Raw genomic sequence first — 53,777 nt, forward strand, 5'->3', positions numbered from 1 at the left:
AATCCAAGACCTAAGCATGACCCCTAGGCTGATTTTCTTATCCAAAAGTGGAATTGTCATCAGGGTATTGCCTGTGAAAAGCTCGCCTCCAGCCAAGATTACAAAAATTAGTCCAGGTGTGAAAACTAGGCCTTGGACGAGTTTACCTATAGGAAATGTGCTCCTATCTCCAAGTAATGATGAGGCCGCAAGGGTTGAAGCCTCGCAAGCTAAGGCAACAAATACTCCCGCAAAAAACGCTAGGATCATTAGTTTTCCCATCTTAATTTTCGTCTTATTCGTATATACATCAATCGCCCTTGGTAAAATTTTATCAGGGCTCAGATCAGTTTGCATACTTCCTCCTTATATTTTTTATAATTATATGTCAATCCTTTTAAAATTCCTTATTTTTTAACTATAGCTCCCCTTCATGCTGGTCTCCCCGAGCCGACGGGCTAGTCTCCCCGAGCCGACGGGCTAGTCTCCCCATATCTTTTTTATTTTTCCCAGATTACAAAACTATTTTCCCCGAGTTTTTGGTTCTTAAAATTACCAGCTGCGAGGATTTCTTTGCATCCTAAGTCAAAGTTTTTTTCTTTGCCTAGGTTAATGGCAAGACTTAGGGTCTTTTCATTTACAAATCTTTCTAAAATTAACAAATCTTCCTCGCTATAAATTTTTATCCCACCATCTTTTACAGTTTCGTGTTTTTTAACTGCGAGGATTTCTTTAATTTTTCCTAATACATCTTGCTTTTCTTCTATCTTCTCCCAAGGAAAGGTCCTCCTGCAATCAGGATCCCCTTTTCCTTCAAGTCCTACTTCTGTCCCATAATAAAGAGAATTTGCTCCCATGTAGACCACGCTTAAGGCGAGGGCAGCAAGGGTTTTATCCAAAGATCCACCGATTTCTGTAATAAATCTTGGTGTATCGTGGGTATCTAGGAAGTTTAACATCATTCTATTTGCCGAATCTCTATTTCTCATAAGAATCATATTTAACTTATCACTTGCTTTTTGGGCAGAAATTTTTCCCTTAAAATAATCTAGGCAGGTATTGGTAAAGGCATAATTCATTATAGAATCAAGCTCATCTCCCCTGAGGAAGGCTTCTGCATTGTGCCAATTTTCGCCAATTATAACTGCATCGGCCTTGGCGGATTTGATTTCCTTCCTAAATCTCTTCCACAAATCGTGGCTGACCTCATCTGATACATCTAGCCTCCAACCGTCAACGTCAAATTCTTCTATCCAATACTTGCCGATTTTTATTAAATAATCCTGTACTTCTTTATTAGAAGTTTTAAGTTTTGGCATATTATAAACGTGGGCAAAGGTCTCGTAATTTATTTTTTCTATATCAGCCTTATCCCCATCTATATAAAACCAATCGTAATAAATAGATTCCTTACCCTTTTCTCTTACGTCTTTAAAAACTGGATTTTCGTGGCACATATGATTAAAAACTGCATCTAGGACTATTCTTATGCCAAAGCTGTGGGCCTTTTCTACAAGTTTTTTAAAATCCTCCTTGCTTCCAAATTGTGGGTCAATTTCAAAATAATCTATGGTATCGTATTTGTGGTTGGTTGGCGATATGAAAATCGGAGTCAAATATAGGCAAGTCACGCCAAGGTCCTTGATGTGGTCAAGTTTTTCTATAATTCCCTTAAGGTCACCACCAGCAAAAGAACTTGGAGTTGGTAAGTCTTCCCAGGCTTGGTTAATGTAGGAGTCATCCTTAGAAAAGTCTCCCCTCCTAAATCTTTCTGGAAATATCTGATAAAACACAGCGTTTTTCATCCATTCCACAGGCTCAAAAAAGTCTGCTTCGTGGATATAAGGCATGTGGAAGGATGTAAAATAAAAATTTTCAAAATCATAGACTTCTTCAAGGCCATTTTCGCTCAAATAATAGGCTTCATTTTCATCACTTAGCTTAAAAACATAGGCCAGTCTCTTATCTAAAAGTTTTAGGTTGACCTCATAATAAGAAAATCTTTCATCTTCAAAGGTCTTTTCCAGCTTAGCTTCTTTCCAGACGTGTGGATAGTCACATTTATAGGTATAAATAAGCCTTACATCAAGCTTATCTTTTTTATCGGCTCTTAACCTAATATTTAATTCATCAAGACTTATGGCATAGGCCATAAAACTTTCACTAATATGCAAAATCGCGGCTTTATTCATATTTTCTCCTTCTAGGCTTTTACAGATATTATAACCTAAGTAAAATATAATTCATTTTTTAGGCAAAAAAATACCAGAAGACTCGCTTCTGATATTTTAAATTTTGAAATTTTATCCCCTAAGGCCTTCTGGTTTCTTTTTGATTGTACCAAAAATTATGCCGCCTACTATAGCTCCTATTGCAACTGCTCCTACGAATAGAAGGGCTTGGTTTAAAGAACCCATAGCTGGAAGGATGAAAATTCCTCCATGTGGAGCTGGGGCGCTTACTCCAAAGTAGCCTACGATTGCGCCTGCTAAGCTAGAGCCTATTACACAGGATGGGAGAACTGTTTGTGGCTCAGCTGCCGCAAATGGAATAGCTCCTTCTGTGATAAAAGATGCACCTAGGATGTAGTTTGTAACTGTTGTTTTCTTTTGTTCTTCGTTGAATTTATCTTTGAAAAATGTTGTTGCAATGGCAATTGCGATTGGAGGTACCATACCACCTACCATTACAGCTGCCATAAAGGTGCCAATTCCTGTATCTGTGAAAGCACCGATTGCAAAAGCATAAGCTGCCTTATTTACTGGACCACCCATATCTATTGCCATCATGGCTGCAAGAAGGGCGCCAAGTAAAACCATATTTGTGCCAGAAAGGCTAGTTAACCAATTGTTAATAAAATTATTTACACTTGTAAAGACTGGGTCTATTGCAAAAAACATTATTGCTCCTACAATAAGGAGACCTAAAACTGGGTAAATTAACATTGGCTTAAGACCTTCAACTGATTTTGGAAGGTTTCTTGTAGCTTTTTTAAGGAAGTTTACTACATAACCTGCTATAAAACCACCTATTAAGCCACCTATAAAACCTGCACCACGACTTGCCATTAGACCTGCAACCATACCTGGCATGAGGCCTGGCCTATCAGCTATGGAGTAAGAAATATAGCCTGCAAGGATTGGTATTAAGAAGCTGAAAGCATCTCCTCCGAGTCCATTTAGAAAGGTGAAGATTGTTGATTTATCACCAGTAAATCTCTCAAAGAGGAAAGAAATTGCAAGTAAGATACCACCACCGATTACAAATGGAAGCATGTGGCTAATACCGTTCATGAGATCGCCATAGATTTTTTGAGTTATTGATTGGCTTTCTTCTTTGTAAACTGCACTCGCACCTGCCTCTTCGTGGTAGATATTTGCTTCGCCCTTTATCGCCCTATCTACAAGCTCATCTGCCTTTCTGATTCCGTCTGATACCGGTCTTTGGATTACTTTTTTGCCATTAAACCTAGCAGTTTCTACTTTTTTGTCAGCTGCGATAATGATTGCGTCTGCCTTTTCGATTTCTTCTGCTGTGAGTCTATTTTTAATACCGTCAGACCCATTGGTTTCTACCTTTATATTTACTCCCCTGGCCTTGGCTGCCTTTTCTAGGGCCTCTTGGGCCATGTAGGTATGGGCAATGCCGTTAGGGCAAGCGGTCACTGCAAGAAGATTTATAGTAGCCTTAGCTACTTCTTTATTTTCTGCTTCCTTTTGGACTGGTTTTTCTTTTGCAGAATATTTTTCAATCACAGCATAAACTTCATCTTCGTTTTCTACTTTTTTAAGGTCACCTATAAATCCGTCTTTCATAATCATCTTTGAAAGCTCTGCAAGGGTTGCTACATGGAGGTTATTTTCCCCATCTGGTGCTGCAATTGCAAAGAAAATCTCTGTTGGCATCCCATCTAGGGCATCATAGTCAAGACCAGATTTTTTTCTAGCAAAGAGGACTGCTGGTTCTATTACTGTTTTATTTTTGCTGTGAGGAATGGCTACAGATTCGCCAAGAGCTGTTGAACCTTGGGCTTCTCTCTCCCTTAGACCCTCCGCAAAATCTTCCGCACTTTTTACATAACCCTTTTCGAAAAACTTATCAGCTATTTCTTTGATAGCTTCTTCTTTGGTCTCTGCCTTAAGATCTAGGACCATCAGGTCTTTTTTTAGTAAATCTTTAATTTCCAATTTTTTCCACCTCTACTTTTTTTAATATTTCATCAATCATATCTTTACTAGCTATATCTGGGCTAAAAGCTGTTGCACTTCCACATGCCACTGCTAGTTTGTAAGCGTCAATTTTTTTATAATTATTAACACAGCTATATACAAAACCGCCTACCATTGAATCGCCTGCACCGACTGAATTTACAAGTTTTCCGTCAATAGGTCTTGCCCTGTAGGCTTCATTGCCACTTACAAAAATCGAACCCTTTGCACCGAGAGAAACAATTACATTTTGAGCACCCAATTCATTTAACTTCCTAGCATAGGCTACTAAGTTATCATCGGTAATTTCAGTTTGGAAAATTTTTCCAAGCTCCTCTTCGTTTGGCTTAACCAAGAGAGGTTTGTAGGACAAATACTCTAGAAGTTTCTTGTCAGCTATATCAATAGTGAAATCTGCTTTTGTTTTTTCTATGACTTTCTTATAAAAATCAGAATCCAAGGAGTATGGTAAAGACCCTGAAATAACAATGATATCTCCCTTTTTAACATCTCTTAGACTCTCAAAAAAACTCTCAACTTCCTTACTAGAAATATGAGGCCCCTTAGCATTTATTTCGGTTTCCTTATCGTACTTAAGCTTAACATTAATTCTTGAATTTTCCTTTATTCTTACGAAATTTTCGCCTAGGCCCAGTTCTTTTATGGCGTTTGCTATATACTCGCCAATAAAACCACCGACAAAACCAAGATTTATTGACTTCTCACCAAGATTGTGGATGATTTTGCTCGCCATAATCCCCTTGCCACCTGGGTATTTTTCGTCTTCCCTAGCCCTGATTGTAGCTCCATCTTCAAATTTATCAAATCTTAAGATGTAGTCAATAGCAGGATTTGTTGTAATTGTATAAATCATTTTTCCTCCGTAATTAACTTAATTTCATCTCTCTTAGCTATAGTTGCAAAATATTTTACATTCTCCTTGGAACTATCAGCAAGAACATAGGCTCTGGTAGAATTTTCTATAGCCTTAGACTTAACCACAGCTTCATTTACATCTGCTGTATAGAATCCCCTCTTATCAAAACCATTTGCACCAATAAAAGCCAGATCGAAATTATATCTAGCGATTGCTTCTAAAGTCTTTGACCCAGTAGTAACCTTAGTTGCTGGTTTGACCTCGCCTTCCAAGAGAATAGTAGAAATATTTTTATTAATTAATTTATCAAGATGCATAAGCCCATTTGTGACTACAGTAATATCTTGATCACTAGATAAATAATCGATTAACTCATTACAGGTAGAGCCAGCATCTAGGTAAATAAACTTAGCATCCTTAATTAATCTTGCAGCCTTTTGACCGATTACAGATTTTTCTTGAAGCATAGTTTTTTGGTTATCAGTGAAATTTATCTCTCTAGCGGCGATAGAATTTAAAACCGCACCTCCATGCACCCTGGTAATCTTGCCCATATCCTGCAGATATGACAAGTCTCGCCTTAAAGTAGATTCACTGACTCCTAGCTTATCAGTAAGAAATTTATTTGATACCGCTTCCTCTTTTTTTAGAGTATCTATAATTATTTCTAAACGTTTTTCCAATATCATACAAACATTATAGCTTCAAAATCAATCAAAGTCAATCAAAATCTTTCAAGACGGATTTGTTACAACTATAGAAAATGATTGACTATTTTATAGGGAAAGACTATAATTATTTAAAGTACATAGGAAGATTTTTAAAATATATAAGGAGACATGATGAAAGAACTAGAAGAACGCATTCTTAAAGATGGGATTGTTATTGGTCCTAACATACTAAAAGTTGACTCTTTTTTAAACCAACAAATCGACTCAAAGTTAATCCATAAAATGGGTGTTGAGTTTGCAAACTACTTTAGAGACAAAAAAATCGATAAGGTCCTAACTGTAGAATCATCTGGTATAGCCCCAGCTCTTGCTACAGCCCTCGAGCTCGAAGTTGACTGCGTTTTTGCCAGAAAAAAACAATCACTTACCACAGGTGATAACTTCTATCATTCAAGCGTATATTCATTTACCAAACAAGTTACAAATGAACTTATAGTGTCAAAAGACTTCATAAAAGAAGGCGAAAATGTCCTAATGATCGATGACTTTTTAGCAAACGGTCAAGCAGCTAAAGGTATGATTGCAATAGTTAGACAAGCGGGAGCAAATCCAGCAGGACTTGGAATTGTAATCGAAAAATCCTTCAGCGAAGGCAGAGAGCTCATAGAAGATATGGACATAGATATCTACTCCCTAGCAAGAATTGCAAAATTAGAAGAAGGTAAAATCACCTTTGTAGAGGAATAAAAAAATAATCTGTCAGGAGAACAATCCTGGCAGTTTTTGATTGAAAATTTTTATATTTTTTTATCCCTACTGGCCTAATTTATATTATATAATATTAGTGCCTAACACCATATTTTATTAGGTGGAGAAAGTTGAGAACATTTTGTCTCAAATCATCTGGGAAAATTTCTCTTTCCACTTGTTTGTGGGGTTAATCTTAATTTTTGTAAAAAAGTATCTAGACCTTTACGACAAGTAAACAATAAAAAGACGCCAGCAACAAGCCCGTCGGCTCGTGGAGACCTGGCGTCTTTTTGGTAAATTTATTTTGTCTCAAATACTCAGCTTTGTAAGAGATGGCTTCTCTTGATATTGTTATATGAGTTTTCCTAGATCTTTCAATATCAATATCTTATCTGATTTTTTCTATTATCCTTGATCTTGTCTCAATATCATCAGTTGAGCCTGATATTGAATTGTTTTTCTTAGCAAGCTTTGACATTTGGTCTAGGATCTCTCCTATTTCTTTGATATCTCCGGTTTTTCCGGCTAATTTATCAATACCTTCTTCCTTGTATCTTCTAAGTCCTGAGTCAAATTCTTCATACTTTTCATTATAAGTATCTGACCCTTCTTTTAGCTTAAGTGCACCTGTCCTTAGGTCAAGTATTCCCTTATTTAAGTCAGAAAGCCCCTTAGCCATCGGATTTAAAGCCTTATCATCTATTGATCCAAGCTCACTAAGAGCTTTAGACCTTTCCTTAAATTCGCTAAGACCATCTGATAATTTTTCTGAGCCTTCTCTTAGGTCAGCAGATTTTGAATCTAATAAATTTAAACCATTAACGAGTTTATCCACTCCTTCCTTATTGGCTTGTGTACCAGCCACCATGTTTTCAGAACCTTCCTTTAACTTATCTAAGCCCTCATCAAGTTGGCTTAGGGCCTCCCCTAATTTCATTAGGTCGGAATCAGATAAGCCACTTTCAATTTTTTCTATACCCGCTCCTAGTTTGACTGATGCTTCTTCTAGATCATTTTTAGATCCATCAAGCTTTTCACTCATCTCTCCGAGGCCCAGGCTCAATTTGTTAAGGCCACTTGTAAGCTCATTTGATGCTCCGCTTAAGTTTTTTAAACTAGCGTAAATTTCTGCATTTACCTTTGCACTGGCGCCAAGTTTTTGACTTTGGCCATAAAGTTCATTTTTAATTGCCCTTAGACTTTCAATTTCGCTTGTCAAAGCCCCATCAGTATTTTTAGATTCAAGACTAGCTATTTGATTTTCAAGACTAGCCGCATTCTTATTAATATTTGATATTACCCCTTCGATATTTGGCGCATTTTCTCCTGCAGCGCTTAAGTCAGCTAGGGATTTTGATATTTTTTCTGAAGAGTCACTTGCTGATTTTAGGCCTTGGTTTAATTTTTCTAAGGATTCAGCCATAGGATTTATATTCCCGCTAAAGTCATCAATACCTGTTCTTAAGTCCTTTAAAGAGGTCGCAAATTCTAATAGATTGCCTCCTTTGGCATCTTGGGATAATTTTTCCCTAAGTTCCTTACTTCCTTGGCTGAGCCTTTCAATACCTGCATTTAACTTGGTCGCACCTTGATTCAAACGGTCTGCACCATCCATCAAATCTCCCATTTTTGAATTAATCTCAGAAAGACCACCTGTATATTGGTTAAGACCCTGATTTAAATTAGCACCTCCCTTATCTAGGGCAGAAATGGCATTTTCCATTGGTCCAATTTTTTCTGGCAAGCTTGCAAAGGCTCCACTCATTTGGTCAAAACCTGCAATCAACTTCTCAGATCCTGCGGATAATTTTTCAGATCCATCAGCAAGGTCAGAAATCCCTTTATTTAGGCTTTGACTTCCTTCTTTGAGTTTGCCTGAACCATCCACAAGTTTTCCTGCATTTGTTGTTAATTCATCAAGTCCACTTTCCAAATCATCAAAGGATCCTAAGCTTTTACCGTCTTGGAAGATTTCGTTTGTAATTACAACATAGGCTTCGCTAGGTTTGAAATTTTCTACATCTATTTCAATTTCAATCTGGTCCTTAAACTTAGCGAGCTTTTCAGCATCCAGAAGGCCAGCAAAATTTTCCCTTAGACCTGGAGTAAGGACCCCGGCTACTATTTGGTTTTTGCCGTCTTTAACGATTTTTGCTGAATCAGCCTCGATATTTTTTACCTGGTCATCTGCAAAGGTCATCTCAGTCATTACAAGGTATGGTGAGTAAATCATCTTGCCAGATTTTTGCTTTTCTTTTACCTTGTTGTGGGCTGTGATAGTAATTTTTACCTTGCCAGACTTTCCTTCTAGGTCTTTAAAATCTATGGCCTTACCCTCTAGTTCGTATTTTATTTCTACATCCACAGGCAAGTCCTTGTCGGTCTTTCCCTGGTAATAAAAGTCTTTATCCTTAGAATTTATATCAATAAAGCCGTCCTTGGTCTCGATTTTTTCATCAGTTTCAAGATTTTTAATGTCTTTAAGGTCTGACTTATCCTTTACATCTGTCCTTCCGTCCTTGTTTATCCAAACTGAAACAGTCTTATCTTTGACTTTATCCGCCTCTTTGGTGACATAAACAGTTTCATTTTTATAAGTTTTAGTCGCACTAGCATAGGCGATATTCCCACCAAGAATTGAACTTACACTTAAAACTGCTAGAGCTTTTACAAATTTTTTATTCATTTTCTTTTCCTTCCTTAAATCCTTTTGTAGTTTTTTCGATAAAGGGAATTGTAAGCCCTATTATGGCAGGTAGGAAGATAATTATTACAAGCATTGAAATTATCGCACCCCTAGCCAAAAATATACAAATAGTTGATACAATTTCCATCTTTGAGTAGATACCTACACCAATAGTTGCTGCGAAAAATGAAAGTGCAGATGTAACTATTGATTTTGATGTTTCCCTTACTGACAAATCAAGTGCCTTTTCTAGATTTCTATGTTTTTTATATTCAAAGATAAACCTATCCATCATAAGTATTGAATAATCAATGGTTGAACCTAATTGGACTACACCTATAATTATCGAAGTGATAAATGGAATGGTGTGGCCAAAGTAAAATGGAATTCCCATATTTATGAAAATCGCAAGTTCAATTGCACTAATCAAAATAATCGGAATTGCAAATGACTTGAAAACTAAGGCTATGATTAGAAATACCACTATAAGCGAAACGATATTTACCATCTTAAAATCCCTATCGGATAGGATTGTCAAGTCTTTTGTTAAAACTGCCTCACCTGTAACTTTTCCATCAGCGTCATGGGCCTTTACAATTTTATCAATATCTGCAATCTGGTTATTAACTTCATTTGACGCTGTTTGGTATTCTGAATTAACCATGATCATCTGATAGCCGTCTTGAACGAAGTTTTGCTTTAATTTTTGAGGTAATATTTCGCTTGGCACAGTAAGACCTGTCATTGAATTTACGCTTAGGACGTTATTTACCCCCTCCACATCTTTAATTTCTTCTATCATCGAATTTACACTTGTTTTTGAAAGGTCTTCCTTGACCACTATAAAGTGGCTTGAGGCCATATTGTAGTCTTTTTTCATCTTGTTTAGGGCAACAATAGAGTCAAGGTCTTGTGGAAGCGACCTGTCCAAATTGTAATAAAGATTGGTATTTCTTGCCCCGTAGACAGCTGGGATGAACAAAATCAAAAATACTATAAAAAGTTTTTTCCTATGTTTTATTGTAAAATTTGCTATCCTTGAAAAATCAGGAAGTAAAACCTTGTGGTTAAACCTGTTTACAAGTTTTTCAGCAAGGAGAATCATTGGTGGCAAGACTACAACTGTTGAAATAAGACCTAAGAGCACTCCCTTGCTCATTACAAGACCTATATCCTTACCAAGACCCAGCTGCATTAATAAAAGCACTAAAAATCCAGCAAATGTTGTAAGGGAAGAGGCAAAGATAGATGAAAGAGTCGAATCAATAGCCTTAGCCATAGCCTCATTGTTGCTTTCATTTTTCTTTTTCTTCTCTACATACCTATGGTAGAGGAAAATCGAATAATCTGTTGTAACAGCAAGTTGCAAAACTGCTGCGATTGCCTTAGTAATATAGGAAATTTCTCCCAAGAAAAAATTTGTCCCAAAGTTATACAAAATTGCATAACCTATATTTAGCATAAAGAGAAATGGGATAATAGTTGATTCATTGGCCAAAGATAAAACAACAAGAGCCAAGGCAACCGCCAAGCCAACATAAATCGGCGTTTCCCTATCAATTAAGTCCTTAGTATCCTTAACCAAAGAAGAAATACCACTTAGGTATTTTTCCTTTGACTCAAGATTCCTTATATGATCTATAGCCTCCATAGTCTTAAAAGACGAAGATGACTCAGAAAATTTAACCATCAAAAGAGTTGAATCCTCCGCATAAAAAGCCTTCCTAATCTCATCAGGCAAAAATTCATTAGGAACTGTATCGCCCACGATTGAAGACTTTGAAATTACATCTTCTACTCCTTCTATTTCTAATATTTCTTTTTTTAACTTGTCTGCATCGTGGTCAGTTCCCCTTAGGATAAGCATACCCGTAGCAGCATTCTTAAAGTCCTTATCAAGGATCTCCTGGCCTTGGGTAGACTCAAGATTTGCTGGCAAATATGATAGGATATCATAGTTTACCCCTGTGGACTTATATCCAATCCATGATGGTATTAGTAAAATAGTCATCACCAAAAGTACCAACCTAGGATGGTATGAAATAAATTTTGATATTTTTTTCATCACTAACTTCCTTTCTAAATAGGACCAAAAAATATAAACTGAGACTTTTAATAATTTCAATAAAATAGGATTTTGCTTTTGTTAAAATCTTTTAGCCTTATATTTTAATAATCAATTTGCTACGAAAATAAAGTATTAATCATATTATATTATTTTTACTTTATTATTAAATTAATAATCCGAATATTTATATTCATTATCTTTCATTATCTAAACTTTAGATTCATGATTATTAACCTTTATTTTTTTGTGTCCTCACTTTATAATACACCTATATAAAAAGAATTCAAATTTAGAAATATTATGATTTATATATAGTTTTTTATTTAATTTTTATATTTTGCCAAAATTTAGTATTCTTATCTTTCAAACTAGAATTTTTACCCTATTTTTTTACATATACTATAATATAAAGATTGAAATCTAGCTTTTCTTCATTTTTTAATAAAAAAATAAAAAAATGCTTGACAAGAACCAAACAATAGTTTATTATTAGGATAGATGTTGATAAGGATTATCAGTCTCATAAATATTGATAAGGATTATTAATATCATAAATTACGAAATCAAATTAAGGAGAAAAACATGAAAAAAGTAGCAATAGTTTATTGGTCAGGTACCGGTAACACTCTAGCCATGGCAAATGAAATAGCTGATGAGCTTAAAAATTCTGATTTAGAAGCAGAAGTAATTAATTGTTCTTCATTCAGCGAAGGCGATGTAGCAAATTATGACGGATTTGCTTTTGGTTGTCCAGCTATGGGATCTGAAGAATTAGAAGAAGGTGAATTTGAACCTATGTTTGAAAGCGTAGAAAAATCTCTTTCAGATAAACCTGTTTTAATATTTGGTTCTTATGAATGGGCTGAGGGTGAATGGATGCACACTTGGCAAGAAAGATGCGAAGGTGACGGTATAAACCTAGTTTGTGATGGACTAATTGCTTATGATTATCCAGATGACGATGCTTTAAAAGAATGTAGAAGGGCAGCTTCAGATTTAGCTAAAGCCTTACAATAAAATGAATGAATTTTTATTGGTTAATTACGCATCACAGACCTTAGCTAATAAAAAAATCGCAAATCTATTTACTTTTAAAAACATTAAAAATATCAACATCCAAAAAATGGTCTCTGAGTGGAATGAAATACTTAACAAGAAAAATATGTATGTAGAAATACTTAAGACCGACCAAAAAACCGCTCAAATTTTTGCTTATAGACCCGCAAAATTATCTTACGTAATAAACCAAACAAAGATAAAAAACCTCTTATCAACTCTGGGCTATAAGACAAATGACCTTGATCAATGCATTAGGCATTTGAAATATAGGTTTAAAAAAGAATCTTTTCCCCACGAAATAGGTATTTTTCTTGGCTACCCCTATGAGGACGTAGTTGGTTTTATAGAAAATAAGGGGGCTAAGTTTCTGGTCAACGGCTACTGGAAAGTATATGCCGACAAGGATCAAAAAATCAAATTATTTGATCACTACAATAAGATAAAAAAATCTTATAAAACTATTTATAAGAGCCATGGGGATATAAATAGGCTCTGCGTTGGATAAAATTACAACGTATAATTCCCCACAATAAGGAAAATTGTCATATCCTTAAACTAAAATAATTTACTATGCAAAAAATAAGGAAGTAGAATCCTACTCCCTTATTTTTTTATTAATTTTTATCTTCTACAAGCCCAGAATCAACCATTACCTTTCTAAGGGTGTCAGCTGATTTTTTCATTCTTTCTTTTTCGGTATCTGTAAGTGGCACATCTATTACCCACTTTACGCCTTCCTTGCCGATTACTGATGGAACACCAATGAAAATATCTTTTTCCCCATATTCTCCATCAAGGTAGGATGAGGTTGAATATACTGAATTTTCGTCATTTATGATAGATTCTACAAGCCTAGCAAGAGCCATGCCTATACCGTAAAAAGTTGCTCCCTTTTTATTTATTATTTCATAGGCAGCGTTTCTTACCTTTTCGAAAGTATCTAATAGGGCCATTTCGTCTACTTCTGAGTGGTTGGCTACCCATTCATAAATTGGAAGACCGCCAACATTGGTATGGGACCATACTGGAAATTCTGTATCCCCGTGCTCACCTAAGATAAAAGCATCAACACTTCTTGGGTCAATGCCAATTAGGGAAGCAATTTCTTTTTTAAACCTTGATGTATCAAGACTTGTACCAGAACCGATTACCTTTTCTGCAGGAGCGCCAGAATATTTCCATGTTGCATAGGTAAGGATATCTACTGGGTTTGAAGCAACTACATAAATTCCCTCAAAGCCAGAATCCTTAATCTTACCTATCATATCCTTAAAAATCTTTAGGTTTTTGCCTACTAGATCAAGTCTGGTTTCACCTGGTTTTTGTGGGGCTCCAGCTGTGATTACAACCACTTCTGCATCCTTGCAATCAGAATAATCTGCCTTGAAAATCTCCTTTGGTTTAGTAAAAGAAAGAGCATCTGAGAGGTCCATAGCGTCACCCTCAGCCTTATCTTCATTCAAATCTATAATTCCAAGCTGCCTACCTATACCTAAAATTGTTGAAGCATAGGCAAAAGATGAACCTACTGCACCATCACCAACCAAAATAATTTTGCTATCTTTAATCATATTTCCTCCTTTGTAAAACTATTTAACTTTCTAAATTCTATTTTTATTTTAACAAAGATTGGAAAAATTACTATGACTCAAATCACACTTTTTATTTTTTTAAGTCATCAATAGCTAATCTTGCTGCTTCAACAAGGCCGGAACTGGTCCACCTATAATCATCAAAAGCCTTTCCAAAATTATCATAGGAGATCTCGCTTTGGCCTGTGTAACTAGCTGATAAATGGAAATTTTCTATGCCGGTTTTTTCGTAAATTTCTTTGATATTCTCATGATTAACCCCAGATCCAGCCATAATTTCAATCCTATCTCCGTATTTAATTTGCAAGTCCCTTATCAAATCCAAGCCCTCAACAGCCCTTGGTTTTTTGCCAGAAGTTAGGATTCTTTCAAATCCCATCTTAATCAACTCTTCGATTTTTTCCTCACCGTCGATTGAATAATCAAAAGCTCTGTGAAGAACAACCTTCTTTGGAAAAGCTAAATATACAAGTTCCTTCATAGTTTCTATATCAAGACGACCCTCCTCATCAAGGACACCAAGGACAAAGCCATCGATTGGCTTATCCTTAAAGGCAATAATTGTCGCCTTCATCTGGCCAAGCTCAAAATCATCATAAGTAAAATGTCCTGGCCTTGGCCTAACCATGACAAATTTTTCTATATCTTCATACTCACAACAAATATCAACAAGACCAGCATCTGGCGTAAGCCCATCAAGACTTAAAGCCGAGCAAATCTCAACCCTATCAGCCCCACCATAAAAAGCACCAACCATCCCATCAAATGAATCAATACAAATTTCAAGTTTCATAAAAGCTCCTTTAGTTTTTCTATTTCTATTATAGCAAATAAAAATATTATATAAAAAAATCTAACAAAAAAGCCACGAGTTTTCAAACTCATAGCTTTAAAAATTTTTATTCTTGCCTAAAATCAGCAAATTTTATTATATTTACCTGACAGGATGCCATGGCGACTAGGCTTGCTTGGTGGGCGGCTTCGCTTGTAGCCTTGCACAAGTCTTCAATGACTGTCACCTCTGTATTAAGAAGGGCATTTTTGATCATGATGGCGTTTGATAGGACACAGATGTCTGTACAAATTCCAACCATGTAGATGTTTTCGATTTTTTCTTTTTTATCTAAGTCCTTAAGATAATCAACAAGTTCATAAGACCCAAAAGAAGGCTTATCTATTATCTTTTTATCCTTGGTAGGGATTTTTATTTCCCATCCTTTACTTCCCCTTATGCAGTGAGTAACAGGTAGGTGCTTGCCCTCAAGACTTTCCAAATAAGATTCCTCGTGAGTATCTCTAGTAAAAATCACTTCACCCTTAAAATCATCCACCAATTTTTCAATCGGACTGACTATCTTCTCATTGCCCTCATTACCAAGGGCACCGTCTACAAAGTCATTTTGCAAATCAACCACTAATAATACGTCCATTTTTTCCTACTCCTTAATTTTTCGCTTCCAATTCTCTTATTTCTTTTTCGAGCTTCTCACCTAGACCTACTATGGCGTATCTTAATTCTTTTAAGGCAACTAAGTTTTCTTTTATTTCTCCTTGGACTCTTATGTCGGTGAAGATATTGTCAAAAACCATGTCAAATAACTCGTCTGAGAAACTATCTGGTATGGTATCTGGCAAGCTTATATCAACATCACTTAGTTCTTTATTCAATGATTTAAGACTAGACGATATTTCTTCTAGGCTACGATTTGCCTCTCCTATCTTGTTTCTTTTAACAAGGCTTGAAATTAAGCCTCCTCCTAAAATATCTAGGATGCCCCAAGATGATGCTGACTCTAATTGCTTGATTCCTGCATCTATCCTTACAATAACTTGGTCTACGGCTTCTCTTGCTTCTTTTAATTCTTTTAACCTATCCATAGTTGCTCCTTTATTTAATTATATTTTAAGAAGAATTATTTGCAATATAGTAATTTGTTAAAGTAACTTTGTTGAAAAATAAGTGTTTATAAATCATCAGCTAGGGTATATTATTTAATGTAGACTATAATATATGGAGGAATAATATGAAACTAACAGAAACAATTCAAACTGCTGATTGGAAAGCTGAAAAACACGTTCCAGTAATCCACATCACCAAAGAAGATGGTCTTGTTCACATCAAGGCTAACGTTGGTGAAGAAGTTGCTCACCCAAACACATTTGAACACCACATCGCATGGATCAAAGTATTCTTCAAACCAGAAGGAGCAAAATTCCCAATCGAAGTTGGTTCTTATGAATTTAAGGCTCACGGCGAAGAAGAAATCTTCACCCAACCATGTGTTGAAGCAAGAATTAAAACAGACAAGGGCGGCGAAGTTTACGCACTTTCTTATTGCAACATCCACGGTCTTTGGGAAAACTCAGCAGAAATCTAAGAAATTTAAAAAGCAAGGTTTGCGCCTTGCTTTTTGCTTGACAATTTTTATTAAAAATCTTTATATTTTCAATTCCCAAATCATTTTACAGATATTTTCCTCTTTAAAAGCCCAAATTTATTCACTTTATAAATGAATTTTATCCCTAGAGCAAAAATTAAAGAGCTTTGATGATATCATCAATTATCCCAACTGCGACTTTTGACGCACGTTCAAAATTTGCATAAAACTCTGCTCCACCTTCAGTTAGTGCATCTGATACTGCCTTTATCATGAGGAAATCTGCCCCATACAAGTGACAGGCTAGGGCAATAGCAGCTCCTTCCATGTCGACAATATCGCAAGACCACTCCTTGGCTAGCTTGCTTTTTGCATCAAGACCTGCTATAAATTTATCACCTGAAGCAAGCTTAACTTTTTCCAAGTGTGGGTCAATCTTCATTGCCAAATCTACAAGCTTGCCCGTAGTTTTCATAGCAACATCATCAAAAATCTCGTATTGGCCTTTTGCTACGTCATCTACATCAGATGTGTCCCATTCGTAATGGCTCACACTTTCCACAACAGTAAGCTCTTCCACCTTGCGATCATTTAAAGCGCCCACAACCCCATAATTTATAATGGTAGTGCACTTATAAACATCAAGTAGAAGGGTCATAGCAATTGCAGCACGAATTTGCCCTGCACTTGAAGGGCAAACAAAGACATCCTTGCCATGGATATGGTATTTCAAAACTTCAAAGCTACCATGCTTGTACCTTTCGATTGGTTCTTTGTAGATGTTATAAAAAGCATCAAATTCAACTGCTACTAAAATTCCTATATTCATCTAATCACCTCAGAAATATTATATAATTTATTGACCAAATTTCCATTAGCTTACACTAGGGCCTGTGAGCCCATAAACAAGCTAGCTTTGGCCCTTAAATATATGGCTTATAATTTTTAATCCTTATTTATTCCAAGTAGGATTTCTCTCCTATTTGATCCCTAAAAGCCTATCAACCTCTTCGTGGTCCACATCTTCGAGACTTTTTGTTGGCCAGGTTGGATTTTTGTCCTTATCTATCAGAACTGACCTAATGCCTTCTTCAAGAGCACCTGTTTTTCGACCGTATTTAATAATTTCTAAATCTAAGTCAATAGTTTCTTGCTTTGTCAGCTTTTTGCCTAGGAAATATTTTTTGAATTGGACTTCTAACATAAAAGGATCTCTATTATTTAATATAGCCAGACTTTCTTTTGCAAAATCAGAATCACTTGCTTCTAGACTATTTTTGATTTCTTCTACCCCATCTTTTGAGAAGTGCTTTTCTATTTCTTCTAAATTTTTGGTATTCTTTGTTTCTTTTGGAAGCTGGTTCAAATCTAGGACTTTTTCCTTAAAATCCTCTATCAAATTTTCTGAATCTGCGTCCATATCCATAAGCCTATTAACAAGTTCGCCATAGTCTTTTGAATCAATCAGCATATGACAAAATCCATAGCTTAGAAGGTCATCTGGATAAAGCCTTGCCCCAAGTAAGCCCACATATTGACCCATAGCTTGCGGTAATTTTGATATGAAATATCCTACTCCCACGTCTGGAACAAAGCCAAGACTTGTTTCTGGCATGGCCCAATTCACAGTTTCATCTGCTATTATTAGGTCAGAATGGATGGTAAGACCTATTCCCCCACCCATGGTAACCTCAAACCAATGGCTAATGATTGGTTTTGGGTAGGTCATTATATATTTATCAAGGGCAAACTCTTCTTTGAAAAATATGTCCTTATCCTTAGCCTCATCATTTTTAAGATAATCTACATATATTTCCTTAAGGTCTCCCCCTGCACAAAATCCTCGTTCTGATTTTGAGTCAAATAAAATAGCCTTGATCTCCGAGTCCTTTTCCCAAGATTTCAAAGTTTCTTCGATTTTTCCTATCATTTGTCGGTTTAGGGCATTTAGGGCCTGAGGCCTATCTAAATAAATTATTCCTATCTTGTTTTTTATTTCAGTTTGTATCATAAATTCTCCTAGCTTTTGATTAAAGCTTTTATATTTTTTCGCTATCTTATATATACCGTAAAGCAACTAAAGTTAAACAATTATTAGCAATCTTATTAATTAAATAAAAAATAGCTCCGAAGAGCTATTTTAAATATTATATATTATTTTTTAGCGTTTGCTGCTGCGTTTTCACCAGCTATTTTTCCGAATACAGTGATGTCAGCCATAGCTACTGATCCAAGTCTGTTTGAACCATGGATGCCACCTGTAACTTCGCCTGCTGCATAAAGTCCCTCAATCCACTTGCCGTCTTTGTTTAATACCTGAGCTTCTGTATTAATTTTTAGACCACCCATGGTGTGGTGAACTGCTGGGTCTACCTTCATCATGTAGAATGGAGCATCTTTTACTTGCCAGCCTAGCATTCTTAGGTTAAATTCTGGGTCTTCTTTCTTTGCAGAGTTTTCATTGAAAGTCTTAACTGTTTCAAGAAGGGCATCCTTGTCGATTCCAAAGTGGTCAGCTAATTCTTCAAGAGTGTTAGCCTTAACCATTAGGCCCCTATCAAATAAAGATTTTGCTTCTTCTGGATTTGATTTCATAGTGCCTGTTTTTTCGTTTGATGTTTCATCCCAAAGTAGGTAGCCAACATAGTCTGTCTGCTTTTTGATTGCCATTGAGATTTCTCTTCTTGTGCCCAATTCTTCTACAAATCTCTTACCTTCTTTGTTTACAAGAAGGGCGCCACCAACAAGTCTGGTGTCTCCACAGTAAAGAAGTTTTCCTGTTTCAACGTCACATACTGGGTAAAGTTGGATTTTATCCATATCAACTGTATCAGCACCAAGTTTTTCTGCCATTAGGATACCATCCCCTGTAGCTCCTGGTGAGTTTGTTGATAGGACGTGTTCGTCGATTTCCTTATCATATTCGTAGCACATTTTAGCATTGGCACCAAAACCACCTGATGCAACTACAACTGACTTAGCGTTTACAACTAGGTCTCCTTCTTTGGTTTCTGCCTTGATACCACAAACTTTTCCATCTTTTGATAAGATTTCTTTTACATCAGCTTCTTTGATTACTTCTATTCCTAATTCTTCTGCTTTCTTTAGGTAGTTTTTGATTAGTTCGTTACCTGTGTGATCTGCAGGAATTAGAGATCTTTTTACAGAGTGACCACCAAAGAACATTAGTGAATCTAACCACTTAACTCCGATGTCATCTCTTAGCCAATAAGCATCTTCTGTGGCCTTATCAGCAAGCACTTTGATAAGTTCTGGATTTCCACCTGCTTCTTCTACATCTTTAGCAAAAAGTTCCTTGCTATCCTTGATGCCTTCTTCTTTTTGGAGGTCATTATCTGGAGCAGCACATTCTCCACCTGAAATTAGAGTATTACCACCAACTGTTGCAAGTTTTTCAACTAGGATTACATTTGCTCCTGCTTCCTTGGCACTAACAGCTGCAGCAAAACCTGCACCACCACCAATTACAACTACATCAGTTTCTTTTTCAACTGTCTCACCTTTTTTAGCTTCGCTTTTAGCTTCAAAATTCTTTACATCCCTACCACTAGCTTGGATGGCAGCCTTAACTGCTTCTATAACAGCGGTAGATGTAACTGTTGCACCTGAAACTGTCTCAACATTCACAGAATTATTTGCAATAATTTCGTCAACAAGCTTATCAGCTGCCTCATCGCCTAGACCTTTTGTTTCTTCATGAGTAAGATCGATTTTAGCAATCTTATCTCCATCAAAAGTTACAACTGCCTTAAGATCACCATTGTGACCCTTTGCTGTACCCTCACCTGTAGTTTCACCGACTGTAGAATCTTTGCCATATCCTGCCTTATTATCAGTTTTTGTTCCACCACAAGCTGATAAAAGCATAGATATTGAAAGCAATAATGCTAATGTTTTATTTTTTTCATACACTCTCCTTTATGTATTCTGTTTCACCAGTATGATATCAAAGATATGAAACCTTTGCGAGCACCTAAGCTAGCCAATTGAAGCAATATTTATAAATAATTATCTAATAAATTATTTATGCACACAGGTTAGGTCTTGGGTCGTAATAACGCATATTTATAATTATTTTTTTTATTTGATAGAAAGTTAGGACTCTCTACGAATACATAGGTGAAGGAGGGCATATGAATGAAGAAAAAATAATACAAGGCATAAAAAATAGAGATGAAAAATCCCTTAGAGCCTTTATCGACTCCTATGGCCCGGTTATGAAGGCATCTATCTATAAGGTTCTTACCTTTAATGAAAATGTCAGGATGGAGGTCCTAAACGATAGCGTGCTCGCAGTTTGGGATAATATAGACTCCTTTGATCCTGCAAGGTCTTCTTTTAAAAACTGGTGCGCTGGTGTGGCAAGGTATAAAGCTATAGATGCCCTAAGAAAGGAAATCAGGCACAAGAGTGTAGATTTGGACGAAGTTTCTCCTTACTTATCAACTGATGATGACATAAGTATTGACGAAACAGAAGAAATTTTGAAGGTCCTTGACGAAAAAGACCGAGAAATTTTTAGGAAATTATTTTTAGAAGGCTATTCCTACGATGATTTGGCTAAGGTCTACGACATATCAAAGGCAGGACTTTACAACAGGGTAGCCAGGGGCAAGAAAAAAATCAAGGAGGAAATCCAAAATGAAAAATGTTTATGATAAGATAAACGACCTAGACTTTGAAACTAACGAATTTGAATTAAATGATATAGAAAGGGAGAAATTATATATGACAGCAAAAACTTATAAGAAAAAATCAAATAAAAAATATATGGCAGTTGCAGCAGCCCTCTTGCTTGCACTAGGACTTACCGTCCCACCAGTAAGGGCTGAAGTTTCTAAATTTACAACAGATGTCAAAGTATCCTTCATGGAAACCTTCGGAGCAAGCCCGGACTCCTACAAATATGTAACTGAGCTTAATAAGCCAATCACCATTGGCGAAGACTCCTTTATCCTTAATAATCTTGCCATTGAAGATAATCATATTTTCCTAAACGTCCTCAGAGATACAAGTAACAAAGTAAATGGTATGGCATTTTCTACAAGAGAAGCAAGTATTTATAAGGTTGTAATCAACGGCGAAACCTATAAGGCCCTTGGCGAATCTGGTTCAGCAGCTGATAATGAAGACGGCGAAACTTATACAACATCAACCATGATTAACTTTGACAAGAACTTTCCTAGCCTAGAAAATGCTGATGTAGACCTCTACTTCCTACAGGGAACAAAGAGTGATATCGTATCTATCAAGGCTTCTTCAAATCTTGTTAATGAAGAAAATAAAGTCTTAGCCCAAGACTACGAACTTGAAAATGGATCAAATATTAAATTAATGAAAGTAAACCCAATCACCATGACCGCTATCATTGAAGGCCTTGATGCAGACTATGACTACCAACTTGAAGGCCTTGACAAGGACGGCAAAAAAATAGAGCTTGACATAAGAACAGTTGATCACGGCATAGCTACTTTCCTCTATAACAACGACTTCTCAGACCTAAGCCTAGATGAAATCAAAGACGGCAGAGAAATCACCTTCACCCTATCAAGATCAAAAATAAATGAAACTTCAGGCAAACTAACAGACGGAAATTACGAAAAAATCGCAGAATTCACACTTTCTGCCAAATAAATCAACATCAAAAAAGTAGGTGGATTTTCACCTACTTTTTGCTTGCAATTTTATGCATTTATTATCACTTCAACCTGCTCTTCTAGGACGTCCTTGTTGTGTTTGGTCTCTGAGGAGTAGGCGAAGATTAGGCCTTCGTCTTCTATTTCTAGTTTCTTTTTTATTTGCTTGATGTGTTTTTGGATTTGGCCCTTAGAGATTTTGTCAAACTTGGTTGCGATTACAAAACCCATATAACCAGAATCAATAATCCACTCATACATTTGCTTATCTAGGGCTGTTGGCTCGTGGCGGATATCTACTATCAAAAATACTTCCTTGAGGTTTTCCCTGTCGTGGAGGTATTCGTTGATTAGTTTATCCCACTTGGCCTTTTCTGCCTTTGATACCTTGGCAAAACCATAGCCAGGTAGGTCTACTAGCCTAAAAGTATCATTTGCCCTATAAAAATTTATAGTCCTGGTCTTACCCGGTTTGGAAGAAATCTTGGCAATGGCCTTCCTATTTGAAAATGAATTTATAAAAGAAGACTTGCCGACGTTAGACCTACCTACAAATGCAATCTCAGGCAAGGCATCTTTTGGCCACTGGGCCTTAAAACCTGCCACCTGTTCAAGTTCTATATTTTTAATTTTCATATGAGAGCTCTTTCTATAACTTCTGACACATTTGATACTGGAATAAAGTTAATCTTATCCCTAATTTCCTTGTCAATGTCTTCTGTATCACGCTCGTTATCCTTTGGAATTATCACGTTTTTAATGCCATAAGCGTAGGCTGCAAGGGCCTTTTCCTTTAGGCCACCAATAGCTAAAACATCACCTGTGATTGTGACTTCACCTGTCATGGCGAGATTATTTTTAACCTTCCTGCCTGTAAGGGCTGAAGCAATGGCTGTGGTCATAGTTATACCTGCAGACGGGCCGTCCTTAGGAGTTGCCCCTTCTGGAACATGGACATGGATATCCTTATCTTCGTAAAACTTACCCTTAATACCAAGTTTACCTGCATTTGACCTTATATAGACAAGAGCTGCCTGTCCAGATTCTTTCATGACATCGCCAAGAGAACCAGTAAATTCTACATTGCCCTTACCTTCCATGACGTTAGCTTCAACTGTAAGCATAGTTCCACCAACAGATGTCCAAGCAAGACCATTTACAACTCCCACCTTCTCTTCTTTTAGGATATGATCATCAATAAATCTCTCACGACCCAAAAACTTGGTATAGTTTTGCATAGTCACCCTGATGGTTTTCTTGCCCTCAAGGATTTCCTTGACGGAGCGACGGCAAATCTTGCCGATTAGCCTTTCAAGCTCCCTCACACCTGCTTCACGAGTGTATGCCTTTATCACTCTTTCTATAACCTTATCTGAAATTGAAAATTCATCTTCCTTCAAACCTGTATTTGCCATCTGCTTTTTAATCAAATATTTTTTGGCAATATTTAGCTTTTCACTTAGGGTATAGCCAGATAATTCAATCACTTCTAGCCTATCAAAAAGCGCATCTGGAATGGCGTTGATGTCATTGGCTGTAGTTAGGAAAAATACATCCGACAAATCAAATGGTATATCCAAATAACGGTCAATAAATTTATCATTTTGCTCTGGATCTAGGACTTCAAGCAATGCACTTGATGGATCTCCCCTAAAGTCTGATCCTAGTTTGTCAATCTCATCTAAGAGGAAAACTGGGTTTTTAACTCCAATTCTATTGATATTGGCAATGACACGACCTGCCATGGCACCAACATAGGTTCTCCTGTGACCACGAATCTCAGATTCATCAGTCACCCCACCAAGTCTCATTGAAACAAACTCACGATTTAGGGCGCGAGCAACAGACTTAGCAATAGAGGTCTTTCCCACCCCTGGAGGACCGACTAAACAAATTATAGACCCTCTTACAGACTTATTTTTTATCTTAACTGCTATTGACTCAAGGATTCTTTCCTTGACATCTTTAAGACCGTAATGGTCCTCATCAAGAATTTCAGAAGCCTTTTTGATATCAAGACTTTCCTTAGATTTTTTGCTCCAAGGAAGGCCAACTACGAAGTCTAGGTATGATGACAAAACCCCATAATCAGGACTCATTTCTGGGATTAGATCTAGCCTATCAAGGTCTTTTTCAAGCGATTTTCTCGCTTGTTTGTCAAACTTAATCTTTTTTATCTTGGACCTTAATTCATCAACTTCGTTTTCTGCTTGACCAGTAGTAGATGCAAGTTCCTTCTTCAAAACATCCATCTTTTCCCTTAGGTAGTATTCCTTCTGGGACTGGTTGATATTTTCTGTAACAGCAAGCTCTATTTCTGTTCCTAAATTTTTAAGTTCTATTTCCTTATTTATAATCCTATGAACAAGCTCCATCCTCTCCTTGGCGTTAAAGGTTGAAAGGATTTGATAATATTCCTTTGGTGCAAGATCGAGATGATAGGTGATTAGGTCCACTAGCCTGTGGTAATTTTCTATTTCAGTCATGCCATAGGCGATTTCGTCAGGGATATCATCATTAATCATGGCAAAATCCCTAAATTCACTTACCAAAAGTTTGCGAAGGGCTTCTAGGATATCAGTTTTTTCTTCATTTTCTTCTATATATTCGTATTTTTCAACCTCAGCTCTCAAGAAACCTTCTGCTACATGGAGATTTTTAATTTTTCCAAGGCCTGTTGCCTGAACAAAAACTCTCACATCTCCATTTGGCAAAGGAAAAGTTTCCTTGATTTCTGCAACTATGCCTATCTCATGAAGACCATCCATTTTTGGATTGTCATCAAAAATATCAAGCTGGTTTACCAAAAACAACTCTTCATTGTTAAGTTTTGCATTTTCCACAGCATTTTTTGATATAGATCTTGATGAGTCAAAATTGAGCATAGTAGTAGGCATGACCCAATATCCTCTCAGAGGTATTAGGGGGAGATTTACTTCACTTATTTTATAAACTTCTTTCATGTTTGCCTCTCTTAGTTATAAAAAGGGAAATGACTAGCATTCCCCCTTTGTATCTTTATTTCTTTTTATATTCTAGTTTACTATGGTCATCAATAGATTCTTTAGTTACAATTACTTCTTTGATTTCATCTCTTGATGGGATTTCATACATCACATCCAAAAGGAGATTTTCAATAATTGTCCTTAGACCCCTAGCACCTGTCTTTTGATCATAGGCTTTTTTTGCTATCTCTGAAATTGCATCGTCATTAAAACTTAGCTTTACATCATCAAGGTCAAAAAGCTTTTGATATTGTTTAATTAGGGAGTTTTTTGGCTCCTTCAAAATTCTTACAAGAGCCTCTTCGTCAAGAGCATCAAGACTAACTATAATCGGAACCCTGCCTATAAATTCTGGTATCAAACCGAATTTTAACAAGTCGTCTGTATTTACCATGGATAGGTCAGTTTTTTCTCTCTTTGTAATATCTGCCCCAAAACCAATGGTCTTATCCATTTGTCTTTGGTTTATGATATTGCCGATGCCTTCAAAGGCACCACCCAGAATAAATAAAATATTTGTAGTATCTACCCTAATATATTCTTGAGATGGGTGCTTTCTTCCACCCTGAGGTGGAACATTGGCCTCAGTTCCCTCTATTAATTTAAGAAGGGCTTGTTGGACGCCTTCCCCGCTTACATCGCGGGTTATAGATGGATTTTCACTCTTTCTAGTAATCTTATCTATCTCATCAACATAGATTATACCAAGTTCTGCTGCTTCAATGTCATAGTCAGCTGCTTGGACTAATTTTAAGATAATATTTTCTACATCCTCACCCACATAACCTGCTTCGGTAAGGCTTGTAGCATCTGCAATGGCAAATGGAACATTAAGCTTTCTGGCAAGGGTTTGAGCAAGAAGAGTCTTACCTGATCCTGTTGGTCCAAGCATTAAAATATTTGATTTTTGTAATTCAACTTCTGAATCGTCTTCGTTGCTAGTAATTCTTTTGTAGTGGTTATAGACTGCCACAGATAGGGTCTTCTTTGCATCTTCTTGACCAATTACATAAGAGTCAAGGTAGGCCTTAATATCTTTTGGTTTTGATAATTTAAAATCAAAATCAAATCCATTATCGCCACCCTTTTCTTCTTTGATAATATCAGAGCAAAGCTCAACACATTCATTGCAAATATAACCATCTGCCCCTGCTATTATCCTCTTGACCTGGCTGGCATCCTTACCACAAAAAGAACATCTTACCGTACTTTTTTCCTTATTAGCCATTTTACTTATTACTTTCTATTACTTTATCAATTAGGCCGTATTTTAGGGCCTCTTCTGCTGTCATCGCGAAATCTCTGTCTGTATCTTTTTCAATAGTCGCTAAGTCTTTGCCAGTATTTTCTGACAAAATCCTATTAAGGTTAGCCTTTATTTTTAGGATTTGCTCAGCTTGGATAACTATGTCTGATGCTTGACCTTGGGCCCCACCTGATGGTTGGTGGATCATTATATTGGAGTTTGGTAGGGAAAATCTCTTGCCTTTGGCTCCTGATGATAATAATACAGCCCCCATTGATGCTGCTTGGCCAATACAAATTGTAGATACATCTGGTTTTATATAATTCATTGTGTCATAGATGGCAAGACCACTTGTCACAACTCCACCTGGGGAATTGATATAAAAATGTATATCCTTATTTGGGTCTTCACTTTCAAGGAAAAGAAGTTGGGCGATTATTATATCGCTCACTTCATCACGCACTTCTCCAGATAGGAAAATTATCCTATCCTTTAGAAGTCTTGAATATATATCATAGGCTCTTTCGCCCCTATTTGTTTGCTCAATGACAGTTGGTACTAAATAATTTTTAGCTAACACTGTGTCTCCTTTCTGGGTTATTCCCCTGGAAACTGCTAAGAATAGCTATTAGTCTTCTTTCTTTTCTTCTTTTTTAGCTTTGGTCTCTTTTTTAGCTTCTTTCTCAACTACCTTGTGGTATTCTTCGTGAGGAAGAGCCTTTGCCTTTGAAGCAAGAAGTTCTACAGCTTTTCTTCTCTTAATATTTTCTACAAGGGTATCATCTGATACATTCTTAGCGAAGATTTCTTTGAATTTTTCAAGGTCTTCTACGCCATAATTTTTAGCAGTTTCTTGTAGTTCTTTTTCTTTTTCTTCATCAGTAACTTCGATGTTTTCTTTTAAAACTACTTCATCAATTACAAGGTTGGCCTTAACCCTAGCACTAGCTTGCTCTTTATATTGGCCACGGATTTGTGCCATATCCATCTTTGTAAGCTCGATATATTGGCTTAGGCTTAGTCCCATGCCTTGAAGTCTTTGATCAAGGTTTTGCATTTCATAGTCGATTTCTTTATCAACCATGCTAGCAGGAGCTGTCACTTCAGATTTTTCTACTAGGGCAGCTACAGCTTGGTTTTCTCTTGCATTTTGAGCATAAGCTTTTTTATCTTCAGCTAATTTTTCTTTTAGAGAGTTTTTAAGCTCATCAAGTGTGTCGTATTCTGAAATATCTTTTGCAAATTCATCGTCAAGTTCTGGAAGTTGTTTTTCTGTGATAGAATTAATTTCAACAACAAATTTAGCATCTTTGCCTTGGAACTCTTTAGCTTGATAATCTTCTGGGAAAGTTACATTAACGTCAAATTTATCACCAACATTGTGGCCTATGATTTGATCTTCAAAGCCATTGATGAAAGTGTTTGAACCAATTACAAGGTCATATTTTTCAGCCTTGCCGCCTTCGAATCTTTCTCCATCAAGGTAGCCGTCAAAGTCGATATTTACCTTATCATCTTTTTTAACAGGTCTATCTGTGATTTCAACAAGTCTTGCATTTTCTTCTAATTGTCTATCAAGTTCTGCTTTAACATCTTCATCAGTAACTTCTTCTGAAACTTCTTCGATTACAAGGTCATTGTAGTCGCCTAAAACTGGGTGTGGTTTAGTTTCTACTTCTACCTTGAAAGTAATATCCTTACCTTCTTCGATATCGTCAAGGTCAACAGATGGTTGGTCTATTACTTCAAGACCTAATTCTTCTACTGCCTTTTCATATGGCTCTGGGAATACTATTTGGATAGCATCATCGTAGAAAATTTCTGGGCCATACATTTTTTCAAGAACTCTTCTTGGAACATGACCTGGTCTAAAACCATCTATTCTATATCTCTTTTTGTTTTTCTTATATACTGTGTCAGTTGCCTTCTTAAAGTCATCATAGCTAACGTTAAATTCAAACTTTGCTATATTGTTTTCGTGTGATTTTAATTCTGTCATTTAATCCTCCGTGTACTTTTCTACTCATTGAAATAATATACTACTCATAAGCCTTACTATCAAGCTTTGAACCTATAATCCTCGCCTCATTAAGCAAGGTCTGCCTATCATTTAACAAAGTTCCATCAAAAACTTCTCTCTCAATTTCACCTAAGATAATGCCTATGTCTGGACCTTCATCAAAGCCTATCTTTGTTAAATCTCTGCCATTTATAGCCAAATCCTTCCTTGATAACACTGGCTTTTTCTCTAAAATTTCTTTTAATAAATTGCGTCCCTTATCTATATTTGAGATGTCATCATGGACTGTAGCTAGGATATCTGCCTCTTGCAAGTCAAATAATCTTTTTAAATTTTCTTCACCAATCTTTCTTAAAAGCCTTGCTACAGATTTTTCTGTATAGGGATTTGACGAGTCCATGTGGCGACCAATTAAGACTCCAACATCTTCAATTAATTTTTTTGAATATTTTAAATATCTTAACCTCTCCTCTGCAAGATCCTTAGATACCTTCTGGTGGCCAAAAAATCTACCATTCCCATTTTCATCTAGGAAAAAAGTGCTAGGCTTTCCTGTATCGTGAAAAAGAGCCGCTAGCCTAATTGTCAAATCAAGAGGAGTCCCTTCCAAGACCTTAAGAGTATGGTCAAAACAATCCAAATAATGGTGGGGCGAATGTTGGTCAAAGCCAACCATGGCCTTAACTTCGGGAAAAATTCCACCAAGCAGACCTGTTTCATCCAAGAGCCTAAGCCCCCTTGCTGGGTCAGGTCCTAGTAAAATCTTATCTATCTCAGCCGTTTGCCTTTCAACAGATATGTAGGCTAGGTTTTTAACCTTTGACCTAATAGCTTCTTTCAAATCATTTTCTATATCAAAACCTAAATTAGCCGCAAACCTCACAGCCCTCAGAGCCCTTAGGTAGTCCTCGTTTATCCTCTCATAGGGATTGCCTACTGCCCTTATAATTTTTGCCTCTAGATCAGCTTGACCCCCATAGGGGTCAATTAATTCATCTTTGCTAAGGGCCATGGCATTTATAGTAAAATCTCGCCTTTTGAGGTCTTCTTCAATTGTGTCGGCAAAGATTACCGACCCAGGCCTTCTCTTATCCTTATAAGAAAAATCTTTCCTAAAGGTCGTAATCTCATAATCCCTATCGTCTGTAACTAATTTTATGGTCCCAAAAGCCTTGCCAACATCAAGAGTCTTATAATCTTTAAAAACTTCTTTTATTTCATCAGGGAAGGCTTTGGTTGCTATGTCTACATCAGAAGGAGGTTTTCCCATAAGCTTATCTCTGACAAAACCACCAACCAAATAAGATTTATAGCCCTTATCTTCTAGCCTAAAAAGGACTTCTTCCTTATTCATCTTCTTCTGCTGCATCCTTGGTAGCTGATGGCAGTCTTTGGATTTCTATCTTGTAAGTTACAGTGTCATCTCCATCATATACTTCAACTCCTTCTGGCAAATCGAGTTTAACTTCACCAGATTTTGACGACCTAATATAACCCGTAATTAAGGTTCTAGTTGAAATCTCATCTATATCTCTAATGACTTGACCTGGTCCCTTGATAACTACAGTATCTGGAGATACTGCCCTTAGAGTTTCTACATAGCCATTGGCAATGCTACCCCTTACAGAAAGTCTGACCTTAACCTTTTTAGTCTCGTAAACAAAGAATGAAAGATTTACATCCTTATTATCGAGATCAACTCCCTCAACAAGTTCTCCTTTTTTATCAAGAGCCTTCACAGCCACATTATGGATTTTTCCGTCTAAATATTCCGCATCATCAATGTGGGCTTCAATCCTATCAACCTGGTTAACAAGTGACTCAGGACCCTTGATTTTAATTTGCTCTGGATTTTGCTCGTTTACCTCAACAATCTTGCCATCCTTCAACTTATCAGCTATGACTATATTTACAGGCAAAGTCTTTTCAATTATCCTTTGGATATTAAGGTTAATTTTTGCAGGATCAACATAGTCAAGATAAATTCCTGTTGGTGTATCAACCTTAACATCAACTGATGTAATCCCAGGCCTAGATGCCATAACATTTATAGAAGCCTGAATATCATCTGGTTTTAAACTTACAATATTATCTCTAGAGCCTGTCAACCTTACATTGACAGAGGAAATATCATCCTTACTAACAATAGTATAACCCTTTTCCTCAAGCTTATCCTGATTTTGGATAATAATAGGTATATTCCTAAAAGTCCTATTGGTGGAAGGATTAGTAGAAGTAGTTACATAGGTCCACATAAAAATCGCAACAATTATAGACAAGATGAGAAGTTGTTTATCACTTGTGGCATTATATTTTTTTAATCTATCTAAAATCTTATTCATCTTCTCCCCTCTTTTCTGACATTTCATTCCTTAGGCGAATCCTCAAAGAATCTTCATCAAAATACCTATTAATAACTCCATTTTCAGCAATAGAAATATTACCAGTCTCCTCTGAAACAATAATTACAACAGCATCGGACCTTTCAGAAATACCTATAGCAGCCCTATGCCTAGTGCCAAGTTCCTTAGAAATAGTATTTGAAGTTGAAAGTGGAAGGTAGCAAGCTGCAGCTGTAATAGTATTTTCCCTAATAATAACCGCCCCATCGTGGAGAGGAGTGTTAGGAATAAAAATATTAATCAAAAGCTCACTAGAAATGTCCGCATTAAGCATAGTTCCAGACTCGATAATATCGGACAAACCAACCTGTCTTTCAAGTACAACAAGAGCCCCGATTTTTTGCCTAGAAAGAGAACTCATAGCAAGGACAAGCTCATTAATAGAATCCTCATCTTTTTTATTCTTATCAGTAGAAAAGATAGACCTGCCCCTACCGATTCTTTCAAGACCTGTCCTAAGCTCAGGCTGGAATACGACGATAATAAAAACAAGAGACACAGTCAAAAACTGGTTCATAACCCAAGAAACTGTATTCAAGTTTAAAATATCAGCGATTGATGCAAAGATAAGAACAAAAATGAGCCCCTTCAAAACCTGCTCAGCCCTAGTGTTTTTAAGAATAGAAAAAAGCTTATAAACAACAAAGGCAATCATAGCAATATCAATAATATCCGTAACCCTAATAAGCATAAGACTTGTAATAAAATTATTCAAAAAATTCATAGCTAATCCCTTCAATAGATTTGTATTTATATATTATATAGTACTGTTTCTTCAAATTTTTTACACTAGAAATATTAAATTGAAACTTAAAGTGATGTAGTAGTATATGTAAATCTGTTTTGCTCATTATATTTTTCTAATTTCATCTATCGAACCATGAAATTTAATAGATTTTTTAGCTATCCTCGTATTTTTAACTTCCAAAACCCTTATTCTATATTTAATACCAACATTTTATTTTTTATTTTAATAAATTTGTATCATTATATAGTGAAATTCAGTTGCTAACGTTGTATTTAATATAATTTTAATAAATAGATCACATCATAAAAAGACGAGGTCGTTTAGTTTCCTCGTCTTTTTCTATATTGGGGCTATTGCACAGTCCCCAAACTTTTTTTATAAATATTATTTCAATTTAAGAGCAACTTCAAATTCCCTCTTTGCTTTTTTGAATAAGAATTCTCCATTACGTACTGATGAAAGACATTCAGCCCTATTTCTTATTGCTTCAAATTCATTTGGCGCATCAAGTACTATAAAGTTAGCTGGCTTTCCTTCATCAAATCCATATTCGTCTTGGAGATACATTGCCTTTGCTCCATTATAAGTTACAAGGTCAAAGTCTTTTTCAAAGTCTTTTTCACCCATCAATTGTGCAAGATGGATTCCGTTGTCAAGAATATTCATTAGATTTCCATTACCTGCTGGATACCAAAGGTCAACTATAGAGTCTTGTGCGAAACATACATTAACACCGTTGTCTACAAATTCACGAACCCTTGTAATACCACGACGTTTTGGATATGAATCTTGACGGCCTTGTAGGAAGGCATTTTCTGTTGGAAGGGAAACAAAATTCAATTTAGATTTTCTAAATAGTCCCATCATTCTAAAGGCATATGAATTATCTGCTGAACCAAAGGAACAAGTGTGACTTGCTGTTGTTTTTTCAGCAATACCATTCATCATTGCTTCTGCATTTAATACTTCAACAAATCTTGCCATAACATCATCAGTTTCATCACAGTGAACATCAATAAGTTTGTTATATTTAACTGCAAGTGCAACAATTTCTTTTAGTGACTTTTCTCCAAGTTCACGACTCCATTCGTTGTGTGGAATTCCACCAACAACCTCACAACCAAGTTTAAGTGCTTCTTCAACTAAATCCCTTCCAGTTTTTCCAGCTTCTTTATATGAATACATACCATTTTGTGGGAAGGCAACGACTTGGATTGTACACTTATCTTTTAATTCATCACGCACTTCAAGAGCCGCCTTAATTCCTGTTAGGTTAGGATCAGTACAATCAGTTTGAGCTCTTATATATTGAGTACCATAGGAAAGGCAATCTTCTACCGCTTGATAAATCCTCTTCTTCATTTCTTCTTTTGTTGTTCCCTTTTTGAAGTCATTCCAAAGATCTATTGCTTCAAAAAGTGTTCCTGATTCATTTTTAACTTCATCAGTTTTTCCAATCATGTAGTAGTCAAGATGAAGGTGGGCATCTACATATGGTGGAATAACAAGTTTTCCATCTAAATCGATAACTTCATCTGCATTTCCAAGATTGTTTCCAAATTTTGAAAATTTTCCATCTTCAACTAAGATTTCAGATGCATCTTTATGACCATAAACTTTTGCATTAATAAATTTTTTCTTCATAATATATTCCTCCTAAAAATTTTAAATAATTAAGCCATTGTCTTCTTTGATAAAATTGTCACCACTAAACCTGCTCCTAAGATTGTAGCCATTAGGATAAGTAGATTATTAATATTTCCATTTGCGAGTATTGCTCCACCTAGTGAACTTGCAACCATTATTGAAAAATTAAAACTTGCAGATTGTAATGACGTAGCAACTGCTGATGCGTTTGGTGGCACTTGTCTTGCAACTGCTGTTTGATATAAGGTAACTAAGGCTCCAAAGCCAATTCCCCATAGGATAAATCCTAAGTGAACCATAAGACTAATTGATGAAAAGACACTAAAAAATATAAAGGCTAGGCAAGATGATGCTAACATTAAAAGGCAAAGTATCTTTATATGCTTATCAATAATTTTTCCTGCAATAAAAACAGATAAGATTGAACCAATTCCAAAAAGAACTTGGGCAAAACCAATTCCTCCACTGTAATTCATTGAATCAACCAAATTTGTGATATATGTGTAAACTCCGTAGTTAGTAACTACTGATATAAAGGTAAGTAAGATAATAATAAGCACGCCTTTATTTTTGATAAGAGTAAGAGGTGAGTTTGCCGCAACTCTTTTTTCTCCAGAAACTTCTGGCAACATGAAATTACTGCCTAGGGCAATAAAAATAATAAGAATTGCAATTGCTAAAAATTCAACTCTCCAGCCAATATTTGTACCAATAAATGTTACAAGCGGAAGACCTAAGCTCATACCAAATGTCGTACCACTCATAATGACAGCGACGGCCAAGCCCTTATGTTCATCATCAACAAGCTTCATTCCGTAAGCCGCAATCATTGGCCACAAAACTCCAGCACATATTCCACCAATAACTCTTCCGACAATGGCAATACTATAACTAGGTGCAAAACCTACTAAGATATTACTTAGAGCAAAGCCTATTAGTAAACCAAGCAAAAGCTTCTTCCTGCTAAATTCAACAGTTGCAGATATTAATGGAATTGCAAAAATCGCACTGGCTATTGCATAAAAACCAACTAAAGTACCAGCTTGTGCTTCTGATATACCAAGACCAGTCATAAGCTCTGGCAAGATTCCAGACGGCACTAATTCAGACAAAATCGCCATAAATGTTACACTTGCCATAAGTATAAAAGTTGGCCAATGAAAATTTTTATTTTCTACCAAATACATAACCTTCTTTCTATAATATTTGTTCATAATTTAATGTATAATTATGAACAAACTAATTATACGATAATACAAAGATAAAGCAAGGCATAATATTGTATTTCTTACATATCCAATGGAATAAGCCTCTGTTTCAATCATTATATTTATACTCTAATTTGATATTTTATGAAAATTTATGAGCCCTCAATTTCCTTTCATTTTAAAAAAATTAGTCACATTTTCTAAAACTAATTAAAATTTTTATTTTAATAAAAAAATCGCCCCAGATTATTAGATGAACTTCTAATAATGGGACGATAGTTATCTTTAATTTTACAACATTCTTATTTATCCAAGCATCACATCTAAAATCATCATTACAACAAAACCTAGGGAAAAGCCTATGGTTCCTATGTTGGTGTGGCTTTGGCCTTCTCCTGTAGCTTCTGGGACTAGTTCTTCTACTACCACATACATCATAGCTCCTGCTGCGAAGGATAGGAGGTAGGGTAAGATTGGTACCATTATTGATGATAATAAAATTGTGATGATTGCTGCTATCGGTTCTACTATACCTGAAAATACTCCCATGCCGAAGGCCTTATGTTTACTTACTCCTACTGCCTTAAGGGGCATAGAGATGATGGCTCCTTCTGGGAAGTTTTGGATGGCGATTCCTATTGATAGGACCATGGCGGCTGCCATTGTGAGATCGCCCTTGCCGTATATGACTCCTGCGAAGGATACGCCTACAGCCATTCCTTCTGGGATGTTATGTATGATTACTGCAAGGACCATCATAGTTGTTTTTCTAAGGCTTTCCGCCTTTATACCTTCTGGTTTTTCAGAATCAATATGCTGGTGGGGTATGACTGAGTCTAGGAATAGTAAGAAAACTATACCTGTCATGAATCCTACTGCAGCTGGTAACCAAGCCATGCGACCTAGTCTTAGATCGACCATGTCCATGGCTGGCATTAGTAGGGACCAGATGGACGCTGCCACCATGACCCCTGCTGCAAAGCCAGACAAGCCCTTTTGGACCTTATCTTTCAGCTCGTTTTTCATTATATATACACAAGCTGCACCTAAGGTAGTTCCGATGAATGGAATCATCACTCCTAATAATATTTCTGAATTCATTCTATGCTTAGTCTATTTTCCAGATGTCATCAGCATAGTTTACAATTGTTCTGTCTGATGAGAAGAATCCTGCGTTTGCAATATTCTTTAAGCATTTTCTAGACCATTCAAGTTTATTTCTGTATTCTTTGTTTAATCTCTCATGTGTTTGTCTATAAGATTCAAAGTCTTTTAGTAGGTAGTATTGATCTCCCCTATTGCCATCTTGTGGTTTGATCAATTCGTTGTAGATGTCTAGGAAGTAGTAGGAACCATTGTCATTAAATTCTCCACTTACTAGGGAATCTACTACGTCTTTGATGTTTTCGTCCTTGCTGTAGTATTCGAATGGATTGTATGAGTTTGCAATTTCTGCTAGTTCTTCCACTGTAGCACCAAATCTGTAGTTGTTTTCTTCGCCTGCTTCTGCGAATATTTCTACGTTGGCTCCGTCGAGTGTTCCGAGTGTTAGGGCACCGTTTAGCATGAATTTCATGTTTCCTGTACCACTTGCTTCCTTACCTGCAGTTGAGATTTGTTCAGATACGTCTGCTGCTGGGAAGAGTTTTTCAGCGTAGGTTACCCTGTAGTTTTGTACAAAGATTACTTTTAGCTTTTTGTTTACGTCTGGGTCGTTATTTACAACTCTTGCTACTTCGTTTGCAAGTTTAATCATTCCCTTAGCTCTAAAGTATCCTGGAGCTGCCTTTCCACCAAAGATAAAGGTTGTTGGTGTGAAGTCCATATCTGGATTTTTCTTTAGTTGGTGATATAGGTGGATGATGTGAAGGATGTTTAAGTGTTGTCTCTTGTATTCGTGAATTCTCTTAATTTGAATATCGAATATTGATGTTGGGTCTACCTTAATTCCTTCATTTTCTAGGATATATTTAGCAAGTTGTTTTTTCTTTTTTTGCTTGATGTTCCATAGTTCTTCTAAGACTTTTTCATCATCTAGGTATTTTTCAAGTCCCTTTAATTGGTCTAGGTTATTTTTCCATGTATCTGTGCCAAGTTTTTCTGTGATGAAGTTTGTTAATTCTCTATTTGAGTAAACTAGCCATCTTCTTGGGGTGATACCATTTGTTTTGTTGTTGAATTTCTCTGGGCTTATCCTGTACCATTCTTTGAAGGTATCATCTTTTAGGATTTGTGAGTGAATTTCAGCCACACCGTTTACTGAGAAACCTACGTAAATTGCAAGGTTTGCCATATGCACTGTGCCATTTGTCACTATCCTATATGGATCAATTTGAGCATCGCTAAAACCTTGTTCACTTAGTTCTTTAACTAGTTTTTTGTCGATTTCTTCGATTATTTCAAAGCATCTTGGGCTTACTTCTTGCATTAGATCTTCTGACCATCTTTCAAGAGCTTCTTGTAAAACTGTGTGGTTGGTGAAGGCAAATACCTTAGATGCAATTTTAACTGCATCATCAGAGAAGATTCCATTTTCATCAACTAATACTCTGATCAATTCAGGAATAGCTATAATTGGGTGGGTATCGTTAAGTTGGATAACGTGGTATTTGGCAAATTGTTCAAATTTGAGGTCTGTTGGGAAGTCTCTCTTGTAAACTTCTACCATATCTTGGATAGATGCTGAACAGAAGAAGTATTGTTGTTTAAGTCTTAATAGCTTTCCTGCTCTTTGCATATCATTTGGATATAAAACTCTGGTTATGTCTTCTGCCCTGTTTTTCTCAGCTACTGCATCATCGTATTCAAAATTGTTGAATTTTGCAAAGTCAAACTCTTCGAATGGTTCTGATTGCCATAGTCTAAGAGTGTTTACTACGCCATTTTCAAATCCAACTACTGGCATATCATATGGAACAGCCTTTACTTGTTGGTCCCTAAATTTAACGATTTTTGCGTCAGAGTCTACTCTGATTGACCAACCGTCACCATCTTTAATCCAGCTATCGCCGTGTTCAACTTGAAATCCCTTTTCGATTTCTTGCTTAAAGATACCTTCACGATATCTTACACCATAACCTACTAGGCTTAAGTTTTGGCTAGCTGCTGAATCCATAAAGCAAGCTGCAAGTCTTCCTAGACCACCATTTCCTAGAGCTGCATCGTCTTCGTAATCTTCGATAGATTCGAAATCGATTCCGAGCTCTGAAAGTAAGTCTTTAACTTCTTCATAGATACCTAGATTTATCAAGTTGTTACCAAGTGATCTACCAATTAAAAATTCTGCTGAAAGGTAGTAGGCCTTTCTTTCTTTTCTTGCTTTTGCCTTTGTTTCTCTCCAGTCTTTGTTAATATGACCCATTATGGTATCGCAAAGAGCATCATACCTATCTTTGTTTGAAGTATCTTCAAATCTCTTTAGGGTAATTCTTTGCAAATTTTCCATATACTGCTCGGCAAATTTGTCTTTTTCTAACTTATCCATCTTTCCTCCTATTGCATTTAGCCATATATTTTATTTACTATTTTATGTTTTTCTCGCTTGGGTTATCTTGTAATTTAAAAAATAAATCTTTGCCAATAATTTCTAATAAATTGTTATAAATACAGGTCTTTATTTTTATAAATTACCTAGCTCGTTTTTATAACAAGTAGCCCCTCCATTACTATAGTATGTTTATTGATTTTATCAAGTTTTCTTAGCTTTGTTCATTATTTGTCAAGCTCTTAACCTTGCAATCACTAGGTTACGACATTTTTTTAACAAAGTAAAAAGAGTAGCTCTTGCTACCCTATTTTTGTTTTGTAAAATATATTAAACCCGTATAAGTTCTTAGCTCTTTATAAAAATCCTCGAGGTAAAAACTGTGTCGCCTTCCCCAACTTGATACAACCACCTCATGCCTACCATCTTTCTCATTCATTTCTGTTATGCAAAGGCCATGGTGGCTCATTATATCGACTTTTTTTGATAGCCAATTTATCAAAATAACTGGTGTATCCTTTTTAAGTCCTTCGTTAATAAAAGAAATCATTTGGTCAAGGCTAAGCCTTTTTATCAAATTTCCTTCAAGTAACCTATAGGATAAATTTAATTCCAATTTATGGTTTATAATGTCGATTCTTTTTAATAAGGATTTTGCAGTCGGCACCCCATTTGCCTTTGGTCGGATTCTCTTATAAAAAGCGTATTGGACCTCATTGTAGGTGTCAAAATCAACTATTCCTTCTTTGAATAAATAGAAAAAGCAATTGGTAAAGGCAGTTACAACGCAAGACCTATCTCTAAAAAATTTTGATAAGCCTTTATATTTTAACCATTCCTGGTGACCACCGTAATATTTTTCTCCAGATCTTATTACGGGAACAAAGTCCCTACTCCTCGTAAGCTTCATCGTTAGTCTCTATATCTTCTATCTTATAAACCTTATCGCACTTGGCAAAAAGTTTCTGTTCATCAAAGCCTTTTTCGGTCAACATCTCGTGAATTTTTTCATGACTTAGGGTGTAGAGAACAGATACAACTGGTATTGATACCAACATTCCCCAAACCCCAAAGAGCGATCCGCCTATAGTTACTGATGCCATAACCCAAACAGCAGGCAAGCCTATCTTATTACCAGCAATAGCAGGATAGATTACATTCTCCTGGATTTGCTGAATTATAAGGCTATAAGCCAAAAATATCAAGGATTTAACAGGCGACTCGATAAAAATTAATATTGTTGAAAAGGCTGTACCAAAAATCGGACCAAAAATCGGAATCAAATCTGAAAGTCCTACCACAATCGAAATCATAGCTGCATTTGGAAGTCTCATTACAAACATACCTACAAAGGTCAAAATTGAAAGGCAGATAACTGCTATGACCCTTGAAAACAAATAGTCTTTGAAAGTGTTATAGGATAAGGAAAAGACCTTATTTATATAGTCAGCCCTTTCTTCACTCATAAGGGCATACAAAATCCTAATTCCATTTATCTTTAACATACGTTTGTAGATTAAGATAAAAATCGAAAATACAAACATGGTAAAGACACCTATAACACCACTAGAAATCGAACCCATTAGACTGGCTGCAGTTGAGAAAATATCACCCTTCCTGCCTTGCAAAAAAGTATAAACTGCATTTCTCACATTGTACCAACCAACTCCATAAAATGTATTTTGAAACTTATTAGCAAAAGGCTCTGTGATTGGGTATTTTTTCAAAAGCCTATAAATCTCATCAACAAAGTCTGGCCACCTGATTGAAAAGGTGTAGACCACCTTGACTATAGATGGGACTAAGATGTTAATAAGGATTACAAGCGATGCTATCACAAGTATCCAAGATAATAATAGCGAACAGGTAGATATTATTTTTTTATGCTTGCCCGTCTTGTCGAAGTGGGCAAACTCACTTTCAAAAAAATTCATAGGGATACTTATTATAAAAGCTAGGGCCCCACCAAGGATAAAGGGTTGGATGACAAGGTAAAGCTTGCCAACTGCATCAGCCACATGTCCTATATAGTAGAGTCCAAAATATAACAAGATTCCACAAACAACAACTTTTAGCAAGTTTTTTGATTTTACGTCTAATTCTCTCATTTATTGCCTCTTATTCTAATTCTTATTCTAAGCTCTATTCTACCTTTTTTTGCAAAAATAGTTAGGAAGATGGATCATTAATGATATAATAAAATTAGGAGGAGCCATGAAAAGATGTTTTATTATAGGTGGTGGGGATTTTGATGGTTTTTATGATGAGATAAAATCAGAAGACCTCCTAATAACTGCCGACAAGGGTTTTGAATATGCAAAAAAATCTAATCTTATACCGGACTACGCCATTGGGGATTTTGATTCTACAGAAAGACCGAACTTTAAAAATATAATTGTCCTAAATCCAATAAAAGATTTTACAGACACAGTCGCTGCTATCGATTTTGCCATAGAAAAGGGCTACAAGGACATAACAATATATGCCGGACTTGGAGGCAGAGAAAGCCACACAATCTCAAATATAAAATCCATGTTTTCCTACAAAAAAAAGGGGATTGATATAAGGCTTAAGGCTAAAGGCAAGGAAATTTTCCTACTTGATAGGGATTTTTCTTATAAATATAAGGGTGAAGATTTTTATGTTTCAATTTTTTCCCTCACCGAAAAATCAAAACTAGACATAGAGGGTCTTTTTTACGAATTAGATGATTACACAATGGCAAATGACGATGCCCTTGGCGTTTCCAACCAAACCAAGGGATTAGATTTTGAAATCAGGGTTAAAGAAGGAATCCTCCTTGTGATTTTTGAAAATTTTAACATTTAAAAAAACTCTCCTTACTGGATCCTACATACAGGAAGTCAGTAAGAAGAGTTTTTTATTGATAATTTTCAATTCTTTCTTCTCTTAGTTCAATGAAGCTTTTGTTGGTCAATTTTTCTATTTCTTCATCGCTAATAGATTTTTCTTTTAGTTTTTTGGTTGTGTTATCCTCTAGAAGTGTGTAAAGGACTGTAGCTAGTGGGATAAAGGCTATCATACCGAATATTCCAAAAAGTCCCCCGCCGATTATTACCGATACAAAAATCCAAATAGGTGGAAGTCCTTGGTGTTTACCGATTACCAGCGGATAAAACAACTGCTGTTGGACATTTTGTAGGATTAAAATGAAAATCAAAAATACAAGAGCCTTGCCTGGAGAATAGGTGAAAATTAAAATTATACCTATTGATGTGGCTAAGAAGGCTCCAATATATGGAATCATATCAAAGGCACCCATGAGGATTGATATCATTCCTGCTGATGGAAGTCTTAAGACCCACATCCCAATAAAACACGCCACTCCAAGGGCTAGGCAGGATAAAATCCTAGTTTCTAAAAATCTAGCAAAGGAGTCATAGGAAAGTTTTGCCACATAAACAATTTGCCTAGCAGTTTTTTCACTAAGGTTGGCAAAAACAAGTCTTGCTGCTCCATTTTTTAATTTTGTCTTATTCATTGACACATACAAGGAAAAAACAAATCCTATTGATAAGGATAGGATTCCCTGAGATACAGAATTTATTATAGATCCTGTTTTATTAATAAAATCAGAATCAGGTCTGAAAAAGTCTTGGAGAATCTTTGTGAAGCTATCACTTATCCTTTCAATATTGATTTCTTCAAGCCTTGTTACGATAAACTTACTCACATTTGTAAGCAATTTTGACCCATTTATAAAATCTATTAAGGAATTCATAAAGGCAGGGATATTTTCTGATATAACTCCTACAGCCCTTGATAATTCTGGTATCAATACAGTAAGGACTATAGTTACCATGGCGAAAAATATTATCCATGAAAGGATTAGAGAAAAACTTCTCCTTAATTTTTCATGCTTATCGTCCTTAAATATTTTTGTAAAAATTTCATCATGAAAAAAATTCATCGGAAGATTGATTATAAAAGCAATTACCAGTCCGTAAACTATGGGCCTAAAAACCTTATAGGTAGTTTCTAAAATTTCTCCAATCCTATCCAAATAGAAAAATCCAAAAAATATGCCTATTAATAAGATTCCGATGATAAAATATTTTCTTGTTTTTTCTTCAAATATTTCTTTCATACTCACCTCTTAAAAAAGGGCCCAAACTAGGCCCTAAGCTTTAGTACTCATTTTGTTTTTTTTCATTTTCCTTAACTGATTGTTGCTTTTCTTGGTACTCTTTTCTAGTTAAGACATCAACAACGTCCACATTCACAGTTACCACATCAAGGCCAGTCATTTCCTTAACATTTTGGCTGACTGCCTTTTGAATATCATTAAAAATCTGGCGAGCATTTTTTCCATACTCAATTATAACATCCAAGTTGATTTTCGCTTCTTTTTGTCCAACTTCAACATTTACACCAGCTGTGCTCCTGTCTGTAGAGCCAAAAAATGAACCGATGGAATCAGCAATGTTCCCCTTCATATCAAGGATGCCGTCCACATTATTAATGGCAATTCTTGCGATTTTTGCCACAACCTTATCTTGGATTATCAATTTAGATTCTTCATATCCTAATTCTCTACCATCGTTAAGGTCTTTTGTCATTTCTTCTTTATTTAAATTTTCTGTCATTGCCTACTCCTTAATTTAAAATTTTCCTAATTACTTGAAGCACTCTTACATCTTTATCAAAATAAGCTCCTACTAAATAGCCAATAATCATGACCACCCATATGCCCAAGGTTTTGAAAAAACCAAAGTTAAATAGGCACACCAAAGTTAAAAAGCTAATAATAAGTGAGTTTACCTTGCCCTTATTGGTTCGATAGAATTTAAGAAGAGTTGCCTTGTTCTTTTCCCTAATATCAAGTTTTCTCATCTCCACATCTACCATGCTAGGGTCTTTGCTTTTCTTAATATCTTCCATTGCGTCTTACTTCTATTTCTTTCTTATCTAGCTTTAAATCAAGCCTTATATCGTCTAATCCTGTAAAATCTTTAAGATTTTTACTTATTTCTTCCCTCATTTTTTCTGCAAGAGCTTTTAGGTCTTCGCCACCATAATAATCCACAAGAGCCTTCGCTTCTATTCTCTCGTTTTCAATAATGACAGCCTTAGCCTTTAGCATTTTTACATCAAAAAACTTATTTACAGACTTTTCAATCACAGCCTCTAAAGATCTTCTAGTAAGGAGAATACTGCCCTTTTCATCTTCAATAAGGACATCAAAACCCATGTTAGAATTTTGCTTAAGTACGATAAGCAAAACTATTGCAAAGCCTATGAGTAAGATGCCTACAGCCATGAAAAATATTTGAACAAAGGCTTCATTAGACACTAGCCTATAGAGATATTCATTGTAGACAAAGGCTTCAAAAACAGCCTGGCCGTCAATTCCAAAGGCCAAGAACAAGGCCCCCAAGAGGACTACAACTATTAACATAAAAGAATAAAGAAATCTCATTATTTTTCCCATAATAATCTCCTTAGTAATTAATACCCGCTTTAAACTTAATCAATCATTCTTCAAGTTCCATATTAAGGTTGAGCCATTCTTCATCAAGATCATCTCTCATATCCTCGAGGTCTTTCATTTCCCTAAAAACTTCGGCTACCCTTGCCTGATCATCGTAAAAACCTTCTGCCAGGCTTTCTTTGGTCAAATCTTTAATCTTTTTATCAATCTCTTCCATATCCTTTTCGATTGACTTAATTTTATTCTTTATAGCCCTGATTTCATCTCTCTTAAGCTTTTCTTTTTTTCTTTCTTTCTTGATTTGAGTCTTTGTGACTGTGGCCTTTTCCTCCTCAGTCATATTCATTTCCCTGAGTTTTTCTTGGTAATAATTGTAGTTACCCAAGTAAAGGTCCATCCTATCGGACTTCATATCCAAAATTTTTGAGGCGACCTTATTTAGAAAATACCTGTCGTGGGATATTATCAAAAGTGTGCCTTCAAAATCAAGAACGGCATCTTCTAATATTTCCTTGCTATCAATGTCCAAGTGGTTGGTCGGTTCATCCATCAAAATAAAATTACAATCAGAAATCATTAGTTTAAGTAGTGATATTCTCGCCCTTTCTCCACCAGATAATTCAGAAATTTCCCTAAAAACATCTGTATCGTAAAACATAAATTTGGCTAGGTAGGATCTGATTTCAAAGTTGGTTAGCATTGGAAAGGCATCTCTAATTTCATCAAAAATTGTGTTTTCAAGGTTTAAAGACTTTTGTTCCTGGTCAAAATAGCCCACATTTACAGACTCACCCATCTTGGCTTTTCCTCCATCTTGGAAGAGTTCGCCTAAGACAATCTTAAATAGGGTGGTCTTTCCGACTCCATTATCTCCAATGATGGCTGCCCTTTCGTTCCTATAGATATCAAAGGAAATATTTTTAAAAATTTCCCTACCTTCAAAAGACATTCTCAAGTCTTCAACCTTAAGGACATCCATCCCCGATTGGATTCTTGGTGTGAATTTAAGGTTCATGGTGTCGGCAAGTTCTATCGGTTTTTCAATTCTTTCCATCTTATCTAGGAGTTTTTGCCTAGACCTTGATTGGGAAATACCTCTTTTTCTCTTAGAGCCGCCCAGATTTTTTAGCCTATCGATGATTTCCTCTTGTCTTTCGATTTCTTTTTGCTGACTTTTGTATTGGTGGATTCTGACTTCCCTATCTTTTTTCCTCTTATCCATAAAAACTGTATAGTTTCCAGAATAAGTTGACAGTTTGCCATGTTCAAGAACCATCATCCTATTTACTGTAGCGTCCAAAAAATACCTGTCGTGGGAAATAATTATAGCAGTTCCCTTGTAGTTTTTGATGAAATTTTCAAGGAAATTTATTGCCTTTATGTCAAGGTGGTTGGTTGGCTCATCAAGCAAGAGTAAGTCTGGTTTTTCTAGCAAAAGCCCAGCTAGTTCTACCCTCGCCTTTTGCCCACCAGATAAATCAGAAATCTTTTTATTAAAGTCAGCCTTATCAAAACCCATGGCAGAAAGGGTTCCTTCAAGTTCACTTTCAATGGCATAGCCATTTTCACTATGATAGCTTTCAGATTTTCTTGTGTACTCATCCATAATTGCGGCTAGCTTGTCAGGGTCAGTTTCTGTGCTCATCTTTTTTTCAAGATCCCTAATTTCGCTTTCAAGCTTAATTAGTCCCTCAAAAACTGACAAACAATAATCATAGATGGTCATATTAGAATCAAGGCTTAGGATTTGCTCTAAATACCCCACTTTTATATCTTGAGGTATAAAAACTTTCCCATCGTCAGCCCTGAGTCTACCTGTTAGAATATTAAAAAGGGTAGACTTGCCAGCACCGTTTAGTCCAACAAGTCCTGCCTTATCTCCCTTTTCTAAATTGAAACTTAGGCCATCAAATATCACCTTATTGGGATAAGACTTAGCTAAGTTCGATACATTAAGTACATTCATCTAAAAAATAAAATCCTCAGGGGAATTCATAAAATATGTTAAAGTGAATAGCGATTCATCAAGGTGGACAGATTCTATAACAGCCCCATTAGATACCTTTAAATCAACAGGTGAGAAGTTCCAAATTCCCTTAACTCCACCCTTGCATAAAATATCTGCCACTTCCTGAGCCGCTTGTTTTGGTGTGGCAATTATACCGATATCAATCTTATTGTTAGCTAAAAATTCTGGCAAATCATTGACATCTCTTACCTTAAGATTGGAATCAGAAAGAGTCTTTGCCTCAATATCAAAAACAGCTTCAAATTCATAACCCAAGTCCCCAAAAGACTTGTATTGGTAAAGGGCATGACCAATGTTACCATAACCAACAAGAATTATTTTATAATCCTTATCAACACCAATAATCTTAGATAATTCATCAATAAGTTCTTTTACATTATAGCCATAGCCTTGTTGACCGAAACAGCCAAAATGATTTAAGTCTTGTCTAATTTGGCTAGCTGTAAGACCTGTTATGTCTGATAACTCTTTAGATGATACCCTAATTATTCCCTTTTCATTTATGCTTTCTAGGTACCTATAATACTTAGGAAGTCTTTTGATTACAGATAAAGAAATATTTTGTTTTGTCATAAATTAAATCTCCGATTCTTCTTCCTCTCCATCATTTAAGATATGAGAATTTAGTATTTGCCTATCCTCATCGCTTAGACTGTCGTTATTGTTATTATTATCAATCTCAGCAATAATACTGTCTAGCTTTTCATCCCTAATTTTTCTTAACTCTTCTTCACTAAGCTCCACTTTTTCTTCTGTTTCTTCTATTTCTTTCTTATCCCTTAAAGAAATCACATTGAAAAGTTGGATAAAATAAACAACTACCAAGCTTGAATAAAATATCAGTTGGTTATTAGCCAGGAAGAAATCGTTATTTATAACAATCTTCCTAGGAAGCACCCTTATAAAGATAGCCAAGGCCGATAGACCATGGATTGATAAGAATGCAAAGGCTATGCTGGTTATAACAGCAAGCAGAATGGAAAGTCCCCTAGCATTTTTATTTAAAAGTACATCAAAGGAAAAAACAAGCATTCCTATCCATGATCCTAAAAATAAAATATACCAGCAAAGACTTAAAACCCATCCATTAGCGAATCTTTGTGAAATAGTTAAGAGAAATAAGATCATGATAAGAAAGACTAGAATTTTACTAATCCTTCTCTCAAACTTATTTTCCATAGCCACTCCTATTTTTTAGACTTATACCTCTTTTGGGCATCTAGGATTTTCTTTCTAATCCTTAGGTTATGAGGAGTAATCTCAATTAATTCATCCTCTTCGACAAATTCCATCATTTCCTCTACACTCATCTTTTTAGCTGGTGTAAGAATGATTGCATCGTCGCTTCCACTTGCCCTAGTATTAGTCATTTTTTTCTTTTTACAAATATTTACGTCTATATCAAGGCCCTTAGCGTTTGAACCTACAACCAAACCTTCGTAGATTTCTTCACCAGGTTCGATAAATAATTGGCCCCTAGATTGGGCAGCGTTTAAACCATAGGCTGTTGCAAGACCTTTCTCTGTAGCAATTAAGCTGCCTAGAGGTCTTCTTTCAAGGTCACCCTTGTATCTGTCATAGCCTTCAAATTCGGTATTTAAAATACCTGTACCCTTGGTATCGGTCATAAATTCTGTCCTATATCCAATAAGACCCCTTGCAGGAATCCTAAAAATCAATCTGGTATAACCAGAAGCAGATGGGTGCATATCAATCATCTCACCCTTTCTACGACCGAGTTTTTCTATAACTGATCCTGTATATATTTGGTCGACATCTACAGTTGCAATCTCGATTGGTTCAAGCTTTTTGCCATTTTCATCAGTTTTAAACATTACTTCTGGTTTTGAAACTTGAAATTCATAACCTTCACGTCTTAAGTTTTCTATAAGAACTGATAGGTGGAGTTCGCCCCTACCTGAAACCTTGAAGGCTTCAGTTGTTTCTGTTGGTTCAACCCTAAGAGAAACATCAGTTTCAGCTTCCTTAAATAGCCTATCTCTAATATGCCTACTTGTGACATACTTACCATCACGACCTGCAAATGGTGAATCATTTACAGAAAAAGTCATGGAAAGAGTTGGCTCAGAAATTTTTGTAAATTCAATAGGTTCGTGGTCAGCTTCAGTACCGATAGTATCACCAATTCCAATATCTTCCATACCAGAAATAGCTACAATCGAACCAAATTTAGATTCTTCAACCTCAACCCTATTTAGACCATCAAATTCATAAATAGTTACGACTTTAGATTTAACTAACCTGTCTTTTTCGTTGTAATTAGTAATAACTGCTGGAGCATTTTTCCTAATAGTTCCACATTCCACCTTGCCTATAGCAATAGTGCCTAGGTAGTCATTATAATCTGTTGTTGAAACCAAAACCTTAAACTCATCTGTATCAGGTGCTTCAAAGGCTGGTGTGTATTCTATTATAATATCAAGAAGGTCAGTCATATCCTCCTTAACTACACCCTTTTCAAGACTAGCCCAACCTTGTTTTGCTGAAGCATAGACAAAGGGACTTTCAAGGTAAGACTCATCTGCATTCAAAGAAATAAATAAGTCTATAATTTCATCTTCAACTTCATCAATTCTTTGATCAGGTCTGTCTACCTTATTGATACAGATTATAGCAGGAAGACCCAATTCAATAGCCTTCTTAAGTACAAACTTAGTTTGTGGCATTGGTCCTTCGTGGCTGTCTACTACAAGAACAACCGACTCTGCCATATTTAGTACCCTTTCTACCTCTCCACCGAAATCGGCGTGGCCAGGAGTATCTATAATATTAATTTTCATGTCTTTATAAGATACGGCAGTATTCTTTGCAAGAATTGTGATTCCTCTTTCCTTTTCTATGGTATCAGAATCCATAACTCTTTCTTTTACTGCTTCATTTTCTCTAAATAAACCTGATGTTTTTAGTAGGCCGTCTACAAGTGTTGTTTTTCCGTGGTCTACGTGGGCAATTATTGCTACATTTCTAACATCTTCTCTTATCATTCAATCCTTCTTTCATGCTAACAAATTCTATCAATATATTATACCGAATGTGAATTAATTATCAATAAATGGCAAATAAAAACATCCTCTAAAGGATGTTGTTAAGAATTTCGTATAAGACAAGCAATGGTGGATTTATTTATAATTACCCTATCTGATAGTTTTTTTACAAGGTCAATACCCCTACCAGATTCAGAAAATTTTTCAGCTTCTTTCATAAACTTAATGCCAGAACCTTCGTCTTTAACCTTTATTAATATGTAAGCTTCGTCAAAGACTATGGAAATTTCTATAAGCCTGTCCTTATCTTTCTTATTGCCATGCTTATAGGAATTTGCCGTTAATTCATCCAGAATTAGCCTTAGCCTAAAAATTTTACCTTCCTCGTAATAATGCTTTCTAAGGCAATCTATAAACCCATCCCTAAATTTTTTTAATTCTTTAAGGTCAGAATGTATGACCGTCCTAATTATTTCCATCACTTGCTCCTAAAGGATTAATACCCCTTTTTTTATTTTCCTATCATTTTAATCACAAACCAAATTCTTTAGACTAATTCTAAAAAATTCTGTTTAAAATTTCAAATCTGTGGTATAATAAAAACATAGTAGATTATGAAAGGAGACAATTTTAATGAAATACGTATGTACAGCATGTGGATACATTTACGATCCAGCTGAAGGTGATGTTGATAACGGTATAGAGGCCGGTACAGAATTTGCTGATCTTCCAGAAGATTGGGTATGCCCAGTTTGTGGTGTTGGCAAAGACATGTTCGAAGCTGAATAAAAATAATAAAAATTAGAGGCCAAGTGGCCTCTTTTGTTTTGTAAAAATTTATTTCTTTTTTCTGCGTTTATCTCTTTTTTCATTATTCCTAATTACTATTCCTATTACAACTATTAGAGAAATTATAAAAATTAGGGCAATGATTATTATTGGATTTTCTAAGAAAAAAACTTCCTCATCTTCTCCATCTATAGGATTTAATGCCAAAATCTGACTCCTATCATCAGCATCATCTTCTTCCCTATCTGGTTTTACTTCAAGAAGAATTTTTTTCTTTTTCTCTGGTATATCTTCATCAAGTTTTTCTTGATCAATTGAGCTGGGCCTATTTTCGCTTATAGACTTAATCTTATCAGCTGCCTCATTTTCAAGTTTTTTTCTTTGCTGTTCTGTAGTGGCAGCTTGGATTTTTTTATTATAATCTTTTAAAACTTGCTCAGTTTTTTTGCTTACATCCTTAACTTTAACACTAGCCTTATTATCAGTACTTATGCTTGTCTGCATCTCAGCTAAGGCTTTGGATAGGTTTGAGTTTTTGTCTAACTTACTAACCAAGTCATCAACTACCTTTTCTATCCTCTCCATATCTGGATTTTGAGCCTTATCAGGAGCCTGAGCCTTAGGATCTACTGGAGCTTCCCTCCTATCCTTGTAGGCTGAATCTTCTTTTTTGTTATCTGCTGGCTTCACATCGTCTTTTTTATTTGGATCTGGCTTTGCATCAGCCTTATTTTCTTCTTTTTTTGCCGAATCTTTTGGGTTTTCCTCAGGTTTTGAAACTGGAGCTACGCTTTCAGTTATGATTATCTTTTCTCCGGCCTTTTGATTAGGACCATCTTTGCCTTGTTGATCATTTGATGCAAAACTAGTCAAGGGCAGAATGAATGTAAAAAAGCTTATTAATAAAATTTTTATATTTTTTTGCATCTCAAATCACCTTCCTACTAGTATTTTACCCGTATGGAATGGTTTAGACAATCACTCGTCACTATCAAGGCTATCATCTGACGAATACCAACCCTTACCAATTATTGATGAGGTATTTAGGATGGTAATAAAAGAGTATGGGTCGATTTTTTTGATAAATGACCTAAACTTAGCAGATTCAAAGGTGCTTGTCACACAAAAGAATACCGAAATATTTGTGCCTTTATAAAGCCCTCTAGCATCAACTATGGTCGCAGACCTATTTAATTCTTTCTTTATAAAGTTTCCAATCTCTTCAGTCTTTGATGTGATTATGATAAAGAGTTTGGCTGTATTCATTTGCCCAATAATCATGTCAACAAATATCCCCTTCATCATAAGACCTAGAATAGAGAAAAGTCCGATTTCTATGCCGAATATCTTAATAGATGCAATTGTAAATAAAGAATCCACCACCAAAAGTGACTTACCTACTTCAAGTGATGTGTATTTTTTCATAATCATCGCTATGATATCTGTACCACCAGATGAGGCTGCAAGATTAAATAAGATAGCTGAACCCACTGATGACATAAGTAGAGTGAAAATCAACTCAAGCATCTTATTGTCGGTAAGGGAGCCGTTAATTGGAAAAACTCTCTCCAAGGCAAGGGCTGTAAGGGAATTTAGGATGGCAACATAGCCAGTCCTAATTGTAAATTTCTTTCCAATCACAAAAAATCCTATTACAAGTAACACTACGTTATAAAAAAGTGTTAACTGTGGTCGATTGAAGGGTACAAACATTGAAGTAATAATACTCATCCCCTCCACTCCTCCTATTACAAAGGAGTTTGGATATTTAAAAAAGTGAGTTCCACATGCCATAAGTATGGCTGCAAAGCTCATCCAGAATAACTTGTACTCTCTAGTTTTTACATTGCGTTCATCAATATTTCTAATAGGCTGGTTACTTTTCTGACCTTGGTCAAAAGATTCATCAGTTTTCAAATCTACTCTCCATCTTAATAAAATTTACAATTAATGTATGTATCAATTATACAATGAACCAACTTTTATGCTAGTCACCCAGCCAAAGTTGGTTCATTTTTTTCAAATATTTATTTTTGACCTAGTCGTTTGAATAATTATCAAAGTATCCTTGAATTAAAACAACAGGTGTACCCTTATCTCCAGAGCCTGAAATCAAGTCAGATAGTGAACCTAAAAGGTCTGTAATCTGTCTAGGTGTAGTACCTAGTCTCTTATTAGAGTCAGTGTTTTTATCCTTATTTCTAACTAATTTCTTAAATTCTTCTGCAGCTTCTTCGCTAGAAAGTTCTGACAAATCATTGTCTGCTACATATTTTAATTTAAGTTCATATGGTGTACCTGTAAGTCCATCAGTAAACCCTGGTGAAACAACAGGGTCTGCAAGTTCCCAAATATGACCTACTGGATCTTTGAAAGCTCCATCTCCGTAAACCATAACCTCAACGTGTTTGCCAGTTTCATCGATAAGTCTCTTTTGAATCTTATTAACAAAATCTTGAGCATTTCTTGGGAATAGCTTAACAACATTACCTGTAGAAAGATTTGAACCCAATAGACCGTAGTCTGGGTTAAAGCCTGAACCATCAACAGATTCTGTAAGAATTTCATCAAGTTTCAAAACCTTCTTAGCCCCAGCTTCTACAAGTTGTCTTTTTACAATATTTCTAGTATGAATTGATGCAACCAAAATATTATCTGTAAACTTAAGAGCATCTACAGGATTATTTAAGAAATGAATTTCAGAATTCTTAGCGATTTCTCTATAAAACTCAGGATAATCCATCTCAGTGAAAAGATGCTTATAATCTCCAGCTACCTTCCTAAATTCTTCAAGACTTAATACATCAGTATAAGCATTAATATCAGAATTAAAAAGATCCATCTCATCCATAACAAGGTTACCAACCTCATCAGATGGGTAAGATAAACAAATGTGAAGCTTCTTGCCTGATAGGGCAAAAGCCTTAAGTAGGATTGAGAATCTGTTTCTTGATAAGATTGGGAATAATATAGCAACCTCGTCATTATCAAACTTATTTGCAAAATCCTTGGCAATTTGCTCAATTGATGCATAATTACCTTGGCTTCTTGCAAGAAGAGACTCAGTGATGGCTACTACATCCTTATCACGAAGCTTAACTTCTTCTCTAGCTACTTCTTCAACAATATCACCGACAATTTGTACTAAATCGTCACCTTTTTTGACAATTGGTGCCCTAAGGCCCATTGCAACAGTTCCTATTAATCTTGGCATATTTTTCTCCCCTTTCATGCAAATTATACAACCTAATAAAAAGAATTTAAATACCAAGATGAAAAAAATTTTAAATTAATTTATATTCCTAAAAAAACTAAAAAATGCTAAAAGTTTAGCTTTTAGCATCGAATTTTTCCTTACATTTAGGGCATCTGACCTTGATTTTACCCTTATTTTTGGGAATTCTTAACTTTTGTCCACAAGATGGACAAGAAATATACTCAAAACCGTCATCCCTTGAATTACCTTGCTTGGTTTTATCTTTATTGAAAATATTTTTAACAGGATCAATAACATTTTCAACAAAAATTTGATTTTCTTGACTTCTTTTAAGAATATTTGTAGACATAGTCCTATAAATGGCATAAATTACAATAAAAGAAGAAATGCCATTCAAAACTGTAGACTTCATAAAATAAGCCACAACAACCGCAACAATAGCGATCCAAACTAAAAATATTCCGTACTCATCAATACCGTATTTTTTTTGCACCTAATCACCTACTAACCTATCCATAATATCTGCAATATCGCCCTTAATAACATAATCTGCTATTCCATCACGTGGAGTAGTCTCCTTATTAATCAAAACTAATTTATTACCCCTATAAAAATCTATAAGCCCAGCCGCTGGATAAACCACAAGGCTAGTGCCACCGACAATCAAAACATCAGCCTGGGCAATAAGATTAACTGCATAAGAGATATTATCTTGATCAAGTCCCTCACCATAAAGAACAATATCAGGTCTTACAATACCACCACACTCATCACAATGCGCCTCGGCTGGGAATTTTTTCACATAAGCAAGATCAAAATTCTTATGACAGTTCACACAATAATAATCCCTCAAATTTCCATGAAGCTCGATAACATTTTTGCTGCCTGCCTCTTGGTGAAGACTATCAACATTTTGAGTAATCACAGCCTTAAGCTTTCCCATCTTTTCTAGCTTTGCCAAGGCGTAATGAGCCTTATTTGGCTTAATCCCATCAAGCATCAAGTTTTCCTTGCAATAGGTCATAAACTCATCAGGATGGTTAATGAAAAATTTATGGCTTAGCATATATTCTGGAGAATACTTAGAATCGTTCTTCCTGTTATAAAGACCAGTCGCAGACCTAAAATCAGGCACACCAGAAGCAGTAGAAACCCCAGCACCTCCAAAAAAGACTATATTATTAGAATCATTAATAATTTTTTTTACTTCATTAAGAGTATCCATAAAACTCCCTTCCTGTCTAATATCATTATAATCTTTTAAGCTTGACTTACAAGGAATCGACACATAGATTTTACAAAATAAAGCAAATGTGGTATTATACTAATAGACTTTTAAAAAAAGAATCCTAAAAACAAAAAAGAATTTCAAATAAAATCGAGTAAAAATTTGACAAAGGATTTTTAATATAGTATATTAAAATAGTCAGTGATGACGGGGTGTGGCGCAGCTTGGTAGCGCGCGTGTTTTGGGAACATGAGGTCGAAGGTTCGAATCCTTTCACCCCGACCATAAATTAACAACCAACTAGGTTGTTTTTNNNAACCAACTAGGTTGTTTTTTATTGTCCTAAAAAATTAATAGCTTTTATACAAATCA

The 53,777-nt window shown here is 35.7% G+C and carries 50 protein-coding genes and 1 tRNA gene (1 of these 51 running past the window's edge); 9 read left to right on the plus strand and 42 right to left on the minus strand.

The window, feature by feature from the left end:
* The 5 genes from HMPREF1630_RS02750 to HMPREF1630_RS02770 form a co-directional block, all read right to left on the minus strand.
* On the minus strand, positions 1-336 hold the beginning of the coding sequence (locus HMPREF1630_RS02750; protein ID WP_037326838.1) for a formate/nitrite transporter family protein. Its footprint begins 504 nt before the window's first position; the window shows 336 of its 840 coding nt (coding positions 1-336); its start codon is at positions 334-336; its stop codon lies beyond the left edge, outside the window.
* Positions 337-479: 143 nt separating this feature from the next.
* Complete coding sequence (locus tag HMPREF1630_RS02755; RefSeq protein WP_037326840.1) at positions 480-2,171, minus strand: glycoside hydrolase family 13 protein; 1,692 nt, start codon at positions 2,169-2,171, stop codon at positions 480-482.
* Positions 2,172-2,282: 111 nt separating this feature from the next.
* Complete coding sequence (locus HMPREF1630_RS02760; protein WP_037326842.1) at positions 2,283-4,166, minus strand: PTS fructose transporter subunit IIABC; 1,884 nt, start codon at positions 4,164-4,166, stop codon at positions 2,283-2,285.
* Positions 4,156-5,061 (minus strand): 1-phosphofructokinase, encoded by a 906-nt coding sequence (pfkB, locus tag HMPREF1630_RS02765; protein ID WP_037326845.1) that lies wholly within the window; start codon positions 5,059-5,061, stop codon positions 4,156-4,158. Before pfkB ends, HMPREF1630_RS02760 begins: the two co-directional genes overlap by 11 nt.
* A complete protein-coding gene (locus HMPREF1630_RS02770) occupies positions 5,058-5,753 on the minus strand; it encodes a DeoR/GlpR family DNA-binding transcription regulator (protein ID WP_037326847.1) in 696 nt (231 codons plus the stop codon). The genes pfkB and HMPREF1630_RS02770 overlap by 4 nt, the downstream gene beginning before the upstream one ends.
* Positions 5,754-5,906: 153 nt before the next feature.
* Between HMPREF1630_RS02770 and HMPREF1630_RS02775 the strand changes: the two genes are divergently transcribed.
* Positions 5,907-6,482, plus strand: coding sequence for a xanthine phosphoribosyltransferase (locus HMPREF1630_RS02775; RefSeq protein WP_037326849.1), 576 nt, complete (start codon positions 5,907-5,909; stop codon positions 6,480-6,482).
* Between the two features lie 391 nt (positions 6,483-6,873).
* Here the strand turns inward: HMPREF1630_RS02775 and HMPREF1630_RS02780 are convergent, their stop codons facing one another.
* On the minus strand, positions 6,874-9,171 hold the full coding sequence (locus HMPREF1630_RS02780; protein WP_037326851.1) for a YhgE/Pip domain-containing protein: 2,298 nt from the start codon (positions 9,169-9,171) through the stop codon (positions 6,874-6,876).
* Positions 9,164-11,236 (minus strand): efflux RND transporter permease subunit, encoded by a 2,073-nt coding sequence (locus HMPREF1630_RS02785; RefSeq protein ID WP_037326854.1) that lies wholly within the window; start codon positions 11,234-11,236, stop codon positions 9,164-9,166. The genes HMPREF1630_RS02780 and HMPREF1630_RS02785 overlap by 8 nt, the downstream gene beginning before the upstream one ends.
* Before the next feature lie 585 nt (positions 11,237-11,821).
* Between HMPREF1630_RS02785 and HMPREF1630_RS02790 the strand changes: the two genes are divergently transcribed.
* Both HMPREF1630_RS02790 and HMPREF1630_RS02795 read left to right on the plus strand, forming a co-directional pair.
* Positions 11,822-12,256, plus strand: coding sequence for a flavodoxin (locus HMPREF1630_RS02790; protein WP_004828085.1), 435 nt, complete (start codon positions 11,822-11,824; stop codon positions 12,254-12,256).
* Between the two features lies 1 nt (position 12,257).
* Positions 12,258-12,803 carry a DUF3793 family protein gene (locus HMPREF1630_RS02795; protein ID WP_004828083.1) on the plus strand — a complete coding sequence of 182 codons (546 nt, stop codon included), beginning with the start codon at positions 12,258-12,260 and terminating at the stop codon, positions 12,801-12,803.
* Between the two features lie 109 nt (positions 12,804-12,912).
* Here HMPREF1630_RS02795 and HMPREF1630_RS02800 read toward each other — a convergent pair whose 3' ends face one another.
* The 4 genes from HMPREF1630_RS02800 to HMPREF1630_RS02815 form a co-directional block, all read right to left on the minus strand.
* Positions 12,913-13,866, minus strand: coding sequence for an L-lactate dehydrogenase (locus tag HMPREF1630_RS02800; protein ID WP_037326934.1), 954 nt, complete (start codon positions 13,864-13,866; stop codon positions 12,913-12,915).
* 94 nt (positions 13,867-13,960) lie between these two features.
* Complete coding sequence (locus HMPREF1630_RS02805; protein WP_037326856.1) at positions 13,961-14,683, minus strand: copper homeostasis protein CutC; 723 nt, start codon at positions 14,681-14,683, stop codon at positions 13,961-13,963.
* 106 nt (positions 14,684-14,789) lie between these two features.
* Positions 14,790-15,320 (minus strand): cysteine hydrolase family protein, encoded by a 531-nt coding sequence (locus HMPREF1630_RS02810; protein WP_037326857.1) that lies wholly within the window; start codon positions 15,318-15,320, stop codon positions 14,790-14,792.
* A 13-nt stretch (positions 15,321-15,333) separates the two neighbouring features.
* A complete protein-coding gene (locus tag HMPREF1630_RS02815; protein WP_037326860.1) occupies positions 15,334-15,768 on the minus strand; it encodes a hypothetical protein in 435 nt (144 codons plus the stop codon).
* A 146-nt stretch (positions 15,769-15,914) separates the two neighbouring features.
* On the opposite strand from HMPREF1630_RS02815, the gene HMPREF1630_RS02820 reads away from it, so the two are divergent.
* A complete protein-coding gene (locus tag HMPREF1630_RS02820) occupies positions 15,915-16,268 on the plus strand; it encodes a class II SORL domain-containing protein (protein ID WP_037326862.1) in 354 nt (117 codons plus the stop codon).
* A 157-nt stretch (positions 16,269-16,425) separates the two neighbouring features.
* On the opposite strand, the gene HMPREF1630_RS02825 is transcribed toward HMPREF1630_RS02820, so the two are convergent.
* The 3 genes from HMPREF1630_RS02825 to HMPREF1630_RS02835 all read right to left on the minus strand — a co-directional run bounded on the left by HMPREF1630_RS02825 (position 16,426) and on the right by HMPREF1630_RS02835 (position 20,201).
* Positions 16,426-17,097 (minus strand): 5'-methylthioadenosine/S-adenosylhomocysteine nucleosidase, encoded by a 672-nt coding sequence (locus HMPREF1630_RS02825; protein WP_004828071.1) that lies wholly within the window; start codon positions 17,095-17,097, stop codon positions 16,426-16,428.
* A 150-nt stretch (positions 17,098-17,247) separates the two neighbouring features.
* A complete protein-coding gene (locus HMPREF1630_RS02830; RefSeq protein WP_037326865.1) occupies positions 17,248-18,279 on the minus strand; it encodes an enoyl-CoA hydratase/isomerase family protein in 1,032 nt (343 codons plus the stop codon).
* 143 nt (positions 18,280-18,422) lie between these two features.
* Positions 18,423-20,201, minus strand: coding sequence for a flavocytochrome c (locus HMPREF1630_RS02835; protein WP_037326867.1), 1,779 nt, complete (start codon positions 20,199-20,201; stop codon positions 18,423-18,425).
* Between the two features lie 221 nt (positions 20,202-20,422).
* Between HMPREF1630_RS02835 and HMPREF1630_RS02840 the strand changes: the two genes are divergently transcribed.
* Together HMPREF1630_RS02840 and HMPREF1630_RS02845 are read left to right on the plus strand one after the other, a co-directional pair.
* Positions 20,423-20,947 (plus strand): sigma-70 family RNA polymerase sigma factor, encoded by a 525-nt coding sequence (locus tag HMPREF1630_RS02840; RefSeq protein ID WP_037326870.1) that lies wholly within the window; start codon positions 20,423-20,425, stop codon positions 20,945-20,947.
* Entirely contained in the window at positions 20,931-21,923 is a 993-nt protein-coding gene (locus HMPREF1630_RS02845; RefSeq protein ID WP_037326872.1) for a hypothetical protein, read from the plus strand. The genes HMPREF1630_RS02840 and HMPREF1630_RS02845 overlap by 17 nt, the downstream gene beginning before the upstream one ends.
* A 50-nt stretch (positions 21,924-21,973) precedes the next feature.
* On the opposite strand, the gene yihA is transcribed toward HMPREF1630_RS02845, so the two are convergent.
* From yihA to HMPREF1630_RS02915, 14 genes are all read right to left on the minus strand, one after another.
* Positions 21,974-22,561 (minus strand): ribosome biogenesis GTP-binding protein YihA/YsxC, encoded by a 588-nt coding sequence (gene yihA, locus HMPREF1630_RS02850; RefSeq protein WP_037326874.1) that lies wholly within the window; start codon positions 22,559-22,561, stop codon positions 21,974-21,976.
* Complete coding sequence (gene lon, locus HMPREF1630_RS02855; protein WP_037326876.1) at positions 22,558-24,888, minus strand: endopeptidase La; 2,331 nt, start codon at positions 24,886-24,888, stop codon at positions 22,558-22,560. The genes yihA and lon overlap by 4 nt, the downstream gene beginning before the upstream one ends.
* A 55-nt stretch (positions 24,889-24,943) precedes the next feature.
* The gene (clpX, locus tag HMPREF1630_RS02860) at positions 24,944-26,158 is read right to left on the minus strand and encodes an ATP-dependent Clp protease ATP-binding subunit ClpX (protein WP_004828054.1); all 1,215 of its coding nucleotides are present in this window, start codon (positions 26,156-26,158) and stop codon (positions 24,944-24,946) included.
* 1 nt (position 26,159) lies between these two features.
* Positions 26,160-26,756, minus strand: coding sequence for an ATP-dependent Clp endopeptidase proteolytic subunit ClpP (gene clpP / locus HMPREF1630_RS02865; RefSeq protein WP_037326878.1), 597 nt, complete (start codon positions 26,754-26,756; stop codon positions 26,160-26,162).
* A 48-nt stretch (positions 26,757-26,804) separates the two neighbouring features.
* Complete coding sequence (gene tig / locus HMPREF1630_RS02870) at positions 26,805-28,175, minus strand: trigger factor (RefSeq protein WP_037326881.1); 1,371 nt, start codon at positions 28,173-28,175, stop codon at positions 26,805-26,807.
* Positions 28,176-28,215: 40 nt separating this feature from the next.
* Positions 28,216-29,550: a CCA tRNA nucleotidyltransferase gene (locus tag HMPREF1630_RS02875; protein ID WP_052039351.1), complete on the minus strand. Its 1,335-nt coding sequence runs from the start codon at positions 29,548-29,550 to the stop codon at positions 28,216-28,218.
* Complete coding sequence (locus HMPREF1630_RS02880) at positions 29,543-30,538, minus strand: CdaR family protein (protein ID WP_004828042.1); 996 nt, start codon at positions 30,536-30,538, stop codon at positions 29,543-29,545. The genes HMPREF1630_RS02875 and HMPREF1630_RS02880 overlap by 8 nt, the downstream gene beginning before the upstream one ends.
* Complete coding sequence (gene cdaA / locus HMPREF1630_RS02885; RefSeq protein ID WP_004828040.1) at positions 30,531-31,322, minus strand: diadenylate cyclase CdaA; 792 nt, start codon at positions 31,320-31,322, stop codon at positions 30,531-30,533. The genes HMPREF1630_RS02880 and cdaA overlap by 8 nt, the downstream gene beginning before the upstream one ends.
* 408 nt (positions 31,323-31,730) lie before the next feature.
* Positions 31,731-32,990: an amidohydrolase family protein gene (locus HMPREF1630_RS02890; protein WP_004828033.1), complete on the minus strand. Its 1,260-nt coding sequence runs from the start codon at positions 32,988-32,990 to the stop codon at positions 31,731-31,733.
* A 29-nt stretch (positions 32,991-33,019) separates the two neighbouring features.
* Positions 33,020-34,207 carry an MFS transporter gene (locus HMPREF1630_RS02895; RefSeq protein WP_037326887.1) on the minus strand — a complete coding sequence of 396 codons (1,188 nt, stop codon included), beginning with the start codon at positions 34,205-34,207 and terminating at the stop codon, positions 33,020-33,022.
* A 300-nt stretch (positions 34,208-34,507) separates the two neighbouring features.
* Positions 34,508-35,302 (minus strand): ZIP family metal transporter, encoded by a 795-nt coding sequence (locus tag HMPREF1630_RS02900; protein WP_037326889.1) that lies wholly within the window; start codon positions 35,300-35,302, stop codon positions 34,508-34,510.
* A 7-nt stretch (positions 35,303-35,309) separates the two neighbouring features.
* Positions 35,310-37,685 (minus strand): glycogen/starch/alpha-glucan phosphorylase, encoded by a 2,376-nt coding sequence (locus HMPREF1630_RS02905; RefSeq protein WP_037326891.1) that lies wholly within the window; start codon positions 37,683-37,685, stop codon positions 35,310-35,312.
* Positions 37,686-37,992: 307 nt separating this feature from the next.
* Positions 37,993-38,595: a PB1 domain-containing protein gene (locus HMPREF1630_RS02910; protein ID WP_037326894.1), complete on the minus strand. Its 603-nt coding sequence runs from the start codon at positions 38,593-38,595 to the stop codon at positions 37,993-37,995.
* A complete protein-coding gene (locus HMPREF1630_RS02915) occupies positions 38,576-39,793 on the minus strand; it encodes an AI-2E family transporter (protein WP_037326896.1) in 1,218 nt (405 codons plus the stop codon). The genes HMPREF1630_RS02910 and HMPREF1630_RS02915 overlap by 20 nt, the downstream gene beginning before the upstream one ends.
* A gap of 106 nt (positions 39,794-39,899) precedes the next feature.
* Here HMPREF1630_RS02915 and HMPREF1630_RS02920 point away from each other — a divergent pair, with 106 nt between their 5' ends.
* Entirely contained in the window at positions 39,900-40,514 is a 615-nt protein-coding gene (locus tag HMPREF1630_RS02920) for a thiamine diphosphokinase (protein WP_037326899.1), read from the plus strand.
* A 52-nt stretch (positions 40,515-40,566) separates the two neighbouring features.
* Here the strand turns inward: HMPREF1630_RS02920 and HMPREF1630_RS02925 are convergent, their stop codons facing one another.
* The 9 genes from HMPREF1630_RS02925 to HMPREF1630_RS02965 all read right to left on the minus strand — a co-directional run bounded on the left by HMPREF1630_RS02925 (position 40,567) and on the right by HMPREF1630_RS02965 (position 48,650).
* The gene (locus HMPREF1630_RS02925) at positions 40,567-41,793 is read right to left on the minus strand and encodes an AI-2E family transporter (RefSeq protein ID WP_037326902.1); all 1,227 of its coding nucleotides are present in this window, start codon (positions 41,791-41,793) and stop codon (positions 40,567-40,569) included.
* A gap of 40 nt (positions 41,794-41,833) precedes the next feature.
* Complete coding sequence (locus HMPREF1630_RS02930; RefSeq protein WP_037326904.1) at positions 41,834-42,292, minus strand: Asp23/Gls24 family envelope stress response protein; 459 nt, start codon at positions 42,290-42,292, stop codon at positions 41,834-41,836.
* A 10-nt stretch (positions 42,293-42,302) separates the two neighbouring features.
* Entirely contained in the window at positions 42,303-42,587 is a 285-nt protein-coding gene (locus HMPREF1630_RS02935; RefSeq protein WP_052039353.1) for a DUF2273 domain-containing protein, read from the minus strand.
* Entirely contained in the window at positions 42,574-43,137 is a 564-nt protein-coding gene (amaP, locus tag HMPREF1630_RS02940) for an alkaline shock response membrane anchor protein AmaP (RefSeq protein ID WP_037326907.1), read from the minus strand. Before amaP ends, HMPREF1630_RS02935 begins: the two co-directional genes overlap by 14 nt.
* A 43-nt stretch (positions 43,138-43,180) precedes the next feature.
* Complete coding sequence (gene abc-f / locus HMPREF1630_RS02945; RefSeq protein WP_004828010.1) at positions 43,181-45,103, minus strand: ribosomal protection-like ABC-F family protein; 1,923 nt, start codon at positions 45,101-45,103, stop codon at positions 43,181-43,183.
* A complete protein-coding gene (locus HMPREF1630_RS02950; RefSeq protein WP_004828009.1) occupies positions 45,104-45,739 on the minus strand; it encodes a redox-sensing transcriptional repressor Rex in 636 nt (211 codons plus the stop codon).
* A gap of 3 nt (positions 45,740-45,742) precedes the next feature.
* Positions 45,743-46,345, minus strand: a complete 603-nt coding sequence (locus HMPREF1630_RS02955; protein WP_037326910.1) for a hypothetical protein — start codon at positions 46,343-46,345, stop codon at positions 45,743-45,745.
* Between the two features lie 8 nt (positions 46,346-46,353).
* Entirely contained in the window at positions 46,354-48,171 is a 1,818-nt protein-coding gene (gene typA / locus HMPREF1630_RS02960; RefSeq protein ID WP_004828005.1) for a translational GTPase TypA, read from the minus strand.
* Positions 48,172-48,272: 101 nt separating this feature from the next.
* Positions 48,273-48,650: an ATP-binding protein gene (locus tag HMPREF1630_RS02965; protein WP_004828003.1), complete on the minus strand. Its 378-nt coding sequence runs from the start codon at positions 48,648-48,650 to the stop codon at positions 48,273-48,275.
* A 154-nt stretch (positions 48,651-48,804) separates the two neighbouring features.
* On the opposite strand from HMPREF1630_RS02965, the gene rd reads away from it, so the two are divergent.
* Entirely contained in the window at positions 48,805-48,960 is a 156-nt protein-coding gene (gene rd / locus HMPREF1630_RS02970) for a rubredoxin (protein WP_004828001.1), read from the plus strand.
* A gap of 48 nt (positions 48,961-49,008) precedes the next feature.
* On the opposite strand, the gene HMPREF1630_RS02975 is transcribed toward rd, so the two are convergent.
* The 5 genes from HMPREF1630_RS02975 to HMPREF1630_RS02995 form a co-directional block, all read right to left on the minus strand.
* Positions 49,009-49,887 carry a hypothetical protein gene (locus HMPREF1630_RS02975; RefSeq protein WP_037326913.1) on the minus strand — a complete coding sequence of 293 codons (879 nt, stop codon included), beginning with the start codon at positions 49,885-49,887 and terminating at the stop codon, positions 49,009-49,011.
* A gap of 51 nt (positions 49,888-49,938) precedes the next feature.
* Positions 49,939-50,877: a YitT family protein gene (locus HMPREF1630_RS02980; RefSeq protein ID WP_037326916.1), complete on the minus strand. Its 939-nt coding sequence runs from the start codon at positions 50,875-50,877 to the stop codon at positions 49,939-49,941.
* 121 nt (positions 50,878-50,998) lie between these two features.
* On the minus strand, positions 50,999-52,174 hold the full coding sequence (locus HMPREF1630_RS02985) for a coenzyme F420-0:L-glutamate ligase (protein WP_037326920.1): 1,176 nt from the start codon (positions 52,172-52,174) through the stop codon (positions 50,999-51,001).
* Between the two features lie 115 nt (positions 52,175-52,289).
* Entirely contained in the window at positions 52,290-52,670 is a 381-nt protein-coding gene (locus tag HMPREF1630_RS02990; RefSeq protein ID WP_004827992.1) for a zinc ribbon domain-containing protein, read from the minus strand.
* Positions 52,671-53,402: an NAD-dependent protein deacylase gene (locus tag HMPREF1630_RS02995; protein ID WP_037326925.1), complete on the minus strand. Its 732-nt coding sequence runs from the start codon at positions 53,400-53,402 to the stop codon at positions 52,671-52,673.
* A 211-nt stretch (positions 53,403-53,613) separates the two neighbouring features.
* Between HMPREF1630_RS02995 and HMPREF1630_RS03000 the strand changes: the two genes are divergently transcribed.
* A tRNA-Pro gene (locus tag HMPREF1630_RS03000) sits at positions 53,614-53,690 on the plus strand.
* Positions 53,691-53,777: the final 87 nt, after the last annotated feature.

Source organism: Anaerococcus lactolyticus S7-1-13 (genome assembly GCF_000758765.1).
Classification (GTDB): domain Bacteria; phylum Bacillota; class Clostridia; order Tissierellales; family Peptoniphilaceae; genus Anaerococcus; species Anaerococcus lactolyticus.

Excerpts from the sequence above, each read along its gene's own strand:
- HMPREF1630_RS02755 (WP_037326840.1), bottom strand. The coding sequence starts at position 2,171 with ATGAATAAAGCCGCGATTTTGCATATTAGTGAAAGTTTTATGGCCTAT.
- pfkB (WP_037326845.1), bottom strand. The coding sequence starts at position 5,061 with ATGATTTATACAATTACAACAAATCCTGCTATTGACTACATCTTAAGA.
- HMPREF1630_RS02770 (WP_037326847.1), bottom strand. The coding sequence starts at position 5,753 with ATGATATTGGAAAAACGTTTAGAAATAATTATAGATACTCTAAAAAAA.
- HMPREF1630_RS02775 (WP_037326849.1), top strand. The coding sequence starts at position 5,907 with ATGAAAGAACTAGAAGAACGCATTCTTAAAGATGGGATTGTTATTGGT.
- HMPREF1630_RS02780 (WP_037326851.1), bottom strand. The coding sequence starts at position 9,171 with ATGAATAAAAAATTTGTAAAAGCTCTAGCAGTTTTAAGTGTAAGTTCA.
- HMPREF1630_RS02785 (WP_037326854.1), bottom strand. The coding sequence starts at position 11,236 with ATGAAAAAAATATCAAAATTTATTTCATACCATCCTAGGTTGGTACTT.
- HMPREF1630_RS02790 (WP_004828085.1), top strand. The coding sequence starts at position 11,822 with ATGAAAAAAGTAGCAATAGTTTATTGGTCAGGTACCGGTAACACTCTA.
- HMPREF1630_RS02795 (WP_004828083.1), top strand. The coding sequence starts at position 12,258 with ATGAATGAATTTTTATTGGTTAATTACGCATCACAGACCTTAGCTAAT.
- HMPREF1630_RS02805 (WP_037326856.1), bottom strand. The coding sequence starts at position 14,683 with ATGAAACTTGAAATTTGTATTGATTCATTTGATGGGATGGTTGGTGCT.
- HMPREF1630_RS02810 (WP_037326857.1), bottom strand. The coding sequence starts at position 15,320 with ATGGACGTATTATTAGTGGTTGATTTGCAAAATGACTTTGTAGACGGT.
- HMPREF1630_RS02815 (WP_037326860.1), bottom strand. The coding sequence starts at position 15,768 with ATGGATAGGTTAAAAGAATTAAAAGAAGCAAGAGAAGCCGTAGACCAA.
- HMPREF1630_RS02820 (WP_037326862.1), top strand. The coding sequence starts at position 15,915 with ATGAAACTAACAGAAACAATTCAAACTGCTGATTGGAAAGCTGAAAAA.
- HMPREF1630_RS02825 (WP_004828071.1), bottom strand. The coding sequence starts at position 17,097 with ATGAATATAGGAATTTTAGTAGCAGTTGAATTTGATGCTTTTTATAAC.
- HMPREF1630_RS02830 (WP_037326865.1), bottom strand. The coding sequence starts at position 18,279 with ATGATACAAACTGAAATAAAAAACAAGATAGGAATAATTTATTTAGAT.
- HMPREF1630_RS02840 (WP_037326870.1), top strand. The coding sequence starts at position 20,423 with ATGAATGAAGAAAAAATAATACAAGGCATAAAAAATAGAGATGAAAAA.
- HMPREF1630_RS02845 (WP_037326872.1), top strand. The coding sequence starts at position 20,931 with ATGAAAAATGTTTATGATAAGATAAACGACCTAGACTTTGAAACTAAC.
- yihA (WP_037326874.1), bottom strand. The coding sequence starts at position 22,561 with ATGAAAATTAAAAATATAGAACTTGAACAGGTGGCAGGTTTTAAGGCC.
- lon (WP_037326876.1), bottom strand. The coding sequence starts at position 24,888 with ATGAAAGAAGTTTATAAAATAAGTGAAGTAAATCTCCCCCTAATACCT.
- clpX (WP_004828054.1), bottom strand. The coding sequence starts at position 26,158 with ATGGCTAATAAGGAAAAAAGTACGGTAAGATGTTCTTTTTGTGGTAAG.
- tig (WP_037326881.1), bottom strand. The coding sequence starts at position 28,175 with ATGACAGAATTAAAATCACACGAAAACAATATAGCAAAGTTTGAATTT.
- HMPREF1630_RS02875 (WP_052039351.1), bottom strand. The coding sequence starts at position 29,550 with ATGAATAAGGAAGAAGTCCTTTTTAGGCTAGAAGATAAGGGCTATAAA.
- HMPREF1630_RS02880 (WP_004828042.1), bottom strand. The coding sequence starts at position 30,538 with ATGAATAAGATTTTAGATAGATTAAAAAAATATAATGCCACAAGTGAT.
- cdaA (WP_004828040.1), bottom strand. The coding sequence starts at position 31,322 with ATGAATTTTTTGAATAATTTTATTACAAGTCTTATGCTTATTAGGGTT.
- HMPREF1630_RS02890 (WP_004828033.1), bottom strand. The coding sequence starts at position 32,990 with ATGAAGAAAAAATTTATTAATGCAAAAGTTTATGGTCATAAAGATGCA.
- HMPREF1630_RS02895 (WP_037326887.1), bottom strand. The coding sequence starts at position 34,207 with ATGAACAAATATTATAGAAAGAAGGTTATGTATTTGGTAGAAAATAAA.
- HMPREF1630_RS02900 (WP_037326889.1), bottom strand. The coding sequence starts at position 35,302 with ATGAATTCAGAAATATTATTAGGAGTGATGATTCCATTCATCGGAACT.
- HMPREF1630_RS02905 (WP_037326891.1), bottom strand. The coding sequence starts at position 37,685 with ATGGATAAGTTAGAAAAAGACAAATTTGCCGAGCAGTATATGGAAAAT.
- HMPREF1630_RS02910 (WP_037326894.1), bottom strand. The coding sequence starts at position 38,595 with ATGAAGCTTACGAGGAGTAGGGACTTTGTTCCCGTAATAAGATCTGGA.
- HMPREF1630_RS02915 (WP_037326896.1), bottom strand. The coding sequence starts at position 39,793 with ATGAGAGAATTAGACGTAAAATCAAAAAACTTGCTAAAAGTTGTTGTT.
- HMPREF1630_RS02920 (WP_037326899.1), top strand. The coding sequence starts at position 39,900 with ATGAAAAGATGTTTTATTATAGGTGGTGGGGATTTTGATGGTTTTTAT.
- HMPREF1630_RS02925 (WP_037326902.1), bottom strand. The coding sequence starts at position 41,793 with ATGAAAGAAATATTTGAAGAAAAAACAAGAAAATATTTTATCATCGGA.
- HMPREF1630_RS02930 (WP_037326904.1), bottom strand. The coding sequence starts at position 42,292 with ATGACAGAAAATTTAAATAAAGAAGAAATGACAAAAGACCTTAACGAT.
- HMPREF1630_RS02935 (WP_052039353.1), bottom strand. The coding sequence starts at position 42,587 with ATGGAAGATATTAAGAAAAGCAAAGACCCTAGCATGGTAGATGTGGAG.
- amaP (WP_037326907.1), bottom strand. The coding sequence starts at position 43,137 with ATGGGAAAAATAATGAGATTTCTTTATTCTTTTATGTTAATAGTTGTA.
- abc-f (WP_004828010.1), bottom strand. The coding sequence starts at position 45,103 with ATGAATGTACTTAATGTATCGAACTTAGCTAAGTCTTATCCCAATAAG.
- HMPREF1630_RS02950 (WP_004828009.1), bottom strand. The coding sequence starts at position 45,739 with ATGACAAAACAAAATATTTCTTTATCTGTAATCAAAAGACTTCCTAAG.
- HMPREF1630_RS02955 (WP_037326910.1), bottom strand. The coding sequence starts at position 46,345 with ATGGAAAATAAGTTTGAGAGAAGGATTAGTAAAATTCTAGTCTTTCTT.
- typA (WP_004828005.1), bottom strand. The coding sequence starts at position 48,171 with ATGATAAGAGAAGATGTTAGAAATGTAGCAATAATTGCCCACGTAGAC.
- HMPREF1630_RS02965 (WP_004828003.1), bottom strand. The coding sequence starts at position 48,650 with ATGGAAATAATTAGGACGGTCATACATTCTGACCTTAAAGAATTAAAA.
- rd (WP_004828001.1), top strand. The coding sequence starts at position 48,805 with ATGAAATACGTATGTACAGCATGTGGATACATTTACGATCCAGCTGAA.
- HMPREF1630_RS02975 (WP_037326913.1), bottom strand. The coding sequence starts at position 49,887 with ATGCAAAAAAATATAAAAATTTTATTAATAAGCTTTTTTACATTCATT.
- HMPREF1630_RS02985 (WP_037326920.1), bottom strand. The coding sequence starts at position 52,174 with ATGCCAAGATTAATAGGAACTGTTGCAATGGGCCTTAGGGCACCAATT.
- HMPREF1630_RS02995 (WP_037326925.1), bottom strand. The coding sequence starts at position 53,402 with ATGGATACTCTTAATGAAGTAAAAAAAATTATTAATGATTCTAATAAT.